The sequence below is a fragment of the Aliiroseovarius sediminilitoris genome, from assembly GCF_900109955.1.
GTDB classification, from domain to species: domain Bacteria; phylum Pseudomonadota; class Alphaproteobacteria; order Rhodobacterales; family Rhodobacteraceae; genus Aliiroseovarius; species Aliiroseovarius sediminilitoris.
In genome coordinates, this window is record NZ_FOJB01000001.1 from 398,429 (window position 1) to 455,433 (window position 57,005).

The following is a 57,005-nucleotide window of genomic DNA, read 5'->3' on the forward strand; positions in this document are numbered from 1 at the left end:
CATGGCGTTTTTTATCGACCGCGCCCGCAAATTGCTGTCATCACCGACAAGCCTGCGTCGTATGAACGTGGCCGCCGGTAGCATGTTGATTCTGGTGGGAATCATCATTCCATTTACATAGGCGGAAAAGCGGTCTGTTGGACACTAAATCTTGTGTCAGGCGGGTGACAACGCCGGTAAAAAACCCTATATTTTCGGCAACAATGAACAGGAAGTCCCTTATGGCTGATGACGCGCAGACCGGTGCCGAATACGGTGCCGAATCCATTAAAGTTCTCAAAGGTTTAGAGGCCGTTCGCAAGCGTCCTGGCATGTATATCGGCGACACCGATGATGGGTCTGGTCTGCACCATATGGTATATGAAGTCGTGGACAACGGCATTGACGAGGCCCTGGCCGGTCATGCCGATGCCGTGAATGTCACAATCCACGCCGATAACTCGGTTTCTGTGTCGGACAACGGGCGCGGAATTCCCACCGATATCCACCAGGAAGAAGGCGTTTCGGCGGCCGAGGTCATCATGACCCAGCTTCACGCAGGCGGTAAGTTTGACTCGAACTCCTATAAGGTGTCGGGCGGGTTGCACGGCGTCGGTGTGTCGGTGGTGAACGCGCTGTCCGACTGGCTGGAACTGCGCATCTGGCGCGGCGGCAAAGAACACGTTGCGCGCTTTGAGCGTGGCGAGACCGTCGAACACCTGAAGGTCGTCGGTAATTGCGGCGACCGTACCGGCACCGAAGTGCGGTTTCTTGCGTCTACGACAACATTCTCGAACCTCGATTACCAGTTCAAGACGCTGGAAAACCGTCTGCGCGAGTTGAGCTTCCTGAACTCGGGCGTGCGGATCATCATCGAAGACGAACGCCCCGCCGAGAAACTGCGGACAGAACTGCATTACGAAGGCGGCGTGAAAGAGTTCGTGAAATACCTCGATCGCTCCAAGACCCCCCTGATGGAAGAACCCATCTTCGTCACGGGCGAAAAAGACGGGATCGGGGTCGAGGTCGGGATGTGGTGGAATGACGGCTATCACGAGAACGTGCTGCCCTTCACCAACAACATTCCGCAACGCGATGGCGGTGCGCATTTGGCGGGTTTCCGTGGGGCGCTGACCAGGACGCTGAACCTCTATGCCAACTCGACCGGGTTGGCCAAGAAGGAAAAGGTGAACTTCACCGGCGACGATGCGCGCGAGGGTCTGACCTGCGTACTTTCGGTCAAGGTGCCGGACCCCAAATTCTCGTCCCAGACCAAGGACAAGCTGGTCAGCTCGGAAGTGCGGCCCGCGGTCGAAGGGCTGATGAACGAGAAGTTGCAGGAGTGGTTTGACGAAAACCCGAACATTGCCAAGATGATTGTCGGCAAGATCATCGAAGCCGCTCTGGCGCGCGAAGCGGCCCGCAAGGCGCGCGAAATGACGCGTAAGAAATCATCGCTGGATGTGGCGTCCCTGCCCGGCAAGCTGGCCGATTGTCAGGAACGCGACCCCGCCAAGCGCGAGCTGTTCATGGTCGAGGGCGACTCGGCCGGTGGGTCGGCAAAACAGGGTCGATCCCGCCACAATCAGGCCGTTTTGCCCCTGCGCGGCAAGATTCTGAACGTCGAACGCGCGCGGTTTGACAAGATGCTGTCCAGCCAGGAAATCGGCACCATCATCACCGCCTTGGGTACGGGTATCGGGCGGGACGAATTCGACATCTCGAAGCTGCGCTATCACAAGATCATCATCATGACCGATGCGGACGTCGATGGCGCCCATATCCGCACGCTGCTTCTGACCTTCTTCTTCCGTCAGATGCCGGAACTGATTGAAGGCGGATACCTTTATATCGCGCAGCCGCCGCTTTACAAAGTCAGCCGCGGCAAGTCCGAGGTTTACGTGAAAGATCAGGTAGAATTGGAAGATTACCTGATTGCGCAGGGCATCGACGGCACCGTTCTGCGGCTTGCAAATGGTGAAGAGATCGCAGGGGCCGATCTGGCTCGCGTGGTCGAAGCCGCGCGCAGTTTCCGCCGCATCCTGGAAGCCTTTCCCACCCATTATCCGCGCAACATTCTGGAACAGGCTGCCCTTGCCGGTGCGTTTGATCCGGGTCGTGCCGATGCCGATCTGCAAGCCGTTGCTGAAAGCGTGGCGAAGCGATTGGACAAGGTCGCCGTGGAATACGAACGCGGTTGGCAAGGTCGGATCACCCAAGATCACGGTATTCGACTGGCTCGTATCCTGCGCGGAGTAGAAGAAATCCGCACCCTGGATGGCGCGGTGCTGCGCTCGGGAGAGGCACGCCGCCTGTCCGAGGTCTCGAAAGACACGCGCGACATCTACAGTGACAGCTCTCACCTCGTGCGCAAAGATCGTGAGGTTCTTGTGCAGGGACCAATTGACCTTCTGCAGGGTATTCTGACCGAAGGCGAAAAAGGTTTGACCTTGCAACGCTACAAGGGGTTGGGTGAGATGAACCCTGATCAGCTTTGGGAAACCACGCTGGACCCGGAAGCCCGCACGTTGCTTCAGGTGAAAGTGGACGATCTGGCAGATGCAGACGATCTGTTCACCAAGCTGATGGGCGATGTTGTCGAGCCGCGCCGCGAATTTATTCAGCAAAACGCGCTGTCCGTCGAGAATCTGGATTTCTAGTAGCTACTAGGTTTGGTCGAAAGAACAGGCAGCGGTTTTTCGCTACGGGCGGTAACAATAACCGCCATCGTTTACAACGCAAGCATCCGGCGAGTGGTCTGCTTACAGCGAGAAATCCGGCAGCATGTCCAAGGCCTCGCGCAGCGCGTCGCCCCATCCTTGGGAAACTGATTGGAAATAAGGGTCATCACTTGCCATGCGCCCGGTTTGGCCAGTTTTCAGGCTGTCTTTATCGTAGCAATGGAAATCGAATGGCGCGCCCACCGTCAGGTTTGCTTTGGTCGTGGAATCGAAGCTCACCAACAGAAGCTTCATCGCGGCTTCAAAGCTCATGTCCGACTCATAGGCCCTCACGAGTATTGGCCGGCCATATTTAGTCTCGCCAATCTGGAAAAATGGGGTGTCCTTGGCCGCTTCGATGAAATTGCCCTCTGGGTAGATCAAGAAAAGCCTATGCGGGCCTCCCTTAATCTGACCTCCAAGGATCAGGGTTGCGTTGAAGCTGCTATCGGCGCGCTGGCCTGTGTTGGCATGGCTTGCGATCACTTCGCGCAACGTGTCGGCCACTATGCGTGCCGCTTGGAACATGGAAGGAACCGCGAGAAGTGACGGCGCGCGTTCGTCGTGGGATTTGCTACGCTCGTCCAACAAGCTGACGACTGCTTGCGTCGTTGCCAGATTGCCCGCCGACATCAGCGTGATCGACCGATCCCCCGGCGTTTCCCAGATCGACATCTTCCGAAAGGTCGAGATATTGTCAAGCCCGGCATTCGTGCGCGTATCTGACATGAAAACCAGCCCCCGCTCGAGCATCATCCCCACACAGTAAGTCATTCAGGTCTTCCTATTGCTGCACCACATCAATGGCAACAGACAGAGTTTCTTCTGCGCCACCGACGCGCGTGCCCGATACCGGGGCTGCTTCGGCATAGTCCCGACCGGTCGCCACGCGCACATAACGTGTATCAGGTGAAATCGCGTTCGACACGTCGAAACCGACCCAGCCCAGCCCTTCGACATGGGCTTCGGCCCATGCGTGCATCGCCTCCTGAGCTGTTCGGTCGTTTAGCATCAGGTATCCAGATACGTAACGCGCCGGGTAGCCCAGTTCGCGGGCACAACTCAGAAAGATATGAGTGTGGTCTTGGCACACGCCTTTGCCAGCCGCGATGGCCTCTTCTGCACCCCAATCTGCGTCTGAAGCACCCACCTCAAAACGCACACTGTCACGGATGATGTCCGACAGAGCATGCAATTGGTCCAGCGGCTCTGACTTCGGAGTGTCGTGCAGAATTGCCCTGACCCCTTGCCTCGCTTCTGTCCTTGTCGTCGATTTCTGAAAGAACCAAAGCGGTGCCGCCCCGCGATGCTGACCGAAGATGCCGTGATTGTCGCTCAGTTCGACCTCGCCTTCACTGACAACGGTCAACTCCTGTGCTTCCGGCGCGAAGCTGATCAACTCGACAGTGTTGTCGTTTTGATCTTCATAGCTCAGCTCACGTTGGCCGCCGACGACTTCTGTCCGCCATGACAATACCGATTGCTGGTGCGAGGACTTCGGTGTCTTGCGAAGCTGTTGCAACCCGTATTTCACCGGTGTAGCGAAATTATAGCGGGTTTCGTGGCGGATGGTCAGGCGCATGATCTTACTCATAGAACCGAAAGTCAGTTTCAATCTGCGCGGACAGGTCTGCTAGAAGCCTCAGAGCTTTCTGGACGTATTCGTGAAGGCCAAAGTCGAAAACTGCGTCGATTTCGTGGCTGAGATAGGTCCGTTCAAAATGCAAGGTCTTTGATTGGGCCGGACTGGGCCGCCTCAGATCTCTGCTCAAATATCCGAGATTATCGTGAAGCTTACGCACGCAGAACGCCAATGATCGCGGCATTCGCCTGTCGAGGATCAGGAAATGCGCGATCTCGCGCGTTCCGGCACCTGCGCCATATTCCATGCGAAACCCGCCACGTGCCGATACCGATCGCAGGATCGATTCCCATTGCACATTGTCCAGTGATGTTCCCACCGCCCTGGCCGACGGCAGTAGCACATAGTATTTCACGTCAAGAATACGTGCAGTGTTATCTGCGCGCTCGATAAATGTTCCAAGCCGCGCGAAGTTATAGATATCGTTGCGCAGCATTGTGCCGTGTGTCATCCCGCGAACAAGAGCCGTTCGTTGGCGTAAGGTGCTTAGAACGCTCGGCAAGTCACGCTCTACCACTTTGCGCGCCAGTACGTCGCGTGCGCTCATATAGGCGGCATTTGTGGCTTCCCAGACCTCGTGGGTCAGGGCCGTGCGCACAAGTCGGGCATTTTGGCGAGATGTTTCGATGGAGGACAGTACGGATGATGGGTTTGAACGGTCGCGCAACAGCCAGTCAATCGCGGCATCTTTGGTCAACTCGTCCCGGTTTGCTTCGAACTGTTCCAAGCTGCCAGCCGACTGCAGGACGGACCGCCATTCGCTTTCGCCCAACTCAAGCCGTGTCAGGGCGATGCGCTGACCGGTTTCAATCAGGCGCGCGGTGTTCTCGGCCCTCTCAAGAGAGCGATACATCCAGTAAAGACCATTGGCGGTTTTACCTAGCATTGCATCAGTCCTCCACCACCCAAGTATCCTTGGTCCCGCCACCTTGGCTGGAGTTGACCACAAGCGAACCTTTTTCAAGCGCCACGCGCGTGAGCCCGCCGGACGTGACCTTGATCGCGTCTGGACCGACAAGAACGAAAGGGCGCAAATCAACGTGCCGCGGGGTCAAACCCTGACGGGCAAAGATCGGCACGGTCGACAGGCTGAGTGTTGGCTGCGCGATATAATTGCTTGGCCGCGCTTTAAGCTTTCGCCTGAAAGCTGCAATGTCCTTTTTGGTGGCCGTTGGTCCGATCAGCATCCCATACCCACCTGAGCCATGGACTTCTTTGACAACCAGTTCTTCGAGATTGTCGAGCACATGGGCCAGTTGGTCCGGCTCAGAACAACGCCATGTCGGCACGTTCTTCAGCAAAGGACGCTCGCCTGTGTAAAACTCTACGATTTCAGGCATGTAGCTATAGATTGCCTTGTCATCGGCAATCCCGGTTCCGGGAGCATTGGCAATGGTTATCCCCCCAGCCCGATAAACGTCCATGATACCCGGCACGCCAAGCTGGCTTTCGGGATCGAAATTCAAAGGGTCGAGAAAGTCGTCATCAACCCGCCGGTAAAGCACATCAATCGGGGTATAGCCGCGCGTTGTGCGCATGGCCACGCGCCCGTCCACGACACGCAGATCATGGCCCTCGACAAGCTCTGCGCTCATTTGATCTGCAAGGAACGCATGTTCGTAATAGGCCGAATTGTATATGCCGGGGGTAAGCACCGCAACGACTGGTAGTCCCTTGGTCGCAGCGGGGGCGCAAGCCGACAAAGAACGGCGAAGATCCATCGGGTAGCTTTGCACGCTTTTAACCCGGTTGCGCGAAAACAACTCGGGGAACATCTGCAACATGGTCTCGCGGTTTTCGAGCATGTAGCTGACGCCGCTTGGAGTGCGCGCATTGTCTTCAAGAACAAAGAACTCGTCCGGACCGGCGCGCACAAGATCGACACCAACGATATGTGTATAGATCCCGCCGGGTGGTGAGACGCCGATCATGGTCGGCTCGAAAGCGGCATTCCGACTGATCATTTCGCGTGGAATTCGGCCCGCCTTGATGATCTCTTGCCGGTGATAAATGTCGTGCAGAAACGCGTTTATCGCGCGCACCCGCTGCTCGATCCCCTTGGTCACCCGTGACCATTCCCGATCCGAGATGATGCGCGGGATGATATCAAAAGGGATCAACCTTTCTTCAGCTTCAGCGCGCCCATATACGTTGAACGTAATGCCCGTCAGCCGGAACAGGTCTTCCGCTTCGCGTTGTTTAGAGCGCAAGCGTTTGGGATCTTCACCTTCGAACCAGGGGTGAAACTGCTGATACGGCTGCCTCAGCCGCTTATTGCTGCCCCACATCTCGTCGAAGATCGGCGTATTCTCCATTCCTAACCTCTCCGAATGTCCCGGTGATTGGGCATTCCTTAGCGCGGAATTGCCAGAGTCAACGCGGCCGGTTTGCTAAGCTGATATCGATTTGCCCAATATTTGGGCGCCTTCGCGGCTCAGCCTGGCCTCAAGATCAATTTCCGCGCTTTTCAGTAACAGCTAAAGATGTGACTGCGGGCTGGATGCTTACAGGAACCCACCAATATGGGGCTGGTTTATGTGTCGATGGATGAAAGGTCCGTTTTCGACATTCGGGACTTCCTGCATGTACGCAAGCGGGAAAAAGAGGCCTGGAAGAGCTGGGCCAACTGTTGGTCAGACCGAGACAGCTTTGAGCAGCGCGTCTCGGTTTGCATCCTGTTTGCTTCCGGACATCGTGACTTCGCCGCGACGCAAAACCACAAAGTTGTCGGCAAGCTCATAAGCGAAATCGAAGTATTGTTCGACCAGCACGATTGCCATGTCGCCTCGATCACGAAGCAACTTTATCACTTCTCCGATCTGCTGGATGATGTTTGGTTGAATGCCTTCCGTCGGCTCGTCCAGCAAAAGCAGTTTGGGTTTGGTGATCAACGCTCGCGCAATCGCCAACTGCTGCTGCTGCCCGCCCGACAAATCGCCACCGCGGCGGCCCAGAAACTTTCGCAGTATCGGGAAAAGTTCGAACATCTCTTCCGGGATATGATGTTCCGATGCGGGTAGACAGGAAAATCCTGTTTCCAGGTTTTCGCGCACAGTGAGCAGCGGAAAGATTTCGCGACCCTGCGGCACAATTGCGATGCCTTTCTGAGACAAAGCATGCGCCGGCAGCATGCCCAAATCTTCGCCATCCAAAGTGACTTTACCGCCTGATCTTGGATGCGCCCCAGAAATCGCGCGCATCAGGCTAGTTTTGCCGACGCCGTTCGTGCCCATTACACAGGTGACTTTGCCTGCCTGTGCTTCGAATGATATCCCGTTCAAGATTTGTGAATGCCCATAGTGGAGCGTCAGATCGTTCACGTTCAGCATGTTTTATCGCCCCAAATACACGTCGATGACTTCTTGGTTCGACGTGACGTGATCCAGACTGCCTTCAGCCAGCACAGCACCTTCATGCAAAACCGTGACCCGGCAGTTCAAACGTCGCACAAATTCCATGTCATGCTCGACGACAACCACGGCACAGGTTTTTGCGGCCTCGACCAGCAGGGCGGTTGTGTGTTCACGTTCTGCGGGTGTCATCCCAGCCGCGGGTTCATCAACCAACAACAGCTGTGGGTCTTGCGCCAAAAGCATGCCGATCTCCAGCCACTGTTTTTGCCCATGGCTAAGTTCGCCCGCTTTGCGGTGTAACTGATCGGCAAGGTTAATTTCATCCGCCAACTCGTCAACACGCGACATGTCGTCCGAACTGCGTTTGTAAAAAAGTGCCGCGAACGGGCCACGTTTGCTTTTCAACGCCATGACAAGGTTTTCTTCGACCGATTGGTCTTCGAATACCGTCGGCTTTTGAAACTTCCGACCAATGCCGGCTTGTGCGATTTTTGCCTCCGACATGCCCAGTAATGATCGGCTCAAGTCCCCCCAAACAACGCGTCCTTCATCCGGTTTGGTTTTGCCGGTAATGATGTCCATGAATGTGGTCTTGCCTGCGCCGTTCGGACCGATGATGGCACGTAACTCTGCCGACCCGATTGTGAAGCTTAGATTGTTGATCGCCTTGAACCCGTCAAAGCTGACAGAGACACCAGAGACTTCTAAAAGAGTGCTCATTCAACAGCCTCCTTTTCTTGCAGCGAGCCTTCGCTTGGTCCCAGATCGGCACCGTGGCGATTGGGGCTTTTGCGGTCAGTCCACAGATCAACCAATCCTCCGATGCCTTTTGGAGCAAAGAGCGTGACGGCCACAAAGCTCAGGCCCAACACGATCAGCCACCAGTCGACCCATTTTATGGTGTAAAACCCAAGGTTCACATCCGGCACTTGTCCTCCGGTGAACCATGACGACACGAGGCTTACGAAGATCGCGCCGATGACGGCGCCGTAAAGCCGCCCGCGGCCCCCAATGGCGACCCAAACAGCCAGGTAGATTGATGCGATGGGCGCGACTTCTGCCGGGTTGATGATCCCCGCCTGCGGATAATAAAGCGCGCCAGCGATGCCCGCGATCATCGCGGTGACTGTGAACAAAAACAGCTTGTAGGTTTCCACCGGATACCCAAGGAACCTGACGCGCGCCTCGTCATCGCGAATACCGCGGATAACCGACCCGAATTTGCCGGACACGATCCAGGACGCAAAGAGATAACCTAAACCCAAAGCAAATGCAGATGCCCAAAAGAACCAGATTGAGATCGTCGCCTGTGGTACGTGATCCATGCCGGGAAGGTTCTGAAGGCCAGAAAGTCCATTGTTACCGCGCAATCCGCTGTCGTTTTGGAACAGGTACAGAGCAAGGGCCAGCGTCATGGCCTGCGTCAAGATCGAAAGATATACGCCCGTCACGCGTGACCGGAAGGCCAGCCAGCCGAAGACGGCGGCCAGAGCCCCCGGAACCAGCACGACCAGCGCCAATTGTATGGCGAGACTGTCCGCAAAGCTCCAGATAACTGGGAACTCGCTTGAGCCAACCACGCCAAAGATTTGATTGCCGATCGCATCCACCACTTCCTGAGCAGTCGGGGGGATCCGCGCCTCTGCCAACGAGGCTTCGACGATCCCGCGCGTGCGTTCATACATTAGCCACATACCAATCATGTAGCCGCCAAGGCCGAAGAACGCGAAGTGGCCAAGGCTAAGAATGCCCGTGTATCCCCAGACCAAATCCATCGCGACGGCAATAAGTGCAAGGCAGAGCGTTTTACCCAGCGTTTTCACGAAACTGGTCGAGATCAACCCGGCACCCGAGCCTTCGGCCAGCACCGTCACGAGGATCGTGAACACAGCCAGTACCGCCAGAAAAACCAGTGTGGATGGATTGCGCAAGACAAAGGATTTCTGCATGGATCAATCCCCCGCCGCGCGACCCTTGAGGGCGATGATCCCTCGCGGTCGGAACTGGATGAAAATGATGATGAAGATGATCATATAAGTCTGGGCCGCAAGCGTGTTGGACGGGTTCATCCACTCGATCCCTTTTTGAAGGAATCCAATCATCGCGGCCCCTGCCAACGTGCCCCAGATGTTGCCGACGCCACCGACGACAACGGTCATGAAGCTTTGCACGATATAGTCAGATCCAAGTTCCGAGGTCACCTTGGCAAAAAGCCCGATGGCGACGCCTGCGATACCGGCGATGCCTGATCCAAGACCGAAGGTCAGCATATTCACGCGTCCCGGATTGATCCCCATCGCACCCGCCATCCGCGAGTTTTGCGTCACAGCACGGGTCTCAAGCCCCAGCCGCGTGCGCTTCATGATGTAGAGGAACACACCCAGAAAGATCAGCGCCAATACGAAGATTGCAATGCGAATGTAGCTGATTGAAATCACGGGATTCAGAACAAGCGCGCCGTCAAGCCAGCCGGGCGCGGTAAGCGGACGTGCTTGCGTACCAAAGATGTTCTTCGCCAGCTGTTGTAACGCAATCGAGATACCAAAAGTTGCCAGAAGCGTCTCAAGCGGGCGGTTGTAGAGCCAGCGGATTACCAGCCGTTCCAAGACAACGCCTGCAGCAAATGTCACCGCAAATGCCAGAGGGACCGCGACGATAATCGATACCGTGTGGTTTGGAACAAGTTGCTGAACGACATACCCGGTGTAGGCCCCCATCATGATAAATTCGCCATGGGCCATGTTGATCACGCCCATCACGCCAAAGGTGATGGCCAAACCGATTGCCGCCAGAAAATAGATTGACGCCAGTGACAGCGCATCCAGCGTCAGATCTGCGGTTTGGCTGAGTGATACTCGGGTCGAGATTTTGGTAAGCGCCGCTTCGGCGGCTTGAGTGACGGCGGGGGACGTCTCTGCATAGACGTCCGCGAAACTGAACGCTTGCAACGAGCTATCAATGTCGGCCTCCGAAACAAGCGGGGGAACTTTCCCCGTTGCGGCCAGAGCGGCATAAGCACGAACGCGGGCATCGGCATCGCTAAGCTGGGCAATTGGCACACCACCAACTTGGCCACCGTCGATGTGCGCGCTCAGCGACGATCGAAGCTGATCGTCCGAAATCAAGGCTGGTGCTTTTTCGGCATCGACGAGCAATTGATACGCGGCCGCCTTGGTAAATTCATCGCGTCCGGGAACGCGTGTTTGCGCGACGTTCAAATCGGCGGGGATATCTCCTTCGAAGGCTCTGGTCACTTTCGTGACCAAGGGGTTAAGTGCACCACGCACATCGACACCCAGATCACCGGAAAGCTCCTCAATCGCAGCAACGCGTGCAAGGTCGTCGTCGCCAAAGGATATTGTAAGCAGTTTCGCAAGCCGGGCTTTGCGTGCCTTAAGATCAGGATCCGTCTCGCTTTCGACTGACGCAACTAGGGGTTCAAGCAGCGACGCGTTTGGCGCGCGCTCGATTCCGGTCAGGCCCTTTGCACGCATCAACGGATCGGGGTCTTCCAGTTGGAAGCGAACAAGCGCTGTCGCAATCATCGCGCGAATGCCGCTGTTTGGTTTGATCTGCTTCAGATCACCTTTGTCGACTTCGCCAACAACTTCGCCGGTGTCGAAGTCTATAAGACGATAGGTTTTGCCCTCGACCTTCTGAGCTTGATAGAACAGCCCGCTTGGCTTGTGGTGCCACATGTCTTTGCTTTGCCATGTGTTCAGCATTGCGCGCGCTTGCGGCAATTTGCTGGCAACGACCGCATCAATCGCAGGACCAATCGTCTTGCGCGAGCTTTTAAGGACCGCTTCTTTGTGGTCTTGCAAAACGATTTGCATCGGGCCCACTGGACTGTCCGTCTGTGCAAGTGTCATTAACGCCGAGACAAGGACCATCAGCGCGGCCAAAACATGGGTTCTCATGGGAAGAAGCCTTCAGGCAAAGGGGTCAGAGGGGCCAAAGCCCCTCTAAAAGTTTCAGATTAGTAGTTGGACTTCAGTTGAACACAGCTGCTGGTTTCGGTGTTGTACATACCGCAACCCAGATCCTTCCAATCCGACTTAAGCACAGCGGATTCTGCCAAGTAGTCGGTCCATGCGTCGCCGGGAACTTCTTCGGTCTGGCTGATGATGTCGAACTGACCATCATCCTGGATTTCCCCGATCAACACCGGCTTGGCCAAGTGGTGGTTGGGCAGCATTACGGCGGTGCCGCCAGTCAGGTTCGGGAACTCTTGGCCATACATCGCGGTGCGCACGGCATCGACGTCAGTGGTTCCAGCAGCCTCTGCCGCGTTGACCCACATGTTGAAGCCAATGAAATGTGCTTCCATCGGATCATTGGTCACACGTTCCTCACCCATCCTGGCCTTCCAGGCTTTGATGAATGCTGTGTTTGCATCAGATTCGGCTGACTGGAAATAGTTCCACGCCGCCAGATGGCCAACAAGGTTCGAGGTATCCAGACCCGACAGCTCTTCTTCACCGACCGAGAATGCAACCACGGGAATGTCATCCGCCGAGATACCGGCCGCGGCCAGCTCTTTATAAAAACCGATGTTTGCGTCACCGTTGATGGTCGAGATCACGCCGACCTTCTTACCGTCAGCACTCATGGCGACAACATCAGCAACGATTTTGGACCAGTCTGAATGACCAAACGGGGTGTAGTTCACAAAGATGTCTTCAGCGGCAATGCCTTTGCCTTTTAGATAACTTTCCAGAATGTTGTTCGTGGTGCGCGGGTACACATAATCGGTGCCGAGCAGAGCGAATTTTTCAACGCCCAGTTCATCCAAGAAATAGTCAGTTGCCGGGATGGCCTGTTGGTTCGGGGCAGCACCGGTGTAGAACACGTTTTTCGAGCTTTCTTCACCCTCATACTGAACCGGATAGAACAGCAGACCGTTCAATTCTTCGATTACGGGCAGAACTGATTTACGTGATACTGATGTCCAGTTGCCGAAAATCACATCAACCTCGTGAACGGTCAGCAGCTCACGCGCTTTTTCAGCGAACAGTGGCCAGTCAGAGGCTGGGTCTACGACGACAGCTTCCAGTTCGCATCCAAGCACGCCACCCTTGGCGTTCTGTTCGTCCACCAGCATCAGCATCGTGTCTTTCAACGTGGTTTCCGAGATCGCCATGGTCCCGGAAAGGGAATGCAGAACACCAACCTTAATCGGACATTCAGCAGCATTGGCAGCCGTCGCAACGGCAGCCGTCGCAACCGTGGCCAGCATCGTAGTTTTCAAAAAATTCATGTGTTTCTCCTCGCAGAGAAGGCCATGGACACTTGCGCAAATACGCATGTTTCACTAGGCGTTGTCTCTGCAACTTCCTTTGTTGCACCCGTGTGGCGGCTTGATGCGAGCACTACTTCGTCTTGCCGTCACACACCTGTCTCCCAAGCATCGGCTCAGCAGGCAGAAAGAGCCTCGCTGCACTGCGGCGGACTTTGCAACACTGCAAGGGTCGTAGCGCTGCAATTATTAACGTGTGCTGCAACTTTCAGCACAATGACTCGCGAAAGCTCATTTTTCACGCAGTAGAGGTTTGGTGGGTGCCAGATGTCAGATTTCGATGGTCTTAAACGCGTATGTGGCAAGAAATATGGGTACCTCTGATAAACGAGATGTCCCATCAACCGGCCCACGCACATAAAGCATCCTGAAGCGACACAGATCCAGCCGCGCGCCATCGGCGGCGTGAATCTCACTGTTGTAGCTGCGGGGACGCAAACCCGTTTGCGCAATCTTAGGCAATCGGGCTCTTTGAAATGCTTGTTCCCGCGCAAAGCTGAGGGTGGGTGCGAAGCCGTTTTGGTAAACACCGCAGGCGGCGTGACCGGAGGAGACCGGTTTACAGTTGCTGCAACGGCGCAAACAGATGCTCACTTAACCATCACGACCCAAGCATCCGAACGCGCTTATGCAAGTGTGGGTGAAGATAGCGGGCACATCACAAGCGCCCTGACCGTCAAAAGCGGCGGTCATCTGAACTGGCTTCCGCAAGAAACGATCCTGTTTAACAATTGCCATCTAAAGCGATCCCTCCATGTCGCGCTGGAACAAGGCGCGTCTGCGTTAATTTGTGAGCCGGTGATCTTCGGGCGGGCGCTGATGGGAGAGCAACTTTCCAACGCGCAGTTTGAAGATCGGGTGGAAATCACACGAAACGGCAAACCTGTTTTTCTGGACCAAGTTAGGTTGCGCGCCAACATCGAGAATACATTGTCGCGTCCTCACATCGCGGGCAGCAACCGCGCCATGGTGTCTTTGGTCTACATCGCGCCGGACGCAGAAGCCCGCTTGACGACGATACGGAGTTTGCTGCCAGAAACTGGCGCCGCAAGTCTGATCCAAGAAGACCAACTGGTGTGCCGGATACTCGCACCCGATGGATACCTGCTGCGCAAGCATCTGCTACCAGCCCTTAACCTCCTGACACGCAATCAACTGCCTAAATGCTGGATAATCTGACATGAACCTAACTCCCCGAGAAAAGGACAAGCTGCTCGTTGCCATGGCCGCCGAGGTCGCGCGCAAACGGCTGTCCCGTGGCGTGAAGCTCAACCATCCTGAAGCCATCGCCTTGATCACGGATGCAGTGGTCGAAGGCGCGCGCGACGGACGGTCGGTCGCTGACATGATGGAGGCCGGTGCTGAAATCGTTTCACGCAATCAATGCATGGATGGGATCGCCGAGATGATCCACGAAATCCAGGTCGAGGCTACGTTTCCAGACGGAACAAAGCTCGTCACCGTTCACAACCCCATTCGCTAAGGAGAATCCAATGCGCAACCTTGCTGCTCTTCTGCTCACCTCAACGCCCGCATTCGCACATGCTGATCGACTGCCTCATGCCCATGGGTCTGAAGCCTATTGGGTTGCTGCTGGCGTCATTGTGATCGCGCTCGCAGGACTGGGCATATTTCGACTGCAAAAACTGCGTGCCAGCAAATGATCCCCGGAGAGCTGTTTCCTGCCGCGGGTGAAATTACCCTGAATGCGGATCGCGAAGCGATCACGCTGATGGTCGCCAATACCGGGGACCGCCCGGTGCAAGTCGGCAGTCATTATCACTTTGCAGAAAGCAACACGGCGTTGGATTTCGACCGCGATGCGGCGCATGGCATGCGGCTTGATATTGCGGCCGGTACTGCCGTTCGGTTCGAACCGGGTCAGCGGCGCGAAGTAAACCTTATCCCCTTTTCCGGTGGTCGAAAGATATTTGGGTTTAACCAAAAAGTTATGGGAGCACTCTGATGCCCGCCACGATTTCCCGCGCTGACTATGCCGCCATGTTTGGCCCGACCACGGGGGACAAACTGCGACTGGCTGACACCGATTTGGTCATCGAGGTTGAACGCGATCTGACCGCCGATTTGGCGGCCGGTCAGGGCAATCAACCGCTTTACGGGGAAGAGGTGAAATTCGGCGGCGGCAAAGTGATCCGCGACGGGATGGGGCAGGCTCAGACCACACGTGCCCAAGGCGCGGTGGATACGGTGATCACCAATGCGCTGATCGTTGACCACACGGGGATCTACAAGGCAGATGTGGGTCTGAAAGACGGACGTATTGCCGGAATTGGCAAGGCGGGCAACCCGGATACGCAGCCGGGTGTGAACATCATCGTCGGACCGGGCACCGAGGCCATCGCAGGCGAGGGTCGCATCCTTACGGCTGGTGGTTTCGACAGCCATATCCATTTCATTTGCCCACAACAGATCGAAGACGCGTTGCACTCGGGCCTCACCACCATGTTGGGTGGTGGAACGGGTCCGGCCCATGGAACGCTTGCCACCACCTGCACACCAGGACCGTGGCACATCGGGCGGATGCTTCAAGCTGCGGACGCCTTCCCGATGAACCTAGCGTTTGCCGGAAAGGGGAATGCGTCGTTGCCGGCCGCTTTGGAAGAACAAGTGCTGGGCGGGGCCTGCGCGCTGAAGCTGCACGAAGACTGGGGCACAACGCCGGGCGCGATTGATTGCTGCCTGTCCGTGGCCGATGCCATGGATGTGCAGGTGATGATTCACACGGATACGCTGAATGAAAGCGGGTTTGTTGAAAACACCGTTGCCGCCATGAAAGGGCGCACGATTCATGCCTTCCACACCGAAGGCGCAGGCGGCGGGCACGCGCCGGACATCATCAAAATATGTGGCGAAGACCACGTGCTGCCATCCTCGACCAACCCAACGCGTCCCTTTACCGTGAACACGCTTGAAGAGCATCTGGACATGCTGATGGTCTGCCACCATCTGGACAAATCGATCCCTGAAGACGTCGCCTTCGCCGAAAGCCGGATCCGTCGCGAGACCATCGCAGCAGAAGATATTCTGCATGACATGGGCGCGTTCTCGATCATCGCGTCCGACAGCCAGGCGATGGGCCGCGTGGGTGAGGTGCTGATCCGCACGTGGCAAACTGCTGACAAGATGAAGAAACAGCGCGGGCGGCTCTCGGAAGAGACCGGAGACAACGACAATTTCCGGGTTCGCCGGTATGTGGCGAAATACACGATCAATCCGGCAATCGCACACGGGATCGGGCGCGAAATCGGGTCGATTGAAGTCGGCAAACGCGCAGATCTGGTCCTTTGGAGCCCTGCGTTCTTTGGTGTGAAGCCCGAAATGGTGCTGATCGGCGGCACGATTGCCATGGCACAAATGGGCGACCCGAATGCTTCGATCCCAACACCACAGCCCGTATATTCCCGGCCCATGTTTGGCGCCTATGGACGATCCGTTGAGAACTCGGCCGTTTGCTTTGTAAGCGAAGCTGCACAGACTTCGGGCATCCGCTCTGCTCTGGGATTGGCCAAGCAAACCGTCGCCGTGCAAAACACCCGGAACATCGGGAAAAAGGACCTGATGCTCAACCACGCGACGCCTGAAATTGAAGTGAACCCCGAAACATATGAAGTGCGTGCAGACGGCGAACTTCTGACTTGCCAACCCGCCGAGACCCTGCCGATGGCGCAACGGTACTTTCTGTTCTGATGTCGCTTCCTGTTTGTCATAAGATTGAACACAGCCACCACGCGGATGACCGCGTGACGCTTGACTATGAAGGCCGTTTCCTGCGCAGAAAGGTGCTGACGACTGACGGTGGTATCCGGTTTCTTGTCGATCTCAGCCAGACCACCTCTGTCAATCAAAGCGACGCCTTTGTTCTAGAAGATGGCCGGTTGATTCAGGTGGTGCCAGCCGCCGAAGATCTGTTGGAAGTCACGGGCGATCTGATCCGGCTTGCCTGGCATATCGGCAACCGTCACATGCCCTGCCAGATCGAAGCCGACCGGCTTTTGATCCAGCGCGACCATGTGATCCGGGACATGCTTGGGAAGCTCGGGGCCGATGTCTGCGAGGTGCATGAACCCTTCACACCAGAAGGGGGCGCCTATGGACATGGACGCACTCATGCCCATGCGCATTGACCAGCTTCTAACCCTCACTCAATGGCTTTCGCCCGCCTTTCCCGTCGGGACATTTGCTTATTCCCACGGGTTGGAGGCCGCTGTGGACCAAGGCTGGATCCGGGATGCAGCGGGGCTTGAGGGTTGGCTGAAGGATGTGGCCGAATACGGCGGCGGGTCATCCGATGCGCTGTTTCTAAATGCGGCCTATAATGCCGAAAACCACGAGGCGCTTTATCACATCGATGCCACCGCCCGCGCCTTTGCCCCGTCGAAAGAAAGACTGCTTGAGACCGAAGCACAGGGGCGGGCATTTTGCGATGTGACCGCCGCCCTTTGGGGCGACATGCCGATGCTGTTGACCTATCCCGTGGCGCTTGGTTTCGCCGCTGCGCGCGAGGAGCTTCCCGCAGCGCAAACCACGCAACTGTATATGCAAGCGCTGCTATCGAACTTGATCGCAGCAGGGCAGCGGCTTTTGCCCGTCGGTCAGACCGAGGGGCAGGCCATCCTCAAGCGATTGACGCCGCTTTGTGTCCGGGTCGCAAAGGCCCATGCACATGGTGATCTGAACCACCTTAGCAGCACCGCTTTCCTTACAGATGTCGCCTCGATGAAGCACGAAACCCAATACTCAAGGATATTCCGCACATGACCAGCCCGAACGGCCCCCTGCGTATCGGAATAGGCGGCCCCGTAGGCGCGGGGAAGACAACATTAACGGCGGCGCTGTGCGAGCAGTTGCGCGACCAGCATTCGATCGCGGTCGTCACAAATGACATTTACACGCAGGAGGATGCAGAAGCGCTGATGCGCCTGCAGGTCCTACCGTCGGATCGCGTAGTAGGGGTCGAAACAGGGGGCTGCCCTCACACCGCGATCCGAGAGGACGCGTCGATCAACCTTGCGGCCATTGCGGACCTCGTCGACAAGCATCCCGATCTTGAGATTGTCCTGATCGAAAGCGGAGGCGACAATCTCTCGGCCACCTTCAGCCCAGAGCTTGCCGATTTGACAATCTACGTGATCGACGTGGCTGCAGGAGAGGAAATCCCCCGAAAAGGCGGCCCCGCAATCACACGATCAGACATTCTGATCATCAACAAAACAGACCTCGCACCTTATGTAGGTGCTGATCTGGCGGTGATGGAGCGAGACGCCAAAAAGATGCGTGGCGCGCGCCCCTTTGTCTTTTGTAAGCTGCGTCATGATAACGGTATTGATACGGTTCTTAACTACATTTTCGAAATGGGTGGCCTTCGGCGCAACTGATTTGGCTTGAAATTTGCGACTTCAGAAAAAACTCTAGCCCGAGAATTACGGCGGTCAAAAGCAATGATGGATCTCAAAAACAACCGGGATACGATCTGGAGTCGGATGCGCAGCCCGGAGATGTTCCGGTGCTCCTTCCTGTTCTCAAGTAGGTTCCACGACAGGCCGCATATATTGCCACGGCAGTATGCGCGGCTTGTTCGGGATTGGGTGTCGGCGATTGACCTCGATCCGACGGGATCGGGCACGTATTCTATGTGACGCACAAAAGAGGCGCTGAGCAAAGAGCCTATGACCAACTGCACGACATTACAGCCATGCCAGCAAGCAGATGCCCATAGCGCGCGTTCTGGGCATCCTCCATCCCAGATTTACACGCTCCGAAGGGCCCTTCCGGTTTCCGTTGTATTTTCCGTCGCTGTTCACCCTTCTGAAACTTTAGTCGGAACCCTTCGCCCGTGACCCTATAGCTTGATTGTCAGCGACATCCCGAAACCGGCGTACCAGAAAATCAACAAACGCGCGTGTTTTGGGGGCAAGGTTGCGTCTCTCAGCAAACATCACGACGATGTCTGTACTAGGTGGTGAGTATTCAGGCATGACATGGACCAGCTCGCCTGACTGGAACTTCTGATCGGTCAAATATCGAGGCAATCTTGCGATCCCGATTCCAGCGAGCGTTGCATGCAAAATAACGTCAGTGCTGTTCCCGTCAAAGTTACCTTGTGCTTCAAAATCCTGCCCATAATCAGGTTCAACTGTGGTCCATGAATTTCGGCCGCTGTTCCCAGAGATCCTTAGACAATTGTGCTTAGCCAGTGCAGCAAAATCGGTCGGGATGCCCCGACGTTCGAGGTATGAGGGGGCTGCGCACAGTACGCGGCGACTGCACATAATACGACGGACTACCATATCGGGATTTTTGCGCTGTTCAGCAAAGCAAACTGCGGCATCAAATCCTTCACTTTGCAAATCGACTTCTTGATCAGTCAGGACCAACGAAATCTGGACTTCCGGGTATTCTTCCATGAATTCCGGTAACACCCGGATAAGTTGGGATTTACCAAATGCGACGGTGCACGCAATCCTGAGTATTCCGCGCGGGATGCCGTCGAGATTTGATATGAGCGCCTCGGCTTCCTTGAATTTGTCGGCCATCGCCTTGCATTTTTCGTAGAATTCTTTGCCTTCCTGTGTCGGTGAAACGCCCGTCCTAGTTCTGTTCAGCAATCGGTAGTGAACTTGATCCTCAAGAAACCCTATCTGCTTGCTAACTGCAGACGGCGTCTGTCCCATAGACCGTGCAGCGGCAGAGATACTCCCTTGCTCAACGACATTCGCAAAGATCAACATTTGTGCCGATATGTCCATTACACCTCTCCGACCTGTTCCGACGTGGCACGGGTCCTATGCCAAATCGACTAATTGCGAGTGCTACCAAACGAGCGTATTCCTGCAGTGCAGCATAATTTCTGCAATGCAGCAATAGACGAGGTGCTATCATGGCAATTACAAGCTCAACGAGTTGGACGGATGCCATCTTTGACGCCGGCCGCGCGTTTTTTCATCACAAACGCAATCAATTGCGAAAAGTCTTCGCCAGGCGCAGAGGCTATCGCACAACCTATCATGAGCTTTCAGTTCTCAGTGACCGCGACCTCAGAGACCTGGGAATTCCGCGCAACAGAATTAAGGAACTGGCAAGGGAAGCGATTCATGACTGCTAGATCTCAAGGGGCTAGGTCTGATCGCGGTTTCGCCACCATCACGGCATATCTCATGTCGAAATCGCTGTATGAGCTTCACTTGGTGACTGTGAGGATTGGCAGCAAAGCGCTGGCCAAAGCACACATTGCTTTGAAAGCCCTACAAATGACCCGGATGCTGTCAACACTCTCAAAACTGAGTGATCATCAGCTCGCTCAGATTGGAATCACTCGATCCGACATACCCAGTTATGCGGAGAAACTGATGAAAGACGATTAAAAAACAGGACGATAGGCCCGGAGAATACACGAAATGTGTTGGTTCTCACTCCTCCCAGAGTAAGCCAGCATTAGCGGCGGCGAAAAAAAACGACAGGGAGCGCCGAAGCAATGGGTCAGCATCTTCACTTCCACCCGAAGATGCTGACCTGATCCTTCTTGTACAACTAAGAGGCTTTAGCGATGCAACATAAGACATACCCAGTAGATATGGGAGTTCGTCGTCTCCTTGCGATTGATCAAAAGGAAATCTGCGACCACTTCCAACGGCTCAGTATCCACGATCGGCAGGCGCGGTTTTGTGGGACAGTGAGTAACGATGCTGTCTCAAAATACGCGCGAAACATCTTTCGATACGATAGTATCGTGTGTGGTGCCTTTATAAATGGGCGGCTGCGAGGTGTCGCTGAACTTCACGGTTTTTTACTGTCTTGGCCTCCGGAAGCGGAGATAGCAATTTCTGTTGAATCTGAATGGCAAAACATCGGGATAGGAAACGCAATTTTTGAACGCGTTCTTGCAATGGCTCAGAATCGAGGTGTCAGAACGATTCACATGACGTGTCTCAAAGAGAATAGCCGCATGAGGCATCTCGCCACCAAGCACAACGCATTGCTCTCAATTGATCAAGACGCCACTGAAGCTGTTCTACATCCCTATTGGCCAACAATGACATCCATGACCAATGAGATCATCGGTGAAACTTGCGGCTTTGCACAGACAGTTTTTGAGCCGAACCGACAAAAAGTGTATCGGGCATATCTTTAATCTCAGTTCCGTTTTCCGACAGTGGTGACGAGCGCAGCAAATGCGCGGATTCGATATCCACCGAGAGCGATCCGCTTTGTTGGTCGGCATGGAAAATAGGACTGCGTCGCTAGAACCCGATGCTTCTGCCACGAACAGGTCTGAGAACCTTTTTGCTTTTGCATTAGCTCGTATGACCGGCCCCACCTGAGGGTCCAGTTTGAATGTTAGTGCATGATCGGTCTTGGTTCCTGCAAAATCTCACGTAATAGCCCTGTGGTTTCTCAAATGATCAGCGCATGGAGTTCCCTTAAGATGGAAGTGATGTGCGTGACTTCTGATCCGGTCCAGCATCCACGTCGACGATGGTTACAGAAATCGGATATTTTTTGGTTGGGGAGGAATAGTTATCGGACATTTGTATAAACCAAAATGAACAAACCTGGGATAAAGAACGACGGCAGCCCAAACAGCTGATATCTCGGGTGTGATCTTCAGAAGCTTGAACCGTGAAAATCTTTGAAAATGATGATCTTTATCAAGCTAGTTCTGGTTGAGTGGTTCTTAAAACCTACCCACAGATAAGCAAGATAGAATATAATGAGAACAATGAGGTACCCATGCAGTAAAACTGCACACGAACCACCTCTCCGCTTCGATAGAAGCGGAGAGGTTTCTGCATCAAGCGTCCAGAAACGCCCCGATGGTCACGCCCACATCCTTGCGTCGGGAATACATCAGCAGATGGCCGGCCTGGTATACCTCTAAACGGGCGTTCTGCATCATGTTGGCCAGCAGGATCTGATTGGTGATCGGGATCAGCCCGTCATATTGACCCGCGATGATCAGGGTCTTTTGCGACAGTTGGCGCAGCCACGGCAGGCTGGTCCAACTGCACATGGCGCGCACCTGTGTGAAATACCCATCCGGGCTGGGCGCAATGGCGTGTTTGGAATACTCGCGGAAATCTGTCGGGGTGAAAATTGCTTCTCCCCCATACATCAAAGGGCCGATGAAGTTGCCGTAGGTTTTGCTGATATAGCGCATCGGGAACATGATCTCGGACAGGGCAATCGGGGTGCCCCACCAACTGCCAATCCCGCCCGCCGAGGTGATGGCCAGCACCAGTTTACCCACGCGACCGGGCGTGTCGCGGGCCAATTGCTGCGCTACTGCCCCGCCCCAGGAAATGCCCAGAATGTCGAACCGTTCGATCTTCAACCGGTCCAAAACACGCAAGGCAAAACCCGCATAGTCGGGGATTGTGGCCATGCCTTCGATCATTGGTGTGCGCCCGATCCCGGGCATATCGAAGGCAACTATGGTGCGGTTTTTCAACTCGTCTACCAGCGGTAAAAGCACTTCAAGTGACTGTCCCAGTCCGTTAAAGATTAACAGCGGCGGGGCGTTATCCGGGCCATCGCGCCGCAGATAGCGGACAGACGTATCATCGACTGTAACGATGTTGAAGGTGATGTCCGGGTGCGGGTTGGTGGCGTTCAGATCTTTCATGCCTCACACACCCTCTAGCACATAGGTGCCGGGGGCGGGATCCATCGGGGCATAAGTCTTGTTGCCCAGCGTCTTGGGTTTTGCGCCACGCTCGGCCGGGTTCCGGGCGTCCAGCCAGTTCAGCCAATGCGGCCACCAGCTGCCATCGGTCAGTTTGGCGCTCTCCTGCCAGGTCTCGGCATCGCCCGTCGTTTTGCCGCCAGTCCAGAACTGGCGTCGGCTATTGGCGGGGTGGTTGATCACGGTGCCCGACACATGCCCGCCGGTGGTCAACACGAACTCGCTCGGGCCAGACACCAGCCCGGTCGCGGTATAGGAGGTTTTCCACGGCACGATATGGTCGCCGTCTGCGGCCAGGAAATAGCAGGGCAGGTCTATGTTGCGCGTATCGACCGGGGTGCCACACAGGGTCAGTGCGCCGGGGTCTTTCAGCTTGTTCGCCATATACATCTCTTCAATGAAATAGCTGTACCATTTGGCGGGCAGGTTCGAGGTGTCGGCGTTCCAATACAGCACGTCAAACGGCGCAGGTGATTTGCCCATCAGATAGTTGGACACCACGAAGTTCCAGATGGATTCGTTGACATGCAGCATTGCCATCGCATTGGCGATGTCGCGCCCCGGAGCGAGTTTCTCGGCCTTCAGTCGCTGGTTGTAGATCTCGACCTGTGGTTCGTCGATGAACACCTTGATCTGTCCGGGATCAGAGAAGTCGATCAGCGACGACAGGAAAGTCGCGGTGCCCAACTTGGATTTCAACGCCTTGGGCATGACCGCAAGCGCCGCGGTCAGCATCGTGCCGCCATTGCACCAGCCCAGAATATCGATCGCGTTGGATTTGCTGACCGCGGATGTGACCTTCACCGCCTCGAATATCCCGTCCGAGATATAGTCGTCCCAGCTATGGTCGCCCATCTCTGGACCCGGATTGCGCCACGCGATGGTGTAAACGCTCTGCCCTTGTTCCAGCAGGTAACGGATCATCGACTTCTTTTCATTCAGGTCGAAGATATAGAATTTATTGACGCATGGCGGAACGATCAGGATCGGTGCCTTGCGGGTCTTGGCGGTCATTGGTTCGTATTGGATGAGCTCGATCAACTCGTTGCGGAAAATCACCGCGCCGGGCGTCGTGGCAAGGTTCTTGCCCACCTTGAACGCCGCTTCATCCGTGGTCGAGATATAGCCTTTCTCAAGATCGGCCAGCAGGTTCTGATACCCGTCAAACAGGCTTTGCCCCCCGGTTTCTTTTGCCAATTGCTGGGCTTCGGGGTTGGTCAGAAGGAAGTTGGAAGGTGCCATGTTGTCGGCGGCAATGCGGGCATAGAAGCTAAGCTTTTCCTGCTCCTGATCGGGCAACCCGGCCTTGTCTGCCATGTCCACCATAGCTTTGGAGGTTAGCTCGTAGGAATGGCGCAGGATCGGGAATATCCCTTCGTTCCATGCCTCTGCTCCAAAACGGCGGTCGCGCGTTTCGGCGGCAGCGGCCTCGCCATGGAGGGCGGTGCCCATCCAAAGTTTTGCCATGTCGCTTTGATATCTGAGCATCGTATTGGCCCAGTCTGCAAAGACGGTATTGTCCGATTTGTTCATAGCTTCGAACAGTTTGAAGAGATCCTTGGACATGTCCTCTGCCTTTCCGCTTGCACCGCATTTTCACGCGCGACCCTGTCAGGGAAATGCTTCACGAATTTTGCAAGCCCTGCGAGTGCGCGTGGTTTTTTGTATCAGCGACGGCGCGAAGAAAGAAGGCGTCCGACGCTCAACCGAAAAACTGGCATTGTTGCCGAGCGTAGGGGATTGCCATGTCGGAAAAATGGTGCCCAGAAGAGGACTCGAACCTCCACGTCCATACGGACACTAGCACCTGAAGCTAGCGCGTCTACCAATTCCGCCATCTGGGCACGGTTGGTGAGGCCGCGATGTAAAGGGCGTTGCCGATACTGTCAACCGGATTCGCGGGGATTCCAAGAAATCCGTTTGCGACTTGCCCAAAGCCGCGTGGAAAGCTATTCAAAGCCCAAGGTTTTCAAGGAGAGCTACCATGTCCAAGCTTGTCACCATCTATGGCGGTTCGGGCTTTGTCGGGCGCTATATAGCGCGCCGCTTAGCCAAGCAGGGGTGGCGCGTGCGCGTTGCTGTGCGCAGGCCAAACGAAGCCCTGTTCGTCAAACCCTATGGCGCGGTCGGACAGGTCGAGCCTGTTCTGTGCAACATTCGCGATGACGCTTCGGTGCGCGCTGCGATGATGGGTGCGGATGCGGTGGTCAACTGCGTTGGTGTGCTGAACTCGATTGGCAAGAACAATTTTGATGCTGTGCATCATGACGGTGCCGAGCGGGTGGCGCGGATCGCGGCAGAGCAAGGCGTGGCGCAGATGGTGCAATTGTCCGCCATCGGCGCGGACGCGAACAGCGACAGCGAATATGCGCGAACAAAAGCGCAGGGCGAAGCAGGTGTGCGAGCTGCGTTTCCGAGCGCGGTGATCCTTCGCCCCTCGGTCATTTTTGGGTCCGAGGATGAGTTCTTCAACCGGTTCGCCGGCATGACACGCTTTGGTCCGATCCTGCCAATCACCGGTGGCGATACACGCTTTCAGCCCGTTTACGTGGATGATGTTGCCGCTGCCGCAGAAAAGGCCGTGCTGGGCCAGGTCGAGCCGGGTATCTATGAGTTGGGTGGACCTGATGTGGCGACCTTGCGAGAGCTGATTGACGAAATGCTGGAGGTGGTGCAACGCCGCCGTGCAGTTATCAATCTGCCGTTCGGGATTGCAAAGCTGCAAGCGGCTGTTTTTGACTTCATCCAGTGGATGTCGGGAGGCTTGATCAAAGCGCCGCTGACCCGCGATCAGGTGCGATCGCTGGCGCATGACAACGTGGTGGCTGACGATGCCAAGGGGTTTGCTGAACTGGGGATCACGCCGACAGCGACGGAAGCGATCCTGCCGGATTACCTCTGGCGGTTCCGCCACAATGGTCAATATGCGGCCATTCAGGCTTCGGCAAAGAACCTGCGCACCAATGGCTGACGCTTGGGTTTACGAGATTTCGAAGGCGCGGCAGGGTCCGCGCCTTTTTCATTGGTAGGCGATGAACAGCAACACGGCCCCCAGCGCAATCCGATAGATCACATAAGGCGTGAAGCTGACAGATCTGAGCAACCGCATCATCAGGCTGAGCGCCAGAAGGGCTGATACAAAGGCCAGCACCGCCGCGATGGCGCCGTCCTTGGCGACTTGCATGTTGGCGGTGGCGACGACTTCGGACCCCAGCAGAACGCCGGATGCAAAGATTGTCGGGATCGACATCAGCATCGACAGTTTTGCGGCGTCATGTCGCGCATATCCCAGGGCGCGCGCGCCCGAGATGGTTGCGCCGGATCGTGATGTTCCGGGGATCAGCGCCAGCGCCTGCCAAAGCCCCATGATGATTGCGTCCCGCAGCGTCCAGTCATCGGCCTTCTTTTCAGACGCGCCTTTATGATCGACCCAATACAGCACCAGCCCGAACAGGATCATCGTCCATGCGATGACTTTGACCGATCGCATCGCATCGTTCAGCCCGGTCAGTTTCAGAACCAAGCCAATCGCGATGGCGGGGATCGTTGCGATGGCCAGCAGGAACGCCAGCCGTGCGCCGGGCGTATCAATGCGTCCCGTCAACATCCGTGGCACACCGGCAAGCCCCATGCGTACATCGCGCCAGAAGAACAGGACCACCGCACCCAACGTGCCCACATGCACGGCGACATCAATGGTTTGCCCCTGATCTGGAAGGGTGGTCAGGTACGGAATCAGGGCAAGGTGCCCAGACGAGGAAACCGGCAGAAATTCGGTGATTCCCTGTAGCACGGCGACAAGAAACAAATGGGCAAGGGTCATGCGGGAGCCTTCTGAAATATGTTGTCGCGCAAGCTAAACAAGCCATATGGAAAGGGAAGGGGAATAAAAGGTAATTAAAGCTGACCTAATAATGATCTATATTTCCAGCAACTGGGAAAAAATATGCTTGAGAATGCCATATAGGTCAGTAAGACTGTCTTTTAATATATGTATGCCTTCATTAAAAGCGCAGGACCGAGCCAAATTGACGGAGAGCCAGGATGGCCAAGCAGCCTATGTTGAAATTTGTGGATGTCGAGCGGGATATGCCTGAAAAGCGGGCGGCTGATGCGCGCAAGGATGACTTTCACGAAATCTATGCCGAGTTTGCGGCCCAGAAAGCTGCCGAGCAAGCCAGCCGGTGCAGCCAATGTGGTGTGCCCTATTGCCAGACGCACTGCCCGCTGCACAATAACATCCCCGACTGGTTGCGCATGACTGCAACGGGCCGATTGAAGGAAGCCTATGAACTGAGCCAGTCCACCAACACTTTCCCGGAAATCTGTGGCCGTATCTGCCCACAGGACCGTCTGTGCGAAGGCAATTGCGTGATCGAACAATCGGGCCACGGCACCGTCACCATCGGCGCGGTCGAGAAGTATATTACCGACACGGCGTGGGACAACGGTTGGGTTGAAGCGATCACGCCGTCGGCCAATCGCGACGAAAGCGTTGCGATCATCGGTGCCGGTCCGGGCGGTTTGGCGGCGGCGGATGTTCTGGTGCGTGCGGGTGTGAACGTGACCATCTATGATCGTCATGACCGTGCCGGCGGGCTGATGACCTATGGCATTCCGGGTTTCAAACTTGAAAAAGACGTGGTGATGCGCCGCGTTAAGCTGCTGGAAGATGCCGGGGTTGAGTTCGTTCTTAACTGCAATGTCGGAAAAGACATCAGCTTTCAGGATATCCGCGCCATTCATGACGCGGTTCTGCTGGCAACCGGTGTTTACAAAGGCCGTGATTTGTCCGGGCCGGGGGCTGGTGCCGAGGGGATTGTTCCCGCGTTGGATTACCTGACCTGCTCAAACAAACTCAGCTTCGGGGATACGGTTCCTGCGTTCGACAGCGGAGAGTTGAACGCGGATGGCAAAAATGTTGTGGTGATCGGCGGTGGCGATACCGCGATGGATTGTGTGCGCACCGCCATTCGGCAGGGCGCGAAATCAGTGAAATGTCTGTATCGTCGCGACCGAGCAAATATGCCGGGATCACAGCGCGAGACCCAAAACGCCGAGGAAGAGGGCGTCGAATTTGTCTGGCTGTCCGCACCCAAAGGGTTCACCGGCGATCCGGTCACGGGCGTAATGGTGCAGAAGATGCGCCTTGGCGCGCCTGACGCGACAGGTCGCCGAAGTCCCGAGGTGATCGAAGGCTCGGAATACACTGAAGAGGCCGATCTGGTCATCAAGGCGCTGGGCTTCGAACCTGAAGACCTGCCAACCCTGTGGGACGAAAAGGAACTGACTGTCACCCGCTGGGGCACCGTGAAGGCCGCGTTTGAGACACACCAGACTGATCTGGATGGCGTTTGGGCAGTGGGCGACATCGTGCGTGGTGCCTCGCTGGTGGTTTGGGCCATCCGCGATGGGCGCGAAGCAGGGGCCAACATTCTGGCCCGCCTCGATGCCGCCCGCGCGCTTGCCGCCGAATAACGAATTTTCCGGGCCATCCGGGTCAATGCACCCCCGCCCGTCCGAGAGGAGAACCGAGATGACGAAATATGATGCCGACTGGGTCCGCCGCGAGGAAGCCAAGCGCAAATTCATGACCGAGCACAGCCTGTATCGCGAACAGGACGAACACAGCTCTTGTGGTGTGGGTCTGGTCGTGTCGATCGAAGGCAAAGCGTCGCGTGATGTGGTCGAAGCGGGAATCGCCGCGCTGAAGGCCATCTGGCACCGCGGTGCTGTTGATGCTGACGGCAAGACCGGTGACGGGGCGGGTATTCATATCCAGATCCCCGTTCCGTTCTTCTATGACCAGATTCGCCGCACCGGACACGAACCGCACGAAGATCAGTTGATCGCGGTTGGTCAGGTGTTCCTGCCGCGCACGGATTTTGGTGCACAGGAAGCGTGCCGGACCATCGTGGAATCCGAAATTCTGCGCATGGGCTATCACATCTATGGTTGGCGGCACGTGCCTGTGGACATCACCTGTCTGGGTGAAAAAGCCAACGCGACACGCCCTGAGATCGAACAGATCATGATTTCGAATTCGAAAGGTGTCGACGAGGACACGTTTGAACGCGAGCTTTACGTGATCCGCCGCCGAATTGAAAAAGCGGCCGCGTCTTCACAGATCAACGGGCTGTATATCGCATCTCTGTCGTGCCGGTCGATCATCTATAAAGGCATGATGCTGGCCGAACAGGTTGCCGTTTTCTATCCCGACCTGATGGACGAGCGGTTCATTTCGACGTTTGCGATATACCACCAGCGGTATTCGACGAACACGTTCCCGCAATGGTGGTTGGCACAACCGTTCCGCATGTTGGCTCATAACGGAGAGATCAATACGCTGAAGGGCAACCTGAACTGGATGAAAAGCCACGAGATCCGCATGGCCTCGTCGGCTTTTGGCGATCTGGCCGAAGACATCAAGCCGATTGTGCCGGGCGGGTCATCCGACTCGGCGGCGCTGGACGCTGTGTTCGAGGTTCTGGTGCGTGCAGGTCGCTCAGCCCCCATGGCGAAAACCATGCTGGTGCCGGAAAGCTGGTCGAAGCAGGCGATCGAACTGCCCGAAGCGTGGAAGGACATGTACTCTTATTGTAACTCGGTGATGGAGCCATGGGATGGTCCTGCCGCCCTTGCCATGACCGATGGTCGCTGGGTGTGTGCCGGGCTTGACCGTAATGGTTTGCGCCCGATGCGCTATGTCGTAACGGGTGAAGGGCTGGTGATTGCCGGGTCCGAAGCCGGGATGGTGCCGATCAACGAGGCTGGCATTGTGGAAAAAGGTGCGCTTGGTCCGGGGCAGCTTCTGGCTGTCGATACGGTCGAAGGCAAGCTGTATCACGACACCGAGATCAAAGATCGTTTGTCGGCTTCGCTGCCCTTTGGTGAATGGGTCGGCAAGATCAACGATCTGGGAGAAGAGTTTACTTCGGTTGAGGAAAAGCCGATCTATTCCGGTGAAGACCTGCGCCGCCGTCAACTTGCCGCAGGATACACTCTGGAAGAGCTGGAACAAATCCTTGCACCGATGGCCGAGGATGGGAAAGAGTCTCTTGCGTCTATGGGCGATGACACGCCGTCGGCGGTGCTGTCGACCAAATACCGCCCGCTCAGCCATTTCTTCCGTCAGAATTTCAGCCAGGTGACGAACCCACCCATCGATAGTTTGCGCGAATTCCGCGTGATGTCACTGAAAACGCGGTTTGGCAACCTGAAGAACGTGCTGGATGAAAGCGGTGCCCAGACCGCAATTATCGTTCTGGAAAGCCCGTTTGTTGCAAACCAGCAATTCGAGAAACTGACAGAAGCCTTTAACGCCCAGATGGTCGAAATTGACTGCACCTTCCCTGCGGATGGGGGCGAAGGCGCGTTACGCATTGCACTGGATGATATTCGCGCCAAGGCCGAAGATGCCGTGCGCTCGGGTGCTGGGCATCTTGTTCTGACCGATCAGGGGCAGGGCGAAGATCGCATAGCGATGCCGATGATCCTTGCGACATCGGCCATTCACAGCTGGTTGGTGAAGAAGGGGCTGCGCACGTTCTGTTCGATCAATGTGCGGTCCGCAGAGTGTCTGGACCCGCATTACTTCGCGGTCTTGGTGGGCTGTGGTGCGACAACGGTCAACGCATATCTGGCAGAAGATTCGCTGGCGGATCGGATTGATCGTGGTCTGTTGGATTGCTCGTTGACCGAAGCCGTACGCCGGTATCGCGAAGCGATTGATCAGGGTCTGTTGAAGATCATGGCGAAGATGGGTATCTCGGTCATCTCGTCCTATCGTGGCGGCCTGAATTTTGAGGCCGTGGGGCTGAGCCGCGCTATGGTTGCAGAGTATTTCCCTGGCATGACCTCGCGGATCTCCGGCATCGGTGTGAACGGGATTCAAAAAAAACTGGAAGATGTGCACGCGGCAGGCTTTGGCAGTGGCAATCGGGTTCTGCCGGTGGGCGGTTTTTATAAGGCGCGTCGGTCGGGTGAAACGCACGCGTGGGAAGCGCAAACCATGCACCTGCTGCAATCGGCGTGCGATCGCGCGTCATTCGAGATGTGGAGGCAGTATTCTGCGAGGATGCGGGCCAACCCACCGATCCATCTGCGTGATCTGCTGGACATCAAGCCCTTGGGCAAGTCAGTGCCCATAGAGGAAGTTGAAAGCATCAATGCGATCCGCAAACGGTTTGTGACGCCGGGCATGTCGCTTGGCGCGCTCAGCCCCGAGGCACACAAGACGCTGAATGTCGCCATGAACCGCATTGGCGCCAAGTCGGATTCGGGCGAGGGCGGTGAAGACCCCGCGCATTTCCACCCGGAACCGAATGGTGACAACCCGTCTGCGAAGATCAAGCAGGTCGCGTCGGGCCGATTTGGTGTGACCGCCGAATACCTGAACCAGTGTGAAGAGCTTGAAATCAAGGTCGCGCAAGGTGCGAAACCCGGCGAGGGGGGGCAGCTGCCCGGCATGAAGGTCACAGACCTGATTGCGCGTTTGCGCCACTCGACAAAAGGCGTGACACTGATTTCGCCGCCACCACATCATGACATTTACTCGATCGAGGATTTGGCGCAGCTGATCTATGACCTCAAGCAGATCAACCCGCGCTGCAAGGTGACGGTGAAGCTGGTGGCAGCCTCGGGCGTTGGCACGATTGCCGCCGGTGTTGCGAAGGCCAAGGCCGATGTGATCCTGATTTCGGGCCACAATGGCGGCACGGGCGCATCGCCTGCGACCTCGATCAAATTCGCGGGTCTGCCGTGGGAAATGGGTTTGACCGAAGCGCATCAGGTGCTGGCGATGAACAACCTGCGCGACCGTGTGACTTTGCGCACCGATGGTGGCCTGCGCACGGGTCGTGATATCGTCATGGCCGCGATGATGGGGGCCGAAGAATACGGCATCGGCACCGCGGCCCTGATCGCCATGGGTTGTATCATGGTGCGTCAGTGCCAGTCGAACACCTGCCCGGTTGGTGTCTGCACGCAGGATGAAGACCTGCGCAAGAAATTTACCGGCAGCGCCGACAAGGTCGTCAACCTGATCACCTTCTACGCGCAGGAAGTGCGCGAAATCCTTGCTTCGATCGGGGCGCGGTCGCTGGACGAGGTGATCGGGCGTGCAGACCTGCTGAGCCAAGTCAGCCGTGGCTCGGCCCATCTGGATGACCTTGACCTGAACCCGTTACTGCTGGTTGTCGATGGGGCGGACAAGATCGTTTACAACCGCAACCGCGACCGCAACGCGGTGCCCGATACGCTGGACGCCGAGATCGTTCGCGATGCCCATCGCTTCCTTGAGGATGGCGAGAAGATGCAGCTTTCCTACACGGTGCAGAACACACACCGGACGGTTGGCACGCGCATTTCCAGCCATATTGTCAAACGGTTTGGTATGCGCAACAGCCTGCAACCTGACCACCTGACCGTGAAGCTGCAAGGCTCTGCTGGTCAATCGTTGGGCGCGTTCGCGGCACCGGGCCTGAAAATCGAAGTGTCGGGGGACGCCAACGATTATGTTGGCAAAGGTCTGTCCGGTGGCACCATCGTGGTGCGCCCGCCGCTGTCCAGCCCCTTGGTCGCCAAGGACAACACGATCATCGGCAACACGGTGCTTTATGGTGCAACCGACGGCCATCTGTTCGCCGCCGGGCGGGCAGGTGAGCGGTTCGCAGTACGCAACTCGGGCGCCCATGTGGTGATCGAAGGCTGCGGCTCGAACGGGTGTGAATACATGACCGGCGGGGTTGCCGTCATCCTTGGCTCTATCGGGTCCAACTTTGGCGCGGGCATGACGGGTGGCATGGCCTATCTTTATGACCCGGATGGCGTTGCGCAGAAATACATGAACATGGAAAGCCTTGTGACCAACCCGGTCACGGTCGACCATTGGGAAGCGCAACTGAAATCGCTGGTCGAACGCCATGCGGAAGAAACCCGCAGCCAGTTGGCAACGGAAATCTTGCGCCACTGGGATCTTGAGATCGGGAACTTCGTTCAGGTCTGCCCAATTGAGATGCTGGAACGGCTTCCGGCGCCGCTGAGCATCGAAGCGAATGCTATTCCCGCCCAATAGCGCCGAAGTGACGACAGTGGAAACGTAAACGTCCGCCTCTCTGGCGGACGTTTTCATGTGTCACCACCACCCATCGCGTATCTTGACCGGGTCGTCGCATCATGGTCTGAAAGATACGTGGCACGAGCAGCAAGAAAAAAGCCGACAGGCAAAAAAAAGGCGCCAAAGAAAAAGCGCATAAAGCTTCATCCAATTGAATGGATCAGGCTTTGGATCAAACGTGTTTTTCTAGCCTTCATTTGTTTCTTCGCCGCTGGCATCGTGGGCTATGCCTTTATCAACCCGCCGACCACGCCACACATTGTAAGCGAAAAAATGCGCTTGGGTTGGGCGGATCGCCAATGGGTCGATCTGGACGAGGTCGCGCCCGTCATGGCGCGGTCCGTCGTGGCCGCCGAAGATGCGAATTTTTGCGGACATTGGGGGTTCGACATGCGCGCCATTCGGGCCGCGATTGACGATGGTGGATCACGCGGGGCATCGACCCTGACACAGCAGGTCGTGAAGAATGTCTATCTGTGGCACGGTCGCTCGTGGCCGCGCAAAGCGCTTGAGGCGGCCATTACACCCTTCGTCGAACTGGTCTGGACCAAGCGGCGGATTATCGAGGTCTATTTGAACGTCGCCGAGTTTGACGAGGGCGTCTTTGGCGTGGAAGCTGCCGCGCGTCATTACTTTGGCGTCGGGCCGGAAAAACTGACCGCCGTGCAGGCGGCGCGACTGGCTGCCCTTCTGCCCAATCCCAAGGAGCGGTCAGCCTCGCGTCCATCGGCATTTGTACGCAAACGGGCGCAATCCATTGTCGATGGGGCGGCTACGATCCGCGCGGATGGGCGGTCCTCGTGTTTCGAGGATTGATCCCGTGACGCAAACGCGGCAATACGGACAAAAGAAAGATCGCTGGCACACACCATGAACCGACTATTCCACGTCCCCCTGTCCCCGTTCTGCCGCAAGGTGCGCCTGTCGCTTGCCGAGAAAAAGATCGAGGTTGAGCTGGTTGAGGAAAAGTATTGGGAGCGGGGCAAAGACTTTCTGCTTCGCAACCCGGCAGGCAAGGTGCCGATCCTGAAGATGGACGGCAAGCTGCTCAGTGAAAGCGGCCCGATCTGCGAGTATATCGAAGAACGCCACCCCGACCCGGCACTTCTGCCGTCCGATCCCGAAGGTCGCTATGAAGTGCGCCGGTTGGTCAGTTGGTTTGATGACAAGTTCCACAACGAAGTGACGTCGAACCTTCTGTATGAACGGGTCAACAAGAAGGTGATGGGCGCGGGCTATCCCGAAAGCCGCAACATCAAGGCGGGTGCCAAGGCGATAAAGTTTCACCTCGATTACATGGGTTGGCTGTTGGAACAACGCCGTTGGCTGGCGGGCAATACGATGACGCTGGCCGATTTTGCAGCGGCAGCGCATCTTTCATCGCTGGATTACATCAGCGATGTGGACTGGAACCGTAACGAGAATGTGCGTGAATGGTATGCCAAGATCAAATCGCGCCCCGCTTTCCGGTCGATCCTGGCCGACCAGATACCGGGCTTTCCGCAGCCGCCACACTATTCGGACCTTGATTTTTGACCGCCGAGATACGGCAGGCCATTATCGACAAAGCCCTTGAAGAAGGTTTCGCACAAGCAGGGTTCTGCCGCCCTGACAGCGTGCCCCAGATTGCCGATCGGTTGGATACCTTCGTCGCCGAGGGGCGGCACGGCGATATGCTATGGATGGGCGAACGGATGCATTGGCGCGGCAATCCCGCCGCCCTTTGGCCCGAGGCACGCACCGTCATTATGTTGGCCGAACCCTACACGCCGTCTCACGATCCGATGGATGTGATCGGACAGACTGACCGCGCGGCGATCAGCGTCTATGCGCAAAACAAGGACTACCACGACATCGTCAAGAAGCGGCTGAAGCGGGTAGGTCGCTGGATGATCGACAGCTTTGGAGGTGAGATCAAAGTGTTCGTGGATACCGCCCCGGTGATGGAGAAACCGCTGGCCGCTGCGGCGGGGCTGGGGTGGCAGGGTAAACACACCAATCTTTTGTCGCGCGAACTGGGCAACTGGTTCTTTCTGGGCGCGATCTTCACCACGCTGGACCTGCCAACGGACGAACCGGCGCGAGAGAAATGCGGGTCTTGCACCGCCTGTCTTGATGTTTGCCCGACTGATGCCTTTCCCGCACCGTTTCAACTGGATGCCCGCCGCTGCATTTCCTATCTGACGATCGAGCACAAAGGGCCGGTGGACGAGCCGCTGCGGTCGCAGCTGGGTAATCGTATCTATGGCTGCGACGATTGCCTTGCCGCCTGCCCGTGGAACAAGTTCGCGGTCGAGGCGACCGAGATGCGCTATGCCGCGCGCGAGGATCTGGTGGCGCCAAAACTGGCGGATCTGGTTGGGTTCGACGACGCGGGCTTCCGGGCGCATTTTTCCGGCAGTCCGATCAAGCGGATCGGCTTGTCTCGGTTCTTGCGGAATGTGCTGTATGCGATTGGCAACTCGGGGAAGTCGTCCTTGCTGCCCCACGCACAGGCCCATGCGGACAGCGACGATCCGGTTGTCGCGGATGCTGCACGCTGGGCGGTTGGCAAACTGTCAGGGGCCTAATCCTCGGGCGTGGCCGGTGCTGCGTTATTTGTCAGCATGTGATATGCGGCGATCGCGGCATTCACCCCTTTGACGGCCTTGTCTTTTGGATAGGGGCCGATGCGTGATGCACCGACTTCGTATATGATTGTCGTCGCATCTTCCGTGCTGTCGGTCACGATCACGCGCAAGTCGACCTGCTTTACGTCAAAGGCGCGCACCAGAGATTGCGCGAATGCCTTGCCGGAGTCGCGGTTGTCGGTCATGCCCCATTTGACTCGGGCGATCACCTCGGACGGTTGTCCGGGGTCGTTGTCGATCAACGCCGCCTTGGTGATGCCAAGCGGGCGCAATGTCGGATCTTTGGTGTAAGAATACCACCCCAATGCCACCACGCTGGGCAAGGCGATCACGCCGATGATCCCCGCCAGCAATCTGACCCCGCGTCGCGCAAACATGCCCGGCTCCTACCCCGCTTTGCGGGCAGGATAGGACGGGCAGGTTCATGAAGTGTTAAAGGGTCTTAGCTGCGCACCAATTTTTCATAGCTTTCCGCAATATCGCGGGTCAGGGCGCCAACTTCGAACTTATGGTCGCCGATCTGACCCACCGGAGTTACTTCGGCTGCTGAACCGGTCAGCCAACATTGTTCGAAGCCTTCCATCTCTTCCGGCATGATATGGCGTTCGTGAACGGTGATGCCACGGCTTTTCAGCATGCCGATCACAGTCTGACGTGTCAGCCCGTTCAGGATCGCATCGGGCAGCGGCGTGTGCACCTCGCCATCCTTCACGAAAAACACGTTGGCACCGGTCGCTTCAGCCACATAGCCGCGATAATCCATAAACAGCGCGTCCGAACAACCTTTGGCTTCGGCAGCGTGCTTGGACATGGTGCAGATCATGTAAAGACCGGCGGCCTTGGCAGCGGTCGGAATGGTTTCGGGCGATGGTCGTTTCCACTTCGCGATGTCCAGCTTCGCGCCCTGCATCTTGGCGTCGCCGTAATAATCGCCCCAGGCCCAGGCTGCCACCGCCATCCGCACCGGGTTGCGCGCGGATGAGACACCCATGTCTTCACCTGCGCCACGCCATGCCACCACACGCACATAGGCATTGGTCAGGTTGTTCGCCGCAACCACCGCCTGTTTCGCGGCTTCGATCTCGTCGACAGAATAGGGGATGGGCATGTCCATCATCTCGCCCGATTTCAGCAGCCGTTCCGAGTGTTTGCGCGACAGGAAAATCTTGCCGTCATACAGGCGCTCACCCTCGAACACAGAGGACGCATAGTGCAGCGCGTGGGTCAGAATATGAACATTCGCGTCACGCCATTCGACCAACTGGCCGTCCATCCAGATCTTACCGTCACGGTCATCATATCCGCTCATGTTCCAGTCCTTTCCACTCTGTCGCCCTTGGGCATATTTGCAAAAGTTGCGCAGATTAGGTCCATATTGGATATTAAATTACGCAAAATCAGCATTTCGCTAACAATTGATTCTTGGAAAGTCAACAACACTGACATAAAACTAGGACCTGTAACATGAATTGTGATGAGGCCGACAATGGCGGATATGCAGACACCGGGTGGGCAGACGCTTCTGTTCTTGACGGATGAGCAATTGCGCAAAGGCATCGAGGCGATGTTCTTCGCCTATCGCGGGTTCACCGCAGACCCGGACCGCATTCTTGATGAATATCGACTGGGGCGAGCCCACCACCGGGCGCTTCACTTCATCAGCCGGGCGCCGGGCACCACCGTGAACAACCTGTTGTCCATTCTGGGTGTGACCAAGCAATCGCTTAATCGAGTGCTGCGCACCTTGATTGATGACGGGCTGGTCGAAAGCCGTGTGGGCACGCGCGACAAACGCGAACGCCATCTGTTCCTGACCGAAAGCGGCGCTGCGCTAGAGCAGGATTTGTCCACCGCCCAACGCGAACGAATGCGGCAGGCCTATCGCGAGGCCGGGCCAGAGGCGGTTCAGGGCTTTCGCACGGTGCTGGAGGCAATGATGGACCCAGAATTATGGCATCACTTTAACCGGGCCAGGGATAGCGTCGATGAGTGACATGACCGAAGCGCATCTGTTGATCGTTGACGACGACGAACGCATTCGCAGGCTATTGCAGAAATATCTGATCCGACAGGGGTTCTGGGTAAGCGCGGCAAGGGATGCAACCCACGCACGCCGGTTGCTGGAAGGCCTGGATTTCGATCTGATCGTAATGGATGTGATGATGCCAGGCGAAGATGGGATTGGCCTGACCCGGTCGCTGCGCGAGACGTTGACGACGCCCATCCTGCTTCTGACAGCCAAAGGCGATACCGAGGATCGGATCAAGGGGTTGGAAGCCGGTGCGGATGACTATCTGGCGAAACCCTTTGAGCCGAAAGAACTGCTGCTGCGCATCAACGCGATCCTGCGCCGAATGCCGGTCGTTGCAGATGAGGTCATGCCAAAGGTGCTTAACCTCGGTGACAAGCATTATGACACCGAGCGCGGTGAGCTTTGGTTCGGCGAAGAGCTGGTGCGGCTGACAGCAACCGAAGCGCAATTGATGCGGATTTTTTCAGCGACGCCCGGTGATGCAGTCAGTCGGACATCACTGGTCGAACAGTTGGGCCGTGATCAGGGGCAAGCGCAGGAACGTGCCGTAGACGTGCAGATCACGCGGTTGCGGCGCAAGCTGGAAACCGATCCCAAACAGCCACGCTATCTGCAAACAGTGCGCGGCGCGGGCTATATGCTTGCGCCTGATTGATCGTTGCAACGGTGCGCATCGTCTTGTTGATCGGTTCGGATTGTCCTAGCGTCGCGCCATGACAACTCTGCTTTACACGCACCCGGTTTGCCACGAACACGTAACACCGCCGGGACATCCCGAACAGGTCGCGCGGCTTGAGGCCATCGAAGCTGCGCTGTCCGCGCCCGATTTCGCCGCGCTTGACCGTCGCACTGCCCCGATGGGCACCTTGGATCACGTGCGCCTTGGGCATTCGCGCCGGTATTTCGAGAAACTCGATGACGCCGCACCGGTCGAAGGCTGGGCGCAACTGGATGGCGACACCTTCATGGCGCCCGGATCGTTGGAGGCCGCGTTTCGGGCGGTTGGCGCGAATGTGGCGGCAATAGACACTGTTTTGGCAGGCGAGGCACAGAATGCCTTTGTCGCCTGTCGACCGCCCGGCCACCATGCCGAAAAGGCGACCCCGATGGGGTTTTGCCTGTTCTCGACCGTGGCCATTGCGGCGCGCTATGCGGCGGAACATCATGGGCTTGACCGGATCGCCGTGTTGGATTTCGACGTGCACCACGGAAACGGCACGCAGGACGTGTTGTGGCATGAAAGCCGGGTACGCTTTGTGTCGTCGCACCAGATGCCACTTTACCCGGGATCGGGCGGGCTGCACCAAAAGGGCGCGTTCGGGCAGATTGTCAACATCCCCCTGGAAGAGGCGACCGGCGGCGAGGTGATGCAAGAGGCGTGGGAAGGTGTGTTTTCCGATGTGTTAGAGCCTTACAAGCCGCAACTGGTGTTGGTCTCGGCAGGGTTCGACGCCCATCGCCGCGACCCGTTGGCCGGGCTTCAGTGGGAAACCGAGGACTTCGTATGGATGGCGCATAGGATCTGTGATCTGGCAGATAAATGCTGCGATGGTCGGGTGGTATCGTCGCTTGAGGGCGGCTATGATCTTCAAGCCCTTGGCGACAGTGTCGGGGCTTACGTAAACGTTATGATGGAGCGAGGCGCATGAGCGACAAACCCGTAGGCGAGATGAGTTTTGAGGAAGCGATGCGCGCGCTGGAAGCCGTGGTGGGTCAATTGGAGCGTGGCGACGTGGCGCTTGAGGATTCGATCAAGCTCTATGAGCGCGGCGCCGAGTTAAAGGCGCGGTGCGAGAAGAAGCTCAAGGAAGCCGAAGAAAAGGTCGCAGCCATCACGCTGGATCCCAATGGGACGCCGGTTGGCACAACCCCGGTCGAAGGGCTGTAGATGTTCCAGGCACGGCTGACGGAAACAAGCGGGCTGGCGCGGGCTTGTCTGCATGGCGCGATTCGTGATGACGGCGCGCTGGCGGATGCGATGCGGTATGCAACAGCAGGCGGCAAGGGGATGCGCGGATTTCTGGTGATGGAAAGCGCGCGGCTGCACGGAGTGAACGATACAAGGTCCGTCTGGCCCGCCGCCGCGATCGAGGCCGTTCATGCCTATTCGCTCGTCCATGACGATTTGCCCTGCATGGATGACGACGATTTGCGACGCGGTCTGCCCACTGTTCACAAGAAATGGGACGAGGCGACGGCGGTTCTGGTGGGTGACGCGTTGCAAACCCTGGCTTTCGAGTTGCTGACCCATGACGCCGTTGGCGCGGCGCGTGTTTCATTGATTTCGACCCTTGCGCAAGCGGCGGGGCAGTCAGGCATGGTGCGCGGGCAGGCGCTGGACATTGCGGCGGAAACGGCACCCATGCCGTTGGGTTTGGACGAGATTATCACGTTGCAAGCCGGAAAGACCGGCGCGCTGATCCAGTGGTCTGCCGAAGCCGGGGCAATCCTGGCAAGCGCTGATCCCAAGCCTATGCGCGACTATGCCACCGCGTTGGGCCTGGCGTTCCAGATTGCAGATGACATTCTGGATGTTGAAGGAGATGCGCGGACAGTGGGTAAGGCGGTTGGCAAGGATGCAGGCGCGGGCAAGGCGACATTCGTATCTCTGCTTGGCCCTCAGGCGGCAAAAACCCGCGCAGCCGAGCTTGTGGATCAGGCCTGTGATGCCCTTGCCCCGTTCGGCGCGGATGCCGAAACCTTGCGGGACGCCGCCCGTTTCGTTATCCAGCGCGACAGATAGGCAGCGGGGCGCAGATGGCCGATATACCCAAGACACCCATTCTTGATCGCGTAACGGTTCCGGCCGATATGAAATCCTTGTCTGATCCAGAACTGTATGCGTTGGCGAAAGAGGTGCGGGCCGAGACGATTTCTGCCGTATCGGAAACCGGCGGTCATCTGGGTGCGGGGCTGGGTGTGGTTGAGCTGACCGTGGCGCTGCACGCTGTCTTTGACACACCACGCGACCGGATTATCTGGGACGTGGGCCACCAATGTTATCCGCACAAGATTTTGACCGGTCGCCGCGACCGCATTCGCACCTTGCGCTGCGAAGGTGGGTTGTCGGGCTTCACCAAACGCTCGGAAAGCGCGTTCGACCCGTTCGGGGCGGGACACAGTTCCACCTCGATCTCGGCGGCGCTGGGCTTTTCCGTCGCGCGCGATCTGGGTGGCGCGCCGGAGCATGGCATCGGGGATGCGGTGGCCGTGATTGGCGACGGGGCCATGTCTGCGGGGATGGCGTTCGAGGCGATGAACAATGCAGGCCATCTGGATCGCCGCCTGTTCGTGATCCTGAACGACAACGAAATGTCGATTGCGCCCCCCGTAGGCGCGATGTCCAGCTATCTGAGCCGCCTTTATGCCGGCGAACCGTTTCAAGAACTGAAAGCCGCTGCCAAGGGTGCGGTCAGCCTGTTGCCTGAACCGTTTCAGGAAGGCGCGCGCCGGGCAAAAGAGATGGTCAAATCCATGACCGTTGGCGGCACATTGTTCGAGGAACTGGGTTTTTCCTATGTCGGGCCGATCGACGGGCATGACATGGAAAGCCTTTTGTCGATCCTGCGCACCGTGCATGATCGCGCCACTGGACCGATGTTGATCCATGTGATCACCAAAAAGGGAAAGGGTTATGCACCCGCTGAGGCGGCGCGCGATCGCGGTCACGCCACCGCTAAGTTTGACGTTGCTAGTGGAAAACAACACAAGGCTCCGTCAAACGCACCCAGTTACACTTCGGTGTTTGGTAAGACGCTGGTCGATCTGGCAGGCAAGGACGACAAGGTCTGTGCGGTGACAGCGGCGATGCCGGATGGCACCGGGTTGAACCTGATGGCAGAACGCTATCCGTCGCGGTGCTTTGACGTCGGCATTGCCGAACAGCATGGCGTGACGTTCTCGGCGGCGCTGGCCGCTGGCGGGATGAAACCTTTCTGCGCGATGTATTCGACCTTCCTGCAGCGCGGATATGATCAGGTTGTGCATGACGTGGCGGTGCAACGCCTGCCTGTGCGCTTTGCCATAGACCGCGCTGGTTTGGTTGGGGCCGATGGCGCGACTCATGCAGGCGCATTCGATATCGGATACATGTCTAACCTGCCCGGAATGGTCGTCATGGCCGCTGCGGATGAAGCTGAGTTGATGCATATGGTCACCACTGCCCATTCCATCAATGACGGCCCCTGCGCCTTTCGTTACCCGCGCGGCGAAGGGGTCGGGGTTGAACTGCCGGAGCAGGGCGAGGTGTTGGAAATCGGTAAGGGCCGGATGATCCGCGAAGGCTCGCGCGTGGCAATTCTGTCTTTCGGCACACGCCTGTCCGAGGTCGAAAAAGCCGCCGAAGCCCTGACTGCCCGGGGCATCAGTCCGACAATCGCGGATGCCCGTTTTGCCAAACCACTGGATCGCGAATTGATCCTGAAGCTCGCCGCCGACCACGAGGCGCTGATCACCATTGAAGAGGGTGCAATCGGCGGCTTTGGCAGCCATGTCGCGCAACTGCTGGCCGAGGAAGGCGTGTTCGACACGGGTTTGAAGTTCCGGTCGATGGTTCTGCCCGACACGTTCATCGACCACGCGTCACCTGCGCGGATGTATGAAGAGGCGAAGCTGTCCGCCAAGGACATCGAGGCCAAGGTGCTGGATGTGTTGGGCATCGCACAGATCGGTGAAAAGCGGGCCTAACCTTCGGCTTTCAGCAGCGCCGCCAACCCGTCCCGATAGGTCGGATAGAGCAGTTTCACGCTCAGTTCACCCTTGATGCGATCGTTTCGCACCCGCTTGCTTTCGGCATAGAAGCTGCGCGCCATCGGCGTCATTTCGGCAGTTTCAAAATCCTCGGCAGGCGGGTGGGGCACGCCCAGCAAGTCGGCGGCGTGGGCCAGAACGTCCTCTGGCGGCGCGGCAAGGTCATCGCAGACGTTGTATATGCGCCCCGGATTAGGGGCGGCGATGGATGCCGCCAGAACCTGCGCGATGTCATCGACATGGATGCGCGAAAACACCTGATTTTTCTTGATGATCCGCCGCGCTGTGCCGCGCCGCACCTTGGCAAAGGGCCCGCGACCGGGGCCATAGATGCCAGCCAGCCGGAAGATATGCAGGGGCAAACCGGTCTCGACGGCGAGCTCTTGCCACGCCGCTTCGGCCTCGACCCGCTGGTGGCCGCGTTTGGTGGATGGTGCAAGGGGCGTTTCTTCGTCCACCCATCCCCCCTGATGGTCGCCATAAACGCCGGTGGTGGACAGATACCCGACCCATTGAAGCTGCGGAGCAATTTGGGCGATTTCGTCTCTAACCTGCCGCAAAACGGGATCTCCATCGGTATCTGGTCCGGCTGAAATCAGCAGATGCGTGGCGCGCGACAGGGGGACAGATATATCGGTGTCGGGCCATTGGATCACACCGTCGCCTGCCTCGCGTGAGGTGCCAATGATGATAAACTCGTCCCGCAACAGGCGTGCCAGCGCGCGGGCCGAGTATCCGAACCCGAAGATAAAAAGTGTCTTTTCCATGCGCGCAGTATCGTCGTGGCGGCGGGATTGAAAAGTGCAAAAGTCAAAGCGTTTTTGGGGGTTGCGCTAACATCGGAATTTAGAACAATGGGTCAATGGAAAATCCAAGTCTCAAACCATGGTCTGACTGCGCCCGCCACCTCGTTGCCGTGGCAGCGGGGCGTGAATCCGCCGATCTGGTGATCCGGGGTGGGCGGGTCGTGAATGTTCACACGCGCGAGGTTCTGGACGGTTGGCAGGTCGCCATTGCGGATGGGCGCTTTGCCTATGTTGGCCCGGATGCGGGGCATTGCATCGGCGAGCAGACCGAAGTGATCGACGCCGATGGTCAATATCTGATCCCCGGCCTGTGTGATGCGCATATGCATATCGAAAGCGGCATGTTGACGCCCGCCGAATTTGCGCGTGCCGTGATCCCGCATGGGACGACCACCATGTTCACCGATCCGCATGAAATCGCGAATGTGATGGGGCTTGAGGGCGTCAAGTTGATGCATGACGAAGCGCTGATGCAGCCCATCAACATTTTCACCCAGATGCCCTCATGCGCGCCATCTGCGCCTGGATTAGAGACAACTGGTTACGAGATCACTCCCGACGATGTGGCCGAGGCGATGGAATGGCCCGGCATCATCGGGCTGGGAGAGATGATGAATTTCCCCGGCGTGGTGAATGGCGACGCAAAGATGCTGGCAGAGATTGCAGCGACGCAGAACGCAGGCAAGACCGTGGGCGGGCATTACGCCAGCCCCGATCTTGGCCCGGCCTTCCATGCGTATGCCGCCGGCGGGCCGGCTGATGATCACGAAGGCACCTGCGAGGCCGATGCGATTGCGCGTGTGCGGCAGGGGATGCGGTCAATGATGCGGCTGGGGTCGGCGTGGTATGACGTGGAAACACAGATTACGGCGATCACGGAAAAGGGCTTGGACCCGCGCAACTTCATCCTCTGCACCGATGATTGCCACTCGGGCACTTTGGTCAATGATGGCCATATGAACCGCGTGGTGCGACACGCGATTTCCTGTGGCTGTGATCCGCTGATCGCGTTGCAGATGGCGACGATCAACACGGCCACCCATTTCGGGTTAGAGCGTGAATTAGGCTCTATTGCACCCGGACGACGGGCTGATGTGATCCTGACCGATGATCTGACCACCCTGCCGATCAACCGGGTGATCGCGCGCGGCGTGATGGTGGCCGAGAGCGGAGAAGTCACGGTTGATTGCCCCCATCTGGACTGGCCGCAATACGCCCGCAAGACCGTGCATCTGGGCCGCGTGCTTGAAGCTGTGGATTTCGAGATTGCCGCCCCGGAGGGCGCGAATTCTGTCCGTGCCAAGGTGATTGGAGTTGTCGAGAATCAGGCGCCGACCAAGGCGTTGACCCGCGATCTTGGTGTGGTCGACGGTTTGGTGGAAACAGACGAAGCGCAGGATGTATGCCAGATCGCGCTGGTCGAACGACACCGCGCAACAGGTGAGGTTGTGAACGGGCTGGTGTCGGGTTTTGGCTACACGGGGCGGATGGCGATCGCCTCGACCGTGGCGCATGACAGCCACCACATGATTGTGGTCGGAACCAGTCGCGAGGATATGGCGCTGGCCGCGAACCGTCTGGGCGAGGTGGGTGGCGGCATCACCGTCTTCAAGGATGGCGAGGAACTGGCGTTGGTAGAGCTTCCCGTGGCAGGTCTGATGTCGGACGCCCCTGCGCGCGACGTTGCGGCGAAAGCCGATGCGATGGTCGCGGCGATGGCCGCTTGCGGTTGCTCGCTGAACAATGCCTATATGCAGCATTCGTTGCTGGCGCTTGTTGTCATACCTGAGTTACGTATTTCCGATCTGGGTCTGGTGGACGTTACCCGGTTTGAATTGACCAATTTGATTGAGGATCATTGATGCTTTCGAATGGAACCTCCATCCCCGTGATTACGCCCCCAGACGGGGCGCTTGAGACTTTCATGGATGCCAAAGCTGCTGTTCAGCGTTTGAAAGAGCTATATGCAGAAGCCTGCGCCTTCCTGTGTGAGACCTTTGAGCAATCGGTATCGGGCGATCAGCCTGACACGCGCTATCGCGCCTTCTATCCTCAGATCAGCTTGACGACGACCAGCCATGCGCAGATCGATACACGGCTGAGCTTTGGGCATGTCCCGGCACCGGGCACTTACAGCACGTCGATCACCCGGCCCGACCTGTTTGAAAGTTACCTGACCCAGCAGGTGTCGCTGCTTTTGGAGCATCACGGCGTGCCGGTTCAGGTGGGGTGGTCCAACACGCCCATTCCAGTGCATTTCGCCGTGGCAAATGATCCCAACATCTCGGTGCCGCAGGAAGGTGCGATGCGGTTTCCGCTGCGCGATGTGTTCGATGTGCCGGACCTGTCCAGCACCAATGATGACATCGTGAACGGCGTCGCCCAAATGAGTGAAGACGGTGCGTCGCCACTGGCACCCTTTACCGCCCAACGTGTGGATTATTCGCTGGCCCGGCTGTCGCACTATACTGCGACAAAGCCCGAGGATTTCCAGAACTACGTTCTGTTTACGAACTACCAATTCTATGTTGAGGAGTTTGAGGCCTATGCCCGCCAGATGCTGGCTGACCCTTCCGGCGGATACACGTCCTTCGTTGGGCCGGGTTATCAGAAGATCACTGCACCCGATCAGGAACTGGCCACTCCGGAAAAGCTGCCCCAGATGCCGTCATATCACCTGAAGCGGGCTGATGGGTCGGGTATTACTCTGGTGAATATCGGTGTCGGGCCGTCCAATGCGAAAACCGCAACCGATCACATCGCCGTTCTGCGCCCCCATGCGTGGTTGATGGTTGGCCATTGCGCCGGTCTGCGCAACAGCCAGCGTCTGGGTGATTTCGTCCTGGCCCACGCCTATCTGCGCGAGGACAAGGTTCTGGACGATGATCTGCCCATCTGGGTGCCGATCCCGCCGCTGGCGGAAATCCAGATCGCGTTGGAGCAGTCCGTGGCCAAAGTGACCGAGCTGGAAGGGTACGAGCTGAAACGCATCATGCGGACCGGCACCGTGGCGTCCTTGGACAATCGCAACTGGGAATTGCGTGACCAGTCCGGGCCGGTGCAACGGCTGAGCCAGTCCCGTGCCATTGCGCTGGACATGGAAAGTGCGACCATCGCCGCCAACGGTTTTCGGTTTCGCGTTCCCTATGGCACGCTGCTGTGTGTTTCTGACAAACCACTGCATGGCGAGTTGAAATTGCCGGGTATGGCGTCTGATTTCTATAAGTCCCAGGTGGCGCGTCACCTGCTGATTGGTATCCAAGCGATGGAGACTTTACGCGACATGCCGATCGAGCGAATCCACAGCCGGAAGCTCAGAAGTTTCGAAGAGACAGCTTTCCTTTAGGGAAAGAAGTGCGATTTCGGGTAAAAAACCGCTATTTATTGGGGAAATCTGCACAACAAATCGTTGTGTCCCCCCTCTACATACAGTTAAATGCGCCCAATGAAGCCCAATCAATGGGTAAATGTGAGGAGTGTATTATATGTCGAAACCTATGACGAAGACCCAACTGGTCGCTGCCTTGGCCGAAGAAATGGGCTCGGACAAGAAATCGGCGTCGAGCGCGCTGGACGGTATCATCAACATCATCACCAAGGAAGTTTCTGGTGGTGGCGCTGTGACCCTGCCGGGCGTTGGCAAGATTTACTGCCGCGAACGTCCCGCCCGCATGGTGCGCAACCCCGCCACTGGCGAGCAGATCCACAAGGATGCTGACAAGGTCGTTAAAATGACCATCGCGAAGGCTCTGAAAGACAGCGTGAACGGCTGATCTTGGTGCCTTCGGGGCTTGTCCCCGGACACGAATTCGGAAAGGGTCGCCCAAGTGGCGGCCCTTTTCTTTTGCCGGAGGTGATATGGATCTGCGCGCGATCTTTATGGGGCTTGCCTTTGCCCTGATGTGGAGCTCTGCTTTCACATCTGCCCGCATCATTGTGGCGGACGCCCCGCCGCTGTTCTCATTGGCATTGCGGTTTCTGATCTCCGGGCTGCTAGGCGTGGTCATCGCACGCGCCCTTGGGCAAAACTGGAGGCTGACACATAATCAATGGCGGGCCGTGATCATCTTTGGCGTCTGCCAGAATGCGCTATATCTGGGCCTTAACTTTGTTGCCATGCAGTGGATCGAAGCTGGGTTGGCGTCAATCATCGCATCGACCATGCCCCTGATGGTGGCCTTGGCGGGGTGGATCCTGATGGGTGACAGGATGCGCCCGCTGGCGATGGTCGGACTGTTGGCCGGGATCATTGGTGTCGCCCTGATCATGGGGTCGCGTTTGTCTGGCGGCGTTGACGTGACCGGCGTGGTGCTTTGCTTTATCGCCGCGGCTGCCCTGACCGCCGCCACCTTGGCGGTGCGCACTGCGTCTTCCGGTGGCAATCTGATGATGATCGTCGGATTGCAAATGTTCGTGGGGTCCGCAGTGTTGGCCATTGCGGCGCTTTTCTTCGAAGACCCCAGCTTCGAACCCAGCCTGCGTCTTGGTCTTGCGTTCACCTATACTGTCCTTGTGCCCGGTGTGCTGGCCACTTGGGTCTGGTTCGCGCTGGTGGGTCGGATTGGAGCGGTGAAAGCGGCAACCTTCCATTTCCTCAACCCGTTCTTTGGCGTCGCAATTGCCTGGCTCTTGCTGGGTGAAGCGCTGACCGCCGCCGATTTCTTCGGTGTTGCCATCATCACTTTCGGTATCCTTGCGGTGCAGCTTTCGAAACAAAATCCCGCACAGGCGTGAAGACGATGGGGTCATCGTTTGATGACACGGATCCCGATTGATCACGTTGTTTTGTCGGTTTTGTCCATCGCGCTGGCAATCACGCCTTGGCCAGACGGTTTGACCTCTGGTTCAGCTTTTGGGCTATGCCATCGGACGGAGCGAAGGCAACGCAACCTTCGCGCCGGGCGTCTTTAACATCATTCCGGTATTCAGATACGGGGCGCGGGCGACCGTTCTGCGCAGACCAACGCTGGTGCGCCGCCTCGGCTTGCACGCACGCAGCACAGCCATGTGTGATCAGTGCTCTGAAGCCGGAAACCCCGCTTATCAAACGACCAATTGCTTATCGAGGTGGATAGGGCCCAGTTCAGAAATTCAGCCGTGGCGATTTTTTTGTTTCGCGCCGATCGACATTCATTGTTCGGAAAGATGATCAGGAACGAGATCGAATCGTTACGAGCACCGCGATGAACGACATGAAGGCACCGATGGACACTGAACCGCTTGCGGTCAACGATCTGGGTTTCTTCTGGCAGAAAATATCCCCGCCGGAGGCCTCGGATCTGCCGGGCGAAGCCCGGCATCCCTATCCAATCTTGCCACGCGGACCGTCCCCCATCTGTGCGCGATGCAGCATGACATGATCAAGCATGACGCAGGCGGCCATGGCTTCACCCACGGGCACTGCGCGGATGCCGACGCAGGGGTCATGGCGACCCTTTGTGACAACCTCGACGGGCTGCCCTGTTTTGGTGATCGACTGGCGTGGCGTCAGGATCGAGCTGGTGGGCTTCACCGCGAAGCGCACCACGATGTCCTGACCGCTGGAAATGCCGCCCAGAATGCCACCGGCGTGGTTCGAACTGAACAGAGGACCATCGTCACCCATCGAAATCTCATCCGCGTTCTCGGTGCCCCGCAGCCCTGCTGCCGCCATACCCTCACCGATCTCGACGCCTTTTACAGCGTTGATCGACATCATCGCGGCGGTCAGATCAGTGTCCAGTTTGGCATAAATCGGTGCGCCCAATCCGGCCGGTGCGCCGCGCACCACGACTTCAATCGCCGCACCGACACTGTCATGTTCCCTGGTGCGCAGGTGGTGCAGGTAGTCCTCCCATTCCTGCACTGCGGCATTGTCCGGCAGCCAGAACGGGTTTTGGTCAATCGCATCCCAATCGAACTTCGTGCGATCCAGATGCAGCGCGCCCATCTGGGTCATGTAACCTTTGATCTGAAGCCCCGGCAACAGCGCCTTCAGCGCCTCGCGCGCTACGCCTCCGGCGGCCACGCGAGCTGCTGTTTCGCGCGCAGACGAACGCCCACCACCGCGCGGATCGCGAATGCCGTATTTCTGCCAATAGGTGATATCGGCATGACCGGGGCGGAACGTGGTCTCGATCTCGCCATAATCCTTCGAGCGCTGGTCGGTGTTTTCGATCATCAGCTGGATGGGCGTGCCGGTGGTCTTGCCATCATACACCCCCGACAGAATACGCACCTGATCAGGTTCGTTGCGTTGGGTTGTGTGTTTGTTTTGGCCCGGACGTCGTTTGTCGAGCCAGACTTGAAGCATTTCGGCGTCCAGCGGAATATTTGGCGGGCAGCCGTCCACTGTGGCACCCAAGGCAGGGCCGTGGCTTTCGCCCCAGGTTGTGACGCGGAAGATGTGACCAAAGCTGTTCATCGACATGGGGGCGCTCCTTCGTTGTCAGGGTGATAACGAAGCCCTTGGCGAAAGGGAAGCATGTCGAGCTTAGCTTTTCGGTCTGCGGTGTTTTGGTTTTGGTCCGGGTCCGGTGTCATAGCGCGGGTTGGGATCGCGCAGCAACGGGTTGCGAGCCGAAACCGAAGGGCGGCTTTCGCGCCACACGATAAAGACCCCCGACGCAATGATGACCGATGCGCCCACACCTACCCATGCGTCAGGTAATTCCCCGAAGAACAGGACGCCGAACAGGGTGGCCCACAGGATTTGACTATACTGACTTGGGGCAACCACTGCGGCCGGGGCAATCCGATAGGCGGCGATGATCATCATCTGCGCCAGGACAGACAGAACGCCAACCCCAGCCACCATGCCCAACTCGACCACCTCCATCGGTTGATAGACGAACGGCAGCACGACGGCCATGAACAGGATCGAAGACAGCATCGGATACAGGATCATCACCGCTGTCCGCTCTTCCCCACCGATCTTGCGCATGATGACCGAGCCAAGGCTGGAACAGAATGCAGCGATCAGCGCGCAGATATGCCCCCATGAGATCTGTATGACGCCGGGCCTGAGCACGATCAGAACGCCGACCAGCCCGACAACGACAGCCGCCCAGCGCTGGGCCCGCACGGTTTCGCCCAGCAACATGGCCGACATCGCTGTGATCAGCAGAGGCGTTGCAAACAGAAGGGCATAGACCTCGGCCAGTGGCAGAACGGTGAAGGCATAGAATGCGGTCGACATTGCAATAAGAGTTGTCACCGAGCGCAGAAGAATAAGCCACGGGTGGTTCGGACGGAAATTGTCGACCTGTCGGTCGGCCAGCATCATGACCGACATCGGCACGAAGGCAAACAGCATCGCAAAGAAGATGATCTGGAACACCGAGAAGTTGACGCCGAGCGCCTTGATGATCGCATCGTGAGTGGCAAAGACGGCGAAGGCGGCAAAAGCAAAGCCCAGCCCTTTCACGGGCGATTGAGTGGCGTCCGACATGTTCGGCTCCGGTTTGGCGGGTGTTAGCGTTCACATTGCCGATCATCGCCACGAGGTCAAGGGGGCTTGCCAAGCGACATCAAACCGGTCAGGAATGGCGACACCTCGGGGGGCCGGACTGAACCGGCTGAGATGCAAATCATGCGGACCCGTTGAACCTGAACCGGCTAGAACCGGCGGAGGGAAGGTAATTTGGACACCCCAAATGCCACTCCGTCCGGCGCATTTGGAGGATGCCATGAAACAGACCCTTTCATTTGTCGCAGGACTTGCACTGACGGCCACGTCGGCCACAGCGGCCAACGCGGAAACGCCCGTGCTTCAAGTCTATGCGCCTGACTACTTTGCTTCGGAATGGGGCCCTGGTCCGGGGATCGAGCAAGGATTCGAAGCGCGGTGCAACTGCGACCTGCAATTCATCACCGGCGACGTGTTGCCCCGTATCCTGTTGGAAGGCGAACGCACAGGCGCTGATGTGGTGATCGGCCTGAACACGGATGTGACTGCACGGGCGCGTGAATCGGGCTTGTTTGCGCCGCATGGGCAGGACACCAGCGGACTTACGATGCCTATCAATTGGACGGACGATATATTCCTGCCCTTCAACTACGGTTACACCGCGTTCATCTATGACAACACCAAGATGGAAACCCCGCCCGCGAGTTTCGAGGCGCTCTTGGACATGCCCGACGATGTGAAGATCGTTTTGCAGGACCCGCGCAGTTCGATTTCCGGTTTGGCGTTGCTGTTGTGGGTCAAGGCGATCTATGGCGATGATGCGCCCAGGGCGTGGGAACGCCTGGCCCCGAAGGTTTTGACCGTGACCAAAGGCTGGTCAGAATCTTACGGGATGTTCACGGATGGTGAGGCCGACATGGTGCTGTCCTACACGACCTCGCCCGCCTATCACATCATCGCCGAGGACGACATGTCCAAGTCTGCTGCAATTTTCGAAGAAGGTCATTATCTGTTTGTCGAGCTGGCCGCGAAGCTCAAAACCTCGGACCAACCAGAGCTGGCCAGTGCATTTATGGATTATGTGCTGAGCGAAGAATTCCAGAAGGCGATCCCGACCTCCAACTGGTCCTATCCGTCGAAACTGGACGCATCGCTGCTGCCAGAGAAGTTCGATCTGTTGGGTGTGCCGGGCAAGGCGATCTTCTACACGGAAGACGAAGCCGAAACCTTGCGCAAACCTGCGCTGGACGAATGGCTGACGGCGTTCTCGAAGTAGATGTTTTGGCCGGGCCGGATAGATCGCCCCCTGTGGGTGACGCATTGGCCCGGCCTTTTGGCCGTGCTGGTACTGGTCGTGCTGGTGTTTGGGACGCTCGTTGCGGTGGCGCTGCGTGCCGAGGGTGGCCGTGGACTTGGACCATCGGATTGGGCGGCCATTCGGTTCACCCTGTGGCAAGCAACCCTGTCGGCAGGCGTCAGCGTTGCATTAGCTGTCCCGGTCGCGCGTGCGCTGGCCCGGCGTGACTTTCCGGGGCGGCGTGTGCTTGTCACCCTTCTGGGTGCACCCTTTATCCTGCCGATCATTGTCGCTGTCCTTGGTCTGATCGCGGTCTTTGGACGAAACGGGATCATCAGCGCGGCGCTGGGCGTTTTTGGGATCGAGCCGATCTCGGTCTATGGTTATCAAGGCGTCATTCTGGCCCATGTGTTCTTTAACCTTCCGCTCGCAACGCGGCTGATCCTGCAAGGCTGGCTGACAATCCCCGCTGAGCGGTTTCGCGTTGCCGCGTCCTTGGGCATGAGTCCGCGCGACATTGCCCGCACCCTGGAACGCCCGATGTTACGCGAAGTGATCCCCGGTGCGTTTCTTGTGATTTTCCTGATCTGCCTGACCTCGTTTGCCGTCGCCTTGGCGCTGGGCGGAGGGCCACGGGCAACCACAGTTGAGCTTGCCATCTATGAGGCGTTCAAGTTCGATTTTGACCTTGGCCGGGCCGCGATGCTGGCCCTGATTCAGTTCGCAATGGGGCTTGGTGCCGCGCTGATTGCGTTCTGGATCGCCATTCCGGGCGACATGGGTGCCGGGTTGGATCGCGCGGTGCAGCGGTGGGACGATACGGCGGTTCAGCGGATCATGGATATGGTGGCCGTGACACTGGCCAGCCTGTTTTTGCTTTTGCCCCTGTCGATGGTCATCATCGACGGCGTGCCCGGGATGCTCTCGCTGCCAATGTCGGTGTTTCAGGCGGCGTTCCGTTCCTTGCTTGTGGCCATCGCATCGGCGTTTCTGACCATGGCTCTGGCGCTGCCGATCGCGGCCCTTGTGGTGCAGCGGGGGGCCTGGTTGGCCGAGGGGCTGGGATATCTGACCATCGCGGCCTCGCCTTTGGTGGTGGGGACCGGGCTGTTTCTGATCCTGTTTCCTTTTGTGAAACCATCCGACCTTGCGCTGCCGGTCACGGCTGTTGTGAATGCGGCGACGAGCCTGCCGTTCGCCCTGCGTGCCCTTGTGCCCGCGCTTAGAAATGTAGAGAGGGATTACGGCGCGTTGGCGGACGGGCTTGGGTTGCACGGGTTGACGCGCGTGCGCCTGTTGTGGGTGCCCCGATTGCGGCGGCCTATGGGGTTCGCGCTGGGTCTGGCGGCAGCGTTGTCGATGGGCGATCTTGGTGTCATCGCGATGTTTGCCGATCCGCAAGGGGTCACGCTGCCGTTGCAGCTTTACCGCCTGATGGGGTCTTACAGGATGGATGATGCGGCGGCGGCGGCCGTGCTTTTGCTGGGCTTGTCACTGTTCCTGTTCTGGGTTTTTGACCGTGGGGGTCGCTTGAATGCTGACGATTGAAAATGCCCGGACCGGGATGGGGGATTTCGCCCTGAGCGCCGACCTGAGCGTGGGTGACGGACGCCGCGTAGCGGTATTGGGGCCATCCGGCGCGGGAAAATCGACCTTATTGGCGATGATCGCAGGGTTTCAGCCGCTGACAGAGGGTGTGATCAAATGGCAGGGGGTAAAGATGTCCGATGACCCGGCTGATCGTCCCATCAGCATCGTGTTTCAGGACAACAACCTGTTTCCCCATCTGACTGTGGCACAGAATGTCGGACTGGGGGTTAGACCGGATTTGCGGCTGACATCGGATGATCGGAAGCGGGTCGCGGCGGCTTTGGCGCGGGTCGGGCTTGCCGGCAAGGAGGCCCGGAAGCCAGCGCAGTTGTCAGGTGGACAGATCGCACGTGTGGCGTTGGCACGGGTGCTACTGCGTGACCGGCCGCTGTTACTGCTGGATGAACCGTTTGGGGCGCTTGGACCGGCGTTGCGCACCGAGATGCTGGAGCTTGTGGGCGAGTTGGTCGCCGAGACAAAAGCGACGCTGTGGATGGTAAGCCACAACCCCGAAGATGCCCGGCTTTTGTCGGATGAGGTTATTCTGGTTGAAGGTGGACGGGCTCACGCGCCAGTTCCGACGGCTCGGATCTTTGAGCATCCGCCCGATGCGTTGCGTGACTATCTTGGCGGGTGATAGCGCCATGTGTTCAAAAGTAAAAGGGCGCCCTAAGACGCCCTTTTTTATTCGCGGATTTTTGTGCGGTCACAAATCAAGCTGCTTGCCTTTATGCGGCGCCCAAAGCTTCTTGTTCGTGAGATACAGAAGCGATGTGAGCAGGACGAGCAGCAGGACCGCGACGAAGCCTGTTTGCTTGCGGCCCATCATCTTGGGTTCAGCCGTCCACATCAGGAACGCAGACACGTCTTTGGCCATGTCGCGGGCGGTGTTGGCGTGGCCATCATCGTAGTCGATCAGACCATCTTCCAGTTGCGGAGGCATTGACACCCAGCCGCCTTCGAAAGCGGTGTTGCCATAAAGGATGGAACCTGCGACTTCTTCCTCTTCTCCGTTGAAGCCCAGCAAGAAGCTGGCGATGTATTCAGCCCCGCCTTGACCGCGAAACAGCTGGTTCAGGCCTGTGCCTGCGGGGCCATGAAAGCCTGCACGTGCCTTCGCCATCAAGGACAGATCGGGGCCCATACCTTCGCCGGAAACGGCTGGGAAGAAATCCGCGGGAATGCGTGGGCGGTCATCTTCCAGCTCTTCGTCATAGATGGTGAAGTTCTCGGCGGCGTAGGCGCGCACTTCGTCCTCGGTATAGTTCGGGCCGCCGGGGTCGGCCAGCGTGCGCAAGGGCACATATTTCAGCCCGTGGCAGGCCGAACAGACCTCGGTATAGACCTTCAGGCCGCGCCGCAGCTGTTCCTGGTCATATTTTCCGAAAGGACCTTCGAACGAGAAGGCGAAGTCTTCGATGTAGCTTTCACCTTCAGCTGCCAGCGCACCACCAGTGGAAAGCGCCAGCGCGACGACAGCGGATGCTGCGAGTTTCTTGATCATAGTATTCAATCCTCTCACTCGGCTGCGCCGGGATAGTGGGCTTTGAAGTCTTCCTCGATCGTGGCCGGTGGCGTGGTGGGTTTTTCAAACAGACCCAGAAGCGGCAGGATGATGAGGAAATATGCGAACCAATAGGTGGCGCCAATCAACGAAATCCAGTCATGCGGGAATTCGGTGTCGCGTGCCCCGACCCACATCAGAACGATGAAGTCGATGACCAGCAGGCGGAACCACCACTTGAAGGCTGGACGATACTGCCCCGAACGAACCGACGAGGTGTCGAGCCACGGGGCCAGCGCCATCACGAAGATCGCGCCGAACATTGCCAGCACACCGAAGAATTTCGCGTCGACGATACCGCCGGTCAGGAAGCTGACCGCTTGCACGGCCCAAACATCGGCAGTGAAGGCACGCAGGATCGCATAGAAGGGCAGGTAATACCATTCAGGAACAATATGCGCAGGCGTCGATAGCGGGTTGGCTTCGATATAGTTGTCGGGGTGGCCCAGATAGTTGGGCATGAAGCCGACAACGGCGAAGAAGACGATCAGCACAATGCCCAGGCCAACAAGGTCTTTGATGACAAAGTAGGGCCAGAAGGGCAGGGTGTCTTTCTCGACTTCGTCTTTCGATCCTCGGCGCACTTCAACACCAGTCGGGTTGTTGTTGCCAGTGGTGTGGAATGCCCAAATGTGAACGGCGACAAGCGCGGCGATCACGAAGGGCAGAAGATAATGCAACGAGAAGAAGCGGTTCAGCGTGGCGTTGTCCACAGCGGGTCCACCCAGAAGCCATGTTTGCAGGCCTTCACCGACGAACGGGATCGCCCCGAACAGGCCGGTGATCACCGTGGCCCCCCAGAAAGACATCTGACCCCAAGGCAGAACATAACCCAAAAAGCCGGTCGCCATCATCATAAGGTATATCAGCATGCCAATGATCCACGTGACTTCGCGCGGCGCTTTGTAAGAGCCGTAGAACAGGCCGCGGAAGATGTGGATGTAGACCGCCACAAAGAAGAGTGATGCGCCGTTTGCGTGGACATATCGCAACATGTAACCACCATTCACGTTGCGCATGATGTGCTCGATGGATGCGAAGGCCATGTCGACATGTGGCGTGTAGTGCATCACCAGAATGACGCCGGTCACAATCTGAAGAACCAGACAGAAGGTCAGGACGATGCCCCAGATCCACCACCAGTTCAAGTTTTTCGGGGTCGGGATCATAAGGGTGTCATACAGCAGGCCAACGACGGGGAGTCGCTTGTTCAGCCATTTCTCGAACCCGGTCTTGGGTTCGTAATGATCATGAGGAATTCCGGACATGTAAGCCTCCCTTAGCCCAGCTTGATCGTCGTTTCGTCGATAAATTCGGCGACGGGAACGTGCAGGTTTTCGGGCGCGGGACCCTTACGGATACGACCAGATACGTCGTAGTGCGAACCGTGGCATGGGCAATACCAGCCACCGAAGTCACCGGCACCGTCACCCAAGGGCACACAGCCCAGGTGGGTGCAGACGCCAATCATGACCAACCATTCGCCATTTTCGTCCATGGTGCGGTTTGCGTCTTCCGCAGAAACCGTCGCGTCAACATTCGGATTTCGCGCAAACTTGTCGGGATAGTCAGCGGCGTCTTGTTCACGCGCCAGATCAATTTCCTCTTCCGTGCGCCGACGGACGAATACCGGCTTGCCCAGCCATTTGACGGTCAGTTGTGTTCCCGGCTCAACCCCCGAGATATCGACTCGGATCGAGCTGAGCGCTTTCACGTCGGCTGAGGGGTTCATTTGGTTAACGAGCGGCCAGACTGCGGCACCAGCCGTAACGGCTGCGGCACCACCAGTTGCGTAATAAAGGAAATCCCGGCGGGTTCCTTGGTGGTCGTCGGTTTGTGACAAGAGCGCATCTCCCTAGCTAGGTCGCAGAATTGCAACCGACACGACATTAGACCGCCTAGGAAAGCAGTCCGTTTTGCGGCTGTTTATCCAAGGAATTGCGCCCAGTCCAGAAGTCATTAGGGCGCAGGGGCGGCTTTTCAAGGTTATGTTGCCGCATGTTAGCGCGCGCAACCAGATAAATCCGAGAATTTGATGTTGCGATGCCGGGTTCAGGCGACTCAGGCGGGCATCGTGGCCCGAAAGCTGTCGCGGGCGGAGAATACGGCAAACCAGTCGTCCAAAGCGTCGCGACCTTTG

The 57,005-nt window shown here is 57.4% G+C and carries 54 protein-coding genes, 1 tRNA gene and 1 riboswitch (2 of these 56 running past the window's edge); of the genes, 32 read left to right on the forward strand and 23 right to left on the reverse strand.

The genetic code is table 11. The annotated features are described in order from the left end of the window. Positions 1 to 121 carry the final stretch of a LysE family translocator gene (locus BMY55_RS01945; RefSeq protein ID WP_091427815.1) on the forward strand. It extends 500 nt beyond the left edge of the window, so the window shows 121 of its 621 coding nt (coding positions 501–621); its start codon lies beyond the left edge, outside the window; the stop codon is at positions 119 to 121. Positions 122 to 221: 100 nt separating this feature from the next. Next, entirely contained in the window at positions 222 to 2,639 is a 2,418-nt protein-coding gene (gene gyrB / locus BMY55_RS01950) for a DNA topoisomerase (ATP-hydrolyzing) subunit B (RefSeq protein WP_091427817.1), read from the forward strand. 102 nt (positions 2,640 to 2,741) lie between these two features. Here gyrB and BMY55_RS01955 read toward each other — a convergent pair whose 3' ends face one another. The 9 genes from BMY55_RS01955 to urtA form a co-directional block, all read right to left on the reverse strand. Next, a complete protein-coding gene (locus BMY55_RS01955) occupies positions 2,742 to 3,473 on the reverse strand; it encodes a proteasome-type protease (protein WP_177179271.1) in 732 nt (243 codons plus the stop codon). Between the two features lie 10 nt (positions 3,474 to 3,483). After that, positions 3,484 to 4,281: a transglutaminase family protein gene (locus tag BMY55_RS01960; protein WP_091431928.1), complete on the reverse strand. Its 798-nt coding sequence runs from the start codon at positions 4,279 to 4,281 to the stop codon at positions 3,484 to 3,486. A gap of 4 nt (positions 4,282 to 4,285) precedes the next feature. Next, on the reverse strand, positions 4,286 to 5,227 hold the full coding sequence (locus BMY55_RS01965; RefSeq protein ID WP_091427821.1) for an alpha-E domain-containing protein: 942 nt from the start codon (positions 5,225 to 5,227) through the stop codon (positions 4,286 to 4,288). Positions 5,228 to 5,231: 4 nt separating this feature from the next. Further along, complete coding sequence (locus BMY55_RS01970) at positions 5,232 to 6,656, reverse strand: circularly permuted type 2 ATP-grasp protein (protein ID WP_091427822.1); 1,425 nt, start codon at positions 6,654 to 6,656, stop codon at positions 5,232 to 5,234. A gap of 318 nt (positions 6,657 to 6,974) precedes the next feature. Continuing rightward, on the reverse strand, positions 6,975 to 7,670 hold the full coding sequence (urtE, locus tag BMY55_RS01975; protein ID WP_091427824.1) for an urea ABC transporter ATP-binding subunit UrtE: 696 nt from the start codon (positions 7,668 to 7,670) through the stop codon (positions 6,975 to 6,977). Between the two features lie 3 nt (positions 7,671 to 7,673). Beyond that, a complete protein-coding gene (gene urtD / locus BMY55_RS01980) occupies positions 7,674 to 8,414 on the reverse strand; it encodes an urea ABC transporter ATP-binding protein UrtD (protein WP_091427826.1) in 741 nt (246 codons plus the stop codon). Continuing rightward, positions 8,411 to 9,643, reverse strand: a complete 1,233-nt coding sequence (gene urtC / locus BMY55_RS01985; RefSeq protein ID WP_091427827.1) for an urea ABC transporter permease subunit UrtC — start codon at positions 9,641 to 9,643, stop codon at positions 8,411 to 8,413. The genes urtD and urtC overlap by 4 nt, the downstream gene beginning before the upstream one ends. Before the next feature lie 3 nt (positions 9,644 to 9,646). Next, positions 9,647 to 11,614: an urea ABC transporter permease subunit UrtB gene (gene urtB, locus BMY55_RS01990; RefSeq protein WP_091427830.1), complete on the reverse strand. Its 1,968-nt coding sequence runs from the start codon at positions 11,612 to 11,614 to the stop codon at positions 9,647 to 9,649. A gap of 59 nt (positions 11,615 to 11,673) precedes the next feature. Beyond that, on the reverse strand, positions 11,674 to 12,954 hold the full coding sequence (urtA, locus tag BMY55_RS01995; RefSeq protein WP_091427833.1) for an urea ABC transporter substrate-binding protein: 1,281 nt from the start codon (positions 12,952 to 12,954) through the stop codon (positions 11,674 to 11,676). A 444-nt stretch (positions 12,955 to 13,398) separates the two neighbouring features. Between urtA and BMY55_RS02000 the strand changes: the two genes are divergently transcribed. Genes BMY55_RS02000 through ureG form a run of 8 tightly spaced genes read left to right on the forward strand, consistent with a single transcriptional unit; the run spans position 13,399 to position 18,389 of the window. Beyond that, positions 13,399 to 14,172 (forward strand): urease accessory protein UreD, encoded by a 774-nt coding sequence (locus tag BMY55_RS02000; protein WP_091427836.1) that lies wholly within the window; start codon positions 13,399 to 13,401, stop codon positions 14,170 to 14,172. A 1-nt stretch (position 14,173) separates the two neighbouring features. Beyond that, positions 14,174 to 14,476, forward strand: coding sequence for an urease subunit gamma (locus BMY55_RS02005; RefSeq protein ID WP_091427838.1), 303 nt, complete (start codon positions 14,174 to 14,176; stop codon positions 14,474 to 14,476). A gap of 10 nt (positions 14,477 to 14,486) precedes the next feature. Beyond that, positions 14,487 to 14,657, forward strand: coding sequence for a hypothetical protein (locus BMY55_RS16860; RefSeq protein ID WP_177179272.1), 171 nt, complete (start codon positions 14,487 to 14,489; stop codon positions 14,655 to 14,657). After that, a complete protein-coding gene (locus BMY55_RS02010) occupies positions 14,654 to 14,959 on the forward strand; it encodes an urease subunit beta (protein WP_091427841.1) in 306 nt (101 codons plus the stop codon). The genes BMY55_RS16860 and BMY55_RS02010 overlap by 4 nt, the downstream gene beginning before the upstream one ends. After that, on the forward strand, positions 14,959 to 16,701 hold the full coding sequence (gene ureC / locus BMY55_RS02015) for an urease subunit alpha (RefSeq protein ID WP_091427844.1): 1,743 nt from the start codon (positions 14,959 to 14,961) through the stop codon (positions 16,699 to 16,701). The genes BMY55_RS02010 and ureC overlap by 1 nt, the downstream gene beginning before the upstream one ends. Further along, entirely contained in the window at positions 16,701 to 17,138 is a 438-nt protein-coding gene (locus BMY55_RS02020) for an urease accessory protein UreE (RefSeq protein WP_091427847.1), read from the forward strand. Before ureC ends, BMY55_RS02020 begins: the two co-directional genes overlap by 1 nt. Further along, positions 17,104 to 17,772 carry an urease accessory protein UreF gene (locus tag BMY55_RS02025; protein ID WP_245744624.1) on the forward strand — a complete coding sequence of 223 codons (669 nt, stop codon included), beginning with the start codon at positions 17,104 to 17,106 and terminating at the stop codon, positions 17,770 to 17,772. Before BMY55_RS02020 ends, BMY55_RS02025 begins: the two co-directional genes overlap by 35 nt. Then, positions 17,769 to 18,389, forward strand: a complete 621-nt coding sequence (gene ureG / locus BMY55_RS02030) for an urease accessory protein UreG (protein ID WP_091427852.1) — start codon at positions 17,769 to 17,771, stop codon at positions 18,387 to 18,389. Before BMY55_RS02025 ends, ureG begins: the two co-directional genes overlap by 4 nt. Positions 18,390 to 18,827: 438 nt before the next feature. On the opposite strand, the gene BMY55_RS02035 is transcribed toward ureG, so the two are convergent. Next, positions 18,828 to 19,760 carry a LysR family transcriptional regulator gene (locus BMY55_RS02035; protein ID WP_091427855.1) on the reverse strand — a complete coding sequence of 311 codons (933 nt, stop codon included), beginning with the start codon at positions 19,758 to 19,760 and terminating at the stop codon, positions 18,828 to 18,830. Positions 19,761 to 19,891: 131 nt separating this feature from the next. Here BMY55_RS02035 and BMY55_RS17185 point away from each other — a divergent pair, with 131 nt between their 5' ends. The 3 genes from BMY55_RS17185 (at position 19,892) to BMY55_RS02050 (ending at position 21,142) form a co-directional block, all read left to right on the forward strand. Further along, positions 19,892 to 20,116 carry a DUF1127 domain-containing protein gene (locus tag BMY55_RS17185; RefSeq protein WP_091427857.1) on the forward strand — a complete coding sequence of 75 codons (225 nt, stop codon included), beginning with the start codon at positions 19,892 to 19,894 and terminating at the stop codon, positions 20,114 to 20,116. Beyond that, entirely contained in the window at positions 20,019 to 20,375 is a 357-nt protein-coding gene (locus tag BMY55_RS17005) for a DUF1127 domain-containing protein (protein ID WP_245744625.1), read from the forward strand. Before BMY55_RS17185 ends, BMY55_RS17005 begins: the two co-directional genes overlap by 98 nt. 182 nt (positions 20,376 to 20,557) lie before the next feature. After that, entirely contained in the window at positions 20,558 to 21,142 is a 585-nt protein-coding gene (locus BMY55_RS02050) for a GNAT family N-acetyltransferase (protein ID WP_091427858.1), read from the forward strand. Between the two features lie 660 nt (positions 21,143 to 21,802). Here BMY55_RS02050 and BMY55_RS02055 read toward each other — a convergent pair. From BMY55_RS02055 to BMY55_RS02065, 3 genes are all read right to left on the reverse strand, one after another. Continuing rightward, entirely contained in the window at positions 21,803 to 22,633 is an 831-nt protein-coding gene (locus BMY55_RS02055; RefSeq protein WP_091427860.1) for an alpha/beta fold hydrolase, read from the reverse strand. Between the two features lie 3 nt (positions 22,634 to 22,636). Next, complete coding sequence (locus BMY55_RS02060) at positions 22,637 to 24,259, reverse strand: PHA/PHB synthase family protein (RefSeq protein WP_091427862.1); 1,623 nt, start codon at positions 24,257 to 24,259, stop codon at positions 22,637 to 22,639. A 191-nt stretch (positions 24,260 to 24,450) separates the two neighbouring features. Further along, a tRNA-Leu gene (locus BMY55_RS02065) sits at positions 24,451 to 24,537 on the reverse strand. A 140-nt stretch (positions 24,538 to 24,677) separates the two neighbouring features. Here BMY55_RS02065 and BMY55_RS02070 point away from each other — a divergent pair. Continuing rightward, positions 24,678 to 25,664, forward strand: coding sequence for a complex I NDUFA9 subunit family protein (locus BMY55_RS02070; RefSeq protein WP_091427864.1), 987 nt, complete (start codon positions 24,678 to 24,680; stop codon positions 25,662 to 25,664). A gap of 48 nt (positions 25,665 to 25,712) precedes the next feature. On the opposite strand, the gene BMY55_RS02075 is transcribed toward BMY55_RS02070, so the two are convergent. Then, positions 25,713 to 26,516, reverse strand: coding sequence for an undecaprenyl-diphosphate phosphatase (locus tag BMY55_RS02075; RefSeq protein ID WP_091427866.1), 804 nt, complete (start codon positions 26,514 to 26,516; stop codon positions 25,713 to 25,715). Between the two features lie 221 nt (positions 26,517 to 26,737). On the opposite strand from BMY55_RS02075, the gene BMY55_RS02080 reads away from it, so the two are divergent. From BMY55_RS02080 to queG, 5 genes are all read left to right on the forward strand, one after another. Then, the gene (locus BMY55_RS02080; protein WP_091427868.1) at positions 26,738 to 28,171 is read left to right on the forward strand and encodes an NAD(P)-dependent oxidoreductase; all 1,434 of its coding nucleotides are present in this window, start codon (positions 26,738 to 26,740) and stop codon (positions 28,169 to 28,171) included. A gap of 58 nt (positions 28,172 to 28,229) precedes the next feature. Then, positions 28,230 to 32,768, forward strand: a complete 4,539-nt coding sequence (gene gltB / locus BMY55_RS02085; protein WP_091427870.1) for a glutamate synthase large subunit — start codon at positions 28,230 to 28,232, stop codon at positions 32,766 to 32,768. A gap of 117 nt (positions 32,769 to 32,885) precedes the next feature. Further along, positions 32,886 to 33,626 (forward strand): monofunctional biosynthetic peptidoglycan transglycosylase, encoded by a 741-nt coding sequence (gene mtgA, locus BMY55_RS02090; RefSeq protein WP_091427872.1) that lies wholly within the window; start codon positions 32,886 to 32,888, stop codon positions 33,624 to 33,626. A 54-nt stretch (positions 33,627 to 33,680) separates the two neighbouring features. Further along, on the forward strand, positions 33,681 to 34,346 hold the full coding sequence (gene fzlA, locus BMY55_RS02095) for an FtsZ-binding protein FzlA (RefSeq protein ID WP_091427874.1): 666 nt from the start codon (positions 33,681 to 33,683) through the stop codon (positions 34,344 to 34,346). Continuing rightward, the gene (queG, locus tag BMY55_RS02100; protein ID WP_091427876.1) at positions 34,343 to 35,380 is read left to right on the forward strand and encodes a tRNA epoxyqueuosine(34) reductase QueG; all 1,038 of its coding nucleotides are present in this window, start codon (positions 34,343 to 34,345) and stop codon (positions 35,378 to 35,380) included. Before fzlA ends, queG begins: the two co-directional genes overlap by 4 nt. On the opposite strand, the gene BMY55_RS02105 is transcribed toward queG, so the two are convergent. Then, positions 35,377 to 35,817 carry a hypothetical protein gene (locus BMY55_RS02105; protein WP_091427878.1) on the reverse strand — a complete coding sequence of 147 codons (441 nt, stop codon included), beginning with the start codon at positions 35,815 to 35,817 and terminating at the stop codon, positions 35,377 to 35,379. The genes queG and BMY55_RS02105 overlap by 4 nt on opposite strands. Before the next feature lie 65 nt (positions 35,818 to 35,882). Further along, entirely contained in the window at positions 35,883 to 36,749 is an 867-nt protein-coding gene (locus tag BMY55_RS02110) for a branched-chain amino acid aminotransferase (RefSeq protein WP_091427880.1), read from the reverse strand. 177 nt (positions 36,750 to 36,926) lie between these two features. Here BMY55_RS02110 and BMY55_RS02115 point away from each other — a divergent pair, with 177 nt between their 5' ends. The 6 genes from BMY55_RS02115 to dxs are packed head-to-tail and all read left to right on the forward strand — an operon-like array spanning position 36,927 to position 42,158. After that, complete coding sequence (locus BMY55_RS02115) at positions 36,927 to 37,433, forward strand: MarR family winged helix-turn-helix transcriptional regulator (RefSeq protein ID WP_091427882.1); 507 nt, start codon at positions 36,927 to 36,929, stop codon at positions 37,431 to 37,433. Continuing rightward, positions 37,426 to 38,127: a response regulator gene (locus BMY55_RS02120; protein ID WP_091427884.1), complete on the forward strand. Its 702-nt coding sequence runs from the start codon at positions 37,426 to 37,428 to the stop codon at positions 38,125 to 38,127. Before BMY55_RS02115 ends, BMY55_RS02120 begins: the two co-directional genes overlap by 8 nt. A gap of 58 nt (positions 38,128 to 38,185) precedes the next feature. Next, a complete protein-coding gene (locus BMY55_RS02125) occupies positions 38,186 to 39,121 on the forward strand; it encodes a histone deacetylase family protein (protein WP_091427886.1) in 936 nt (311 codons plus the stop codon). Then, the gene (locus tag BMY55_RS02130; protein ID WP_091427888.1) at positions 39,118 to 39,360 is read left to right on the forward strand and encodes an exodeoxyribonuclease VII small subunit; all 243 of its coding nucleotides are present in this window, start codon (positions 39,118 to 39,120) and stop codon (positions 39,358 to 39,360) included. The genes BMY55_RS02125 and BMY55_RS02130 overlap by 4 nt, the downstream gene beginning before the upstream one ends. Beyond that, positions 39,361 to 40,215, forward strand: coding sequence for a polyprenyl synthetase family protein (locus BMY55_RS02135; protein WP_091427891.1), 855 nt, complete (start codon positions 39,361 to 39,363; stop codon positions 40,213 to 40,215). Positions 40,216 to 40,229: 14 nt separating this feature from the next. Then, entirely contained in the window at positions 40,230 to 42,158 is a 1,929-nt protein-coding gene (dxs, locus tag BMY55_RS02140; protein WP_091427894.1) for a 1-deoxy-D-xylulose-5-phosphate synthase, read from the forward strand. Here the strand turns inward: dxs and BMY55_RS02145 are convergent. Further along, positions 42,155 to 42,988: an SDR family oxidoreductase gene (locus BMY55_RS02145; protein ID WP_091427896.1), complete on the reverse strand. Its 834-nt coding sequence runs from the start codon at positions 42,986 to 42,988 to the stop codon at positions 42,155 to 42,157. The two genes, dxs and BMY55_RS02145, sit on opposite strands and share 4 nt — an antisense overlap. 95 nt (positions 42,989 to 43,083) lie before the next feature. On the opposite strand from BMY55_RS02145, the gene ade reads away from it, so the two are divergent. The 4 genes from ade (at position 43,084) to BMY55_RS02165 (ending at position 47,761) form a co-directional block, all read left to right on the forward strand. After that, positions 43,084 to 44,889 carry an adenine deaminase gene (gene ade / locus BMY55_RS02150; protein WP_091427898.1) on the forward strand — a complete coding sequence of 602 codons (1,806 nt, stop codon included), beginning with the start codon at positions 43,084 to 43,086 and terminating at the stop codon, positions 44,887 to 44,889. Continuing rightward, positions 44,889 to 46,373: an AMP nucleosidase gene (locus BMY55_RS02155; RefSeq protein WP_091427900.1), complete on the forward strand. Its 1,485-nt coding sequence runs from the start codon at positions 44,889 to 44,891 to the stop codon at positions 46,371 to 46,373. The genes ade and BMY55_RS02155 overlap by 1 nt, the downstream gene beginning before the upstream one ends. A 139-nt stretch (positions 46,374 to 46,512) precedes the next feature. Beyond that, on the forward strand, positions 46,513 to 46,800 hold the full coding sequence (locus BMY55_RS02160; protein WP_091427903.1) for an HU family DNA-binding protein: 288 nt from the start codon (positions 46,513 to 46,515) through the stop codon (positions 46,798 to 46,800). 85 nt (positions 46,801 to 46,885) lie between these two features. Beyond that, positions 46,886 to 47,761: a DMT family transporter gene (locus BMY55_RS02165; protein ID WP_091427905.1), complete on the forward strand. Its 876-nt coding sequence runs from the start codon at positions 46,886 to 46,888 to the stop codon at positions 47,759 to 47,761. A 568-nt stretch (positions 47,762 to 48,329) separates the two neighbouring features. Here the strand turns inward: BMY55_RS02165 and aroC are convergent. Together aroC and BMY55_RS02180 are read right to left on the reverse strand one after the other, a co-directional pair. Next, positions 48,330 to 49,436 carry a chorismate synthase gene (aroC, locus tag BMY55_RS02175; RefSeq protein ID WP_091427909.1) on the reverse strand — a complete coding sequence of 369 codons (1,107 nt, stop codon included), beginning with the start codon at positions 49,434 to 49,436 and terminating at the stop codon, positions 48,330 to 48,332. Positions 49,437 to 49,499: 63 nt separating this feature from the next. Continuing rightward, positions 49,500 to 50,456: a DMT family transporter gene (locus BMY55_RS02180; protein WP_091427912.1), complete on the reverse strand. Its 957-nt coding sequence runs from the start codon at positions 50,454 to 50,456 to the stop codon at positions 49,500 to 49,502. A 96-nt stretch (positions 50,457 to 50,552) separates the two neighbouring features. Further along, positions 50,553 to 50,658: riboswitch (TPP riboswitch) on the forward strand. Between the two features lie 36 nt (positions 50,659 to 50,694). Here BMY55_RS02180 and BMY55_RS02185 point away from each other — a divergent pair. Genes BMY55_RS02185 through BMY55_RS02195 form a run of 3 tightly spaced genes read left to right on the forward strand, consistent with a single transcriptional unit; the run spans position 50,695 to position 53,938 of the window. Then, complete coding sequence (locus BMY55_RS02185) at positions 50,695 to 51,690, forward strand: thiamine ABC transporter substrate-binding protein (RefSeq protein WP_091431932.1); 996 nt, start codon at positions 50,695 to 50,697, stop codon at positions 51,688 to 51,690. After that, the gene (locus tag BMY55_RS02190; protein ID WP_091427914.1) at positions 51,691 to 53,259 is read left to right on the forward strand and encodes a thiamine/thiamine pyrophosphate ABC transporter permease ThiP; all 1,569 of its coding nucleotides are present in this window, start codon (positions 51,691 to 51,693) and stop codon (positions 53,257 to 53,259) included. Next, complete coding sequence (locus BMY55_RS02195) at positions 53,246 to 53,938, forward strand: thiamine ABC transporter ATP-binding protein (RefSeq protein ID WP_091427916.1); 693 nt, start codon at positions 53,246 to 53,248, stop codon at positions 53,936 to 53,938. The genes BMY55_RS02190 and BMY55_RS02195 overlap by 14 nt, the downstream gene beginning before the upstream one ends. Positions 53,939 to 54,007: 69 nt before the next feature. Here the strand turns inward: BMY55_RS02195 and BMY55_RS02200 are convergent, their stop codons facing one another. The 4 genes from BMY55_RS02200 to BMY55_RS02215 form a co-directional block, all read right to left on the reverse strand. Then, positions 54,008 to 54,805 carry a cytochrome c1 gene (locus BMY55_RS02200; protein WP_091427919.1) on the reverse strand — a complete coding sequence of 266 codons (798 nt, stop codon included), beginning with the start codon at positions 54,803 to 54,805 and terminating at the stop codon, positions 54,008 to 54,010. A 14-nt stretch (positions 54,806 to 54,819) separates the two neighbouring features. Next, entirely contained in the window at positions 54,820 to 56,133 is a 1,314-nt protein-coding gene (gene petB, locus BMY55_RS02205; RefSeq protein ID WP_091427921.1) for a cytochrome b, read from the reverse strand. 11 nt (positions 56,134 to 56,144) lie between these two features. Then, positions 56,145 to 56,708 (reverse strand): ubiquinol-cytochrome c reductase iron-sulfur subunit, encoded by a 564-nt coding sequence (petA, locus tag BMY55_RS02210; RefSeq protein WP_091427923.1) that lies wholly within the window; start codon positions 56,706 to 56,708, stop codon positions 56,145 to 56,147. Between the two features lie 218 nt (positions 56,709 to 56,926). Beyond that, positions 56,927 to 57,005: the 3' end of a glutathione S-transferase gene (locus BMY55_RS02215; RefSeq protein WP_091427925.1), read on the reverse strand. Its footprint extends 524 nt past the window's final position; only the last 79 of its 603 coding nucleotides appear in the window; the start codon falls outside the window, past its right edge; its stop codon occupies positions 56,927 to 56,929.

Bases quoted from the DNA above. Each gene is read 5' to 3' on its own strand.
- petB (WP_091427921.1), bottom strand. From the start codon at position 56,133: ATGTCCGGAATTCCTCATGATCATTACGAACCCAAGACCGGGTTCGAG.
- BMY55_RS02055 (WP_091427860.1), bottom strand. From the start codon at position 22,633: ATGAAAGATCTGAACGCCACCAACCCGCACCCGGACATCACCTTCAAC.
- gltB (WP_091427870.1), top strand. From the start codon at position 28,230: ATGACGAAATATGATGCCGACTGGGTCCGCCGCGAGGAAGCCAAGCGC.
- BMY55_RS02165 (WP_091427905.1), top strand. From the start codon at position 46,886: ATGGATCTGCGCGCGATCTTTATGGGGCTTGCCTTTGCCCTGATGTGG.
- urtA (WP_091427833.1), bottom strand. From the start codon at position 12,954: ATGAATTTTTTGAAAACTACGATGCTGGCCACGGTTGCGACGGCTGCC.
- BMY55_RS02145 (WP_091427896.1), bottom strand. From the start codon at position 42,988: ATGGAAAAGACACTTTTTATCTTCGGGTTCGGATACTCGGCCCGCGCG.
- BMY55_RS02020 (WP_091427847.1), top strand. From the start codon at position 16,701: ATGTCGCTTCCTGTTTGTCATAAGATTGAACACAGCCACCACGCGGAT.
- BMY55_RS02070 (WP_091427864.1), top strand. From the start codon at position 24,678: ATGTCCAAGCTTGTCACCATCTATGGCGGTTCGGGCTTTGTCGGGCGC.
- ureC (WP_091427844.1), top strand. From the start codon at position 14,959: ATGCCCGCCACGATTTCCCGCGCTGACTATGCCGCCATGTTTGGCCCG.
- BMY55_RS02110 (WP_091427880.1), bottom strand. From the start codon at position 36,749: ATGAGCGGATATGATGACCGTGACGGTAAGATCTGGATGGACGGCCAG.
- urtC (WP_091427827.1), bottom strand. From the start codon at position 9,643: ATGCAGAAATCCTTTGTCTTGCGCAATCCATCCACACTGGTTTTTCTG.
- urtE (WP_091427824.1), bottom strand. From the start codon at position 7,670: ATGCTGAACGTGAACGATCTGACGCTCCACTATGGGCATTCACAAATC.
- BMY55_RS01955 (WP_177179271.1), bottom strand. From the start codon at position 3,473: ATGACTTACTGTGTGGGGATGATGCTCGAGCGGGGGCTGGTTTTCATG.
- gyrB (WP_091427817.1), top strand. From the start codon at position 222: ATGGCTGATGACGCGCAGACCGGTGCCGAATACGGTGCCGAATCCATT.
- dxs (WP_091427894.1), top strand. From the start codon at position 40,230: ATGGCCGATATACCCAAGACACCCATTCTTGATCGCGTAACGGTTCCG.
- BMY55_RS02130 (WP_091427888.1), top strand. From the start codon at position 39,118: ATGAGCGACAAACCCGTAGGCGAGATGAGTTTTGAGGAAGCGATGCGC.
- urtB (WP_091427830.1), bottom strand. From the start codon at position 11,614: ATGAGAACCCATGTTTTGGCCGCGCTGATGGTCCTTGTCTCGGCGTTA.
- BMY55_RS02060 (WP_091427862.1), bottom strand. From the start codon at position 24,259: ATGTCCAAGGATCTCTTCAAACTGTTCGAAGCTATGAACAAATCGGAC.
- BMY55_RS02185 (WP_091431932.1), top strand. From the start codon at position 50,695: ATGAAACAGACCCTTTCATTTGTCGCAGGACTTGCACTGACGGCCACG.
- ade (WP_091427898.1), top strand. From the start codon at position 43,084: ATGGAAAATCCAAGTCTCAAACCATGGTCTGACTGCGCCCGCCACCTC.
- aroC (WP_091427909.1), bottom strand. From the start codon at position 49,436: ATGTCGATGAACAGCTTTGGTCACATCTTCCGCGTCACAACCTGGGGC.
- BMY55_RS02075 (WP_091427866.1), bottom strand. From the start codon at position 26,516: ATGACCCTTGCCCATTTGTTTCTTGTCGCCGTGCTACAGGGAATCACC.
- BMY55_RS02105 (WP_091427878.1), bottom strand. From the start codon at position 35,817: ATGTTTGCGCGACGCGGGGTCAGATTGCTGGCGGGGATCATCGGCGTG.
- BMY55_RS01960 (WP_091431928.1), bottom strand. From the start codon at position 4,281: ATGCGCCTGACCATCCGCCACGAAACCCGCTATAATTTCGCTACACCG.
- BMY55_RS02155 (WP_091427900.1), top strand. From the start codon at position 44,889: ATGCTTTCGAATGGAACCTCCATCCCCGTGATTACGCCCCCAGACGGG.
- BMY55_RS02190 (WP_091427914.1), top strand. From the start codon at position 51,691: ATGTTTTGGCCGGGCCGGATAGATCGCCCCCTGTGGGTGACGCATTGG.
- BMY55_RS01970 (WP_091427822.1), bottom strand. From the start codon at position 6,656: ATGGAGAATACGCCGATCTTCGACGAGATGTGGGGCAGCAATAAGCGG.
- ureG (WP_091427852.1), top strand. From the start codon at position 17,769: ATGACCAGCCCGAACGGCCCCCTGCGTATCGGAATAGGCGGCCCCGTA.
- BMY55_RS02120 (WP_091427884.1), top strand. From the start codon at position 37,426: ATGAGTGACATGACCGAAGCGCATCTGTTGATCGTTGACGACGACGAA.
- BMY55_RS17185 (WP_091427857.1), top strand. From the start codon at position 19,892: ATGGCAATTACAAGCTCAACGAGTTGGACGGATGCCATCTTTGACGCC.
- BMY55_RS02160 (WP_091427903.1), top strand. From the start codon at position 46,513: ATGTCGAAACCTATGACGAAGACCCAACTGGTCGCTGCCTTGGCCGAA.
- BMY55_RS01965 (WP_091427821.1), bottom strand. From the start codon at position 5,227: ATGCTAGGTAAAACCGCCAATGGTCTTTACTGGATGTATCGCTCTCTT.
- BMY55_RS16860 (WP_177179272.1), top strand. From the start codon at position 14,487: ATGCGCAACCTTGCTGCTCTTCTGCTCACCTCAACGCCCGCATTCGCA.
- BMY55_RS02010 (WP_091427841.1), top strand. From the start codon at position 14,654: ATGATCCCCGGAGAGCTGTTTCCTGCCGCGGGTGAAATTACCCTGAAT.
- BMY55_RS02005 (WP_091427838.1), top strand. From the start codon at position 14,174: ATGAACCTAACTCCCCGAGAAAAGGACAAGCTGCTCGTTGCCATGGCC.
- BMY55_RS02180 (WP_091427912.1), bottom strand. From the start codon at position 50,456: ATGTCGGACGCCACTCAATCGCCCGTGAAAGGGCTGGGCTTTGCTTTT.
- BMY55_RS02080 (WP_091427868.1), top strand. From the start codon at position 26,738: ATGGCCAAGCAGCCTATGTTGAAATTTGTGGATGTCGAGCGGGATATG.
- fzlA (WP_091427874.1), top strand. From the start codon at position 33,681: ATGAACCGACTATTCCACGTCCCCCTGTCCCCGTTCTGCCGCAAGGTG.
- BMY55_RS02200 (WP_091427919.1), bottom strand. From the start codon at position 54,805: ATGATCAAGAAACTCGCAGCATCCGCTGTCGTCGCGCTGGCGCTTTCC.
- BMY55_RS02135 (WP_091427891.1), top strand. From the start codon at position 39,361: ATGTTCCAGGCACGGCTGACGGAAACAAGCGGGCTGGCGCGGGCTTGT.
- BMY55_RS02195 (WP_091427916.1), top strand. From the start codon at position 53,246: ATGCTGACGATTGAAAATGCCCGGACCGGGATGGGGGATTTCGCCCTG.
- BMY55_RS02050 (WP_091427858.1), top strand. From the start codon at position 20,558: ATGCAACATAAGACATACCCAGTAGATATGGGAGTTCGTCGTCTCCTT.
- BMY55_RS02025 (WP_245744624.1), top strand. From the start codon at position 17,104: ATGGACATGGACGCACTCATGCCCATGCGCATTGACCAGCTTCTAACC.
- BMY55_RS02115 (WP_091427882.1), top strand. From the start codon at position 36,927: ATGGCGGATATGCAGACACCGGGTGGGCAGACGCTTCTGTTCTTGACG.
- BMY55_RS17005 (WP_245744625.1), top strand. From the start codon at position 20,019: ATGAGCTTTCAGTTCTCAGTGACCGCGACCTCAGAGACCTGGGAATTC.
- BMY55_RS02035 (WP_091427855.1), bottom strand. From the start codon at position 19,760: ATGGACATATCGGCACAAATGTTGATCTTTGCGAATGTCGTTGAGCAA.
- urtD (WP_091427826.1), bottom strand. From the start codon at position 8,414: ATGAGCACTCTTTTAGAAGTCTCTGGTGTCTCTGTCAGCTTTGACGGG.
- BMY55_RS02125 (WP_091427886.1), top strand. From the start codon at position 38,186: ATGACAACTCTGCTTTACACGCACCCGGTTTGCCACGAACACGTAACA.